The sequence below is a fragment of the Nocardioides sp. NPDC059952 genome (assembly GCF_042730435.1).
In the GTDB taxonomy this organism is placed as follows: Bacteria; Actinomycetota; Actinomycetes; order Propionibacteriales; family Nocardioidaceae; genus Nocardioides.
Window position 1 is genome coordinate 1 of record NZ_JBHWLY010000016.1, and the last position, 56,070, is coordinate 56,070.

General features: G+C 70.5%; 52 protein-coding genes and 1 tRNA gene (1 of these 53 only partly in view). 18 read left to right on the top strand and 35 right to left on the bottom strand.

The genetic code is table 11. The annotated features are described in order from the left end of the window. Positions 1-19: 19 nt before the first annotated feature. Both ACFV9G_RS09805 and ACFV9G_RS09810 read right to left on the bottom strand, forming a co-directional pair. The gene (locus ACFV9G_RS09805; RefSeq protein ID WP_378727212.1) at positions 20-1,519 is read right to left on the bottom strand and encodes an amino acid permease; all 1,500 of its coding nucleotides are present in this window, start codon (positions 1,517-1,519) and stop codon (positions 20-22) included. Positions 1,520-1,574: 55 nt separating this feature from the next. Next, a complete protein-coding gene (locus tag ACFV9G_RS09810) occupies positions 1,575-3,245 on the bottom strand; it encodes a tannase/feruloyl esterase family alpha/beta hydrolase (protein WP_378727214.1) in 1,671 nt (556 codons plus the stop codon). Between the two features lie 189 nt (positions 3,246-3,434). Here ACFV9G_RS09810 and ACFV9G_RS09815 point away from each other — a divergent pair, with 189 nt between their 5' ends. Genes ACFV9G_RS09815 through ACFV9G_RS09835 form a run of 5 tightly spaced genes read left to right on the top strand, consistent with a single transcriptional unit; the run spans position 3,435 to position 8,083 of the window. Beyond that, entirely contained in the window at positions 3,435-4,208 is a 774-nt protein-coding gene (locus ACFV9G_RS09815; protein ID WP_378727216.1) for an ABC transporter ATP-binding protein, read from the top strand. Further along, positions 4,201-4,893 (top strand): ABC transporter ATP-binding protein, encoded by a 693-nt coding sequence (locus ACFV9G_RS09820; RefSeq protein ID WP_378727218.1) that lies wholly within the window; start codon positions 4,201-4,203, stop codon positions 4,891-4,893. The genes ACFV9G_RS09815 and ACFV9G_RS09820 overlap by 8 nt, the downstream gene beginning before the upstream one ends. Before the next feature lie 51 nt (positions 4,894-4,944). Beyond that, complete coding sequence (locus tag ACFV9G_RS09825) at positions 4,945-6,192, top strand: ABC transporter substrate-binding protein (RefSeq protein WP_378727220.1); 1,248 nt, start codon at positions 4,945-4,947, stop codon at positions 6,190-6,192. A 23-nt stretch (positions 6,193-6,215) separates the two neighbouring features. Next, positions 6,216-7,088 carry a branched-chain amino acid ABC transporter permease gene (locus ACFV9G_RS09830; RefSeq protein WP_378727222.1) on the top strand — a complete coding sequence of 291 codons (873 nt, stop codon included), beginning with the start codon at positions 6,216-6,218 and terminating at the stop codon, positions 7,086-7,088. Then, complete coding sequence (locus ACFV9G_RS09835; RefSeq protein ID WP_378727224.1) at positions 7,085-8,083, top strand: branched-chain amino acid ABC transporter permease; 999 nt, start codon at positions 7,085-7,087, stop codon at positions 8,081-8,083. Before ACFV9G_RS09830 ends, ACFV9G_RS09835 begins: the two co-directional genes overlap by 4 nt. A gap of 6 nt (positions 8,084-8,089) precedes the next feature. Here the strand turns inward: ACFV9G_RS09835 and ACFV9G_RS09840 are convergent, their stop codons facing one another. Beyond that, positions 8,090-9,985 carry a helix-turn-helix domain-containing protein gene (locus tag ACFV9G_RS09840; protein WP_378727225.1) on the bottom strand — a complete coding sequence of 632 codons (1,896 nt, stop codon included), beginning with the start codon at positions 9,983-9,985 and terminating at the stop codon, positions 8,090-8,092. A 99-nt stretch (positions 9,986-10,084) separates the two neighbouring features. Continuing rightward, positions 10,085-12,088: a thioredoxin domain-containing protein gene (locus ACFV9G_RS09845; protein WP_378727227.1), complete on the bottom strand. Its 2,004-nt coding sequence runs from the start codon at positions 12,086-12,088 to the stop codon at positions 10,085-10,087. 207 nt (positions 12,089-12,295) lie between these two features. Here ACFV9G_RS09845 and ACFV9G_RS09850 point away from each other — a divergent pair, with 207 nt between their 5' ends. Next, entirely contained in the window at positions 12,296-13,111 is an 816-nt protein-coding gene (locus ACFV9G_RS09850; RefSeq protein ID WP_378727229.1) for a substrate-binding periplasmic protein, read from the top strand. 43 nt (positions 13,112-13,154) lie between these two features. Here ACFV9G_RS09850 and ACFV9G_RS09855 read toward each other — a convergent pair whose 3' ends face one another. Next, positions 13,155-15,395 carry a LuxR C-terminal-related transcriptional regulator gene (locus ACFV9G_RS09855; RefSeq protein ID WP_378727231.1) on the bottom strand — a complete coding sequence of 747 codons (2,241 nt, stop codon included), beginning with the start codon at positions 15,393-15,395 and terminating at the stop codon, positions 13,155-13,157. Positions 15,396-15,600: 205 nt separating this feature from the next. Here ACFV9G_RS09855 and ACFV9G_RS09860 point away from each other — a divergent pair, with 205 nt between their 5' ends. Next, the gene (locus tag ACFV9G_RS09860) at positions 15,601-16,071 is read left to right on the top strand and encodes a hypothetical protein (protein ID WP_378727232.1); all 471 of its coding nucleotides are present in this window, start codon (positions 15,601-15,603) and stop codon (positions 16,069-16,071) included. Between the two features lie 144 nt (positions 16,072-16,215). Further along, the gene (locus ACFV9G_RS09865; RefSeq protein ID WP_378727235.1) at positions 16,216-17,496 is read left to right on the top strand and encodes a hypothetical protein; all 1,281 of its coding nucleotides are present in this window, start codon (positions 16,216-16,218) and stop codon (positions 17,494-17,496) included. 25 nt (positions 17,497-17,521) lie between these two features. On the opposite strand, the gene ACFV9G_RS09870 is transcribed toward ACFV9G_RS09865, so the two are convergent. After that, positions 17,522-23,074 carry a carboxyl transferase domain-containing protein gene (locus tag ACFV9G_RS09870; protein ID WP_378727237.1) on the bottom strand — a complete coding sequence of 1,851 codons (5,553 nt, stop codon included), beginning with the start codon at positions 23,072-23,074 and terminating at the stop codon, positions 17,522-17,524. 121 nt (positions 23,075-23,195) lie between these two features. Then, positions 23,196-23,648 carry an agglutinin cell wall attachment protein gene (locus ACFV9G_RS09875; RefSeq protein ID WP_378727239.1) on the bottom strand — a complete coding sequence of 151 codons (453 nt, stop codon included), beginning with the start codon at positions 23,646-23,648 and terminating at the stop codon, positions 23,196-23,198. Positions 23,649-23,796: 148 nt separating this feature from the next. Here ACFV9G_RS09875 and ACFV9G_RS09880 point away from each other — a divergent pair, with 148 nt between their 5' ends. Next, positions 23,797-24,378 (top strand): XRE family transcriptional regulator, encoded by a 582-nt coding sequence (locus tag ACFV9G_RS09880; RefSeq protein ID WP_378727241.1) that lies wholly within the window; start codon positions 23,797-23,799, stop codon positions 24,376-24,378. Here ACFV9G_RS09880 and ACFV9G_RS09885 read toward each other — a convergent pair. The 7 genes from ACFV9G_RS09885 to ACFV9G_RS09915 are packed head-to-tail and all read right to left on the bottom strand — an operon-like array spanning position 24,356 to position 31,832. After that, on the bottom strand, positions 24,356-25,594 hold the full coding sequence (locus ACFV9G_RS09885) for an amidohydrolase family protein (protein WP_378727244.1): 1,239 nt from the start codon (positions 25,592-25,594) through the stop codon (positions 24,356-24,358). The two genes, ACFV9G_RS09880 and ACFV9G_RS09885, sit on opposite strands and share 23 nt — an antisense overlap. Further along, positions 25,591-26,376, bottom strand: a complete 786-nt coding sequence (locus ACFV9G_RS09890; RefSeq protein ID WP_378727246.1) for a creatininase family protein — start codon at positions 26,374-26,376, stop codon at positions 25,591-25,593. The genes ACFV9G_RS09885 and ACFV9G_RS09890 overlap by 4 nt, the downstream gene beginning before the upstream one ends. After that, positions 26,376-27,719: an FAD-binding oxidoreductase gene (locus ACFV9G_RS09895; RefSeq protein ID WP_378727248.1), complete on the bottom strand. Its 1,344-nt coding sequence runs from the start codon at positions 27,717-27,719 to the stop codon at positions 26,376-26,378. Before ACFV9G_RS09895 ends, ACFV9G_RS09890 begins: the two co-directional genes overlap by 1 nt. 6 nt (positions 27,720-27,725) lie before the next feature. Beyond that, positions 27,726-28,910 (bottom strand): hypothetical protein, encoded by a 1,185-nt coding sequence (locus ACFV9G_RS09900; RefSeq protein ID WP_378727250.1) that lies wholly within the window; start codon positions 28,908-28,910, stop codon positions 27,726-27,728. 30 nt (positions 28,911-28,940) lie between these two features. Further along, positions 28,941-29,810, bottom strand: a complete 870-nt coding sequence (locus ACFV9G_RS09905; RefSeq protein WP_378727251.1) for an ABC transporter permease — start codon at positions 29,808-29,810, stop codon at positions 28,941-28,943. Then, positions 29,807-30,553: an ABC transporter ATP-binding protein gene (locus ACFV9G_RS09910; protein ID WP_378727253.1), complete on the bottom strand. Its 747-nt coding sequence runs from the start codon at positions 30,551-30,553 to the stop codon at positions 29,807-29,809. Before ACFV9G_RS09910 ends, ACFV9G_RS09905 begins: the two co-directional genes overlap by 4 nt. A gap of 1 nt (position 30,554) precedes the next feature. Beyond that, a complete protein-coding gene (locus tag ACFV9G_RS09915; RefSeq protein WP_378727255.1) occupies positions 30,555-31,832 on the bottom strand; it encodes an amidohydrolase family protein in 1,278 nt (425 codons plus the stop codon). A gap of 169 nt (positions 31,833-32,001) precedes the next feature. On the opposite strand from ACFV9G_RS09915, the gene ACFV9G_RS09920 reads away from it, so the two are divergent. Beyond that, a complete protein-coding gene (locus ACFV9G_RS09920; RefSeq protein ID WP_378727257.1) occupies positions 32,002-33,183 on the top strand; it encodes an MFS transporter in 1,182 nt (393 codons plus the stop codon). Here ACFV9G_RS09920 and ACFV9G_RS09925 read toward each other — a convergent pair. The 4 genes from ACFV9G_RS09925 to ACFV9G_RS09940 form a co-directional block, all read right to left on the bottom strand. Then, entirely contained in the window at positions 33,070-33,960 is an 891-nt protein-coding gene (locus tag ACFV9G_RS09925; RefSeq protein ID WP_378727259.1) for a helix-turn-helix domain-containing protein, read from the bottom strand. The two genes, ACFV9G_RS09920 and ACFV9G_RS09925, sit on opposite strands and share 114 nt — an antisense overlap. A 42-nt stretch (positions 33,961-34,002) precedes the next feature. Beyond that, positions 34,003-34,824, bottom strand: coding sequence for an alpha/beta fold hydrolase (locus ACFV9G_RS09930; protein ID WP_378727261.1), 822 nt, complete (start codon positions 34,822-34,824; stop codon positions 34,003-34,005). 147 nt (positions 34,825-34,971) lie between these two features. Continuing rightward, the gene (locus ACFV9G_RS09935; RefSeq protein WP_378727263.1) at positions 34,972-35,349 is read right to left on the bottom strand and encodes a YdeI family protein; all 378 of its coding nucleotides are present in this window, start codon (positions 35,347-35,349) and stop codon (positions 34,972-34,974) included. A gap of 9 nt (positions 35,350-35,358) precedes the next feature. After that, positions 35,359-36,858, bottom strand: a complete 1,500-nt coding sequence (locus ACFV9G_RS09940) for an alpha/beta hydrolase (RefSeq protein WP_378727265.1) — start codon at positions 36,856-36,858, stop codon at positions 35,359-35,361. 254 nt (positions 36,859-37,112) lie between these two features. Here ACFV9G_RS09940 and ACFV9G_RS09945 point away from each other — a divergent pair, with 254 nt between their 5' ends. Beyond that, the gene (locus ACFV9G_RS09945; protein WP_378727331.1) at positions 37,113-37,874 is read left to right on the top strand and encodes an HAD-IIA family hydrolase; all 762 of its coding nucleotides are present in this window, start codon (positions 37,113-37,115) and stop codon (positions 37,872-37,874) included. Between the two features lie 68 nt (positions 37,875-37,942). Here ACFV9G_RS09945 and ACFV9G_RS09950 read toward each other — a convergent pair whose 3' ends face one another. Then, the gene (locus ACFV9G_RS09950) at positions 37,943-39,004 is read right to left on the bottom strand and encodes a GlxA family transcriptional regulator (protein ID WP_378727332.1); all 1,062 of its coding nucleotides are present in this window, start codon (positions 39,002-39,004) and stop codon (positions 37,943-37,945) included. A gap of 74 nt (positions 39,005-39,078) precedes the next feature. Between ACFV9G_RS09950 and ACFV9G_RS09955 the strand changes: the two genes are divergently transcribed. Next, positions 39,079-39,525 carry a MarR family winged helix-turn-helix transcriptional regulator gene (locus ACFV9G_RS09955; protein WP_378727267.1) on the top strand — a complete coding sequence of 149 codons (447 nt, stop codon included), beginning with the start codon at positions 39,079-39,081 and terminating at the stop codon, positions 39,523-39,525. Positions 39,526-39,546: 21 nt separating this feature from the next. Here ACFV9G_RS09955 and ACFV9G_RS09960 read toward each other — a convergent pair whose 3' ends face one another. The 3 genes from ACFV9G_RS09960 to ACFV9G_RS09970 form a co-directional block, all read right to left on the bottom strand. Continuing rightward, positions 39,547-39,933: a hypothetical protein gene (locus tag ACFV9G_RS09960; protein ID WP_378727269.1), complete on the bottom strand. Its 387-nt coding sequence runs from the start codon at positions 39,931-39,933 to the stop codon at positions 39,547-39,549. A 93-nt stretch (positions 39,934-40,026) separates the two neighbouring features. Further along, a complete protein-coding gene (locus ACFV9G_RS09965) occupies positions 40,027-40,848 on the bottom strand; it encodes an aldo/keto reductase (RefSeq protein WP_378727271.1) in 822 nt (273 codons plus the stop codon). A gap of 44 nt (positions 40,849-40,892) precedes the next feature. Next, on the bottom strand, positions 40,893-42,074 hold the full coding sequence (locus ACFV9G_RS09970; protein WP_378727273.1) for an MFS transporter: 1,182 nt from the start codon (positions 42,072-42,074) through the stop codon (positions 40,893-40,895). A gap of 140 nt (positions 42,075-42,214) precedes the next feature. Here ACFV9G_RS09970 and ACFV9G_RS09975 point away from each other — a divergent pair, with 140 nt between their 5' ends. Next, positions 42,215-42,661, top strand: a complete 447-nt coding sequence (locus ACFV9G_RS09975) for a MarR family winged helix-turn-helix transcriptional regulator (RefSeq protein ID WP_045551017.1) — start codon at positions 42,215-42,217, stop codon at positions 42,659-42,661. Between the two features lie 335 nt (positions 42,662-42,996). Here ACFV9G_RS09975 and ACFV9G_RS09980 read toward each other — a convergent pair whose 3' ends face one another. From ACFV9G_RS09980 to ACFV9G_RS09990, 3 genes are read right to left on the bottom strand one after another with little or no spacing between them, the layout of a single operon-like run. Continuing rightward, positions 42,997-43,605 carry a response regulator gene (locus ACFV9G_RS09980; RefSeq protein WP_378727275.1) on the bottom strand — a complete coding sequence of 203 codons (609 nt, stop codon included), beginning with the start codon at positions 43,603-43,605 and terminating at the stop codon, positions 42,997-42,999. Beyond that, entirely contained in the window at positions 43,602-44,666 is a 1,065-nt protein-coding gene (locus ACFV9G_RS09985) for a sensor histidine kinase (RefSeq protein WP_378727277.1), read from the bottom strand. The genes ACFV9G_RS09980 and ACFV9G_RS09985 overlap by 4 nt, the downstream gene beginning before the upstream one ends. Positions 44,667-44,676: 10 nt before the next feature. Further along, complete coding sequence (locus ACFV9G_RS09990; RefSeq protein ID WP_378727279.1) at positions 44,677-45,084, bottom strand: DUF6069 family protein; 408 nt, start codon at positions 45,082-45,084, stop codon at positions 44,677-44,679. A 134-nt stretch (positions 45,085-45,218) separates the two neighbouring features. Here ACFV9G_RS09990 and ACFV9G_RS09995 point away from each other — a divergent pair, with 134 nt between their 5' ends. After that, positions 45,219-45,872 (top strand): SDR family oxidoreductase, encoded by a 654-nt coding sequence (locus ACFV9G_RS09995; RefSeq protein WP_378727281.1) that lies wholly within the window; start codon positions 45,219-45,221, stop codon positions 45,870-45,872. Here ACFV9G_RS09995 and ACFV9G_RS10000 read toward each other — a convergent pair. The 4 genes from ACFV9G_RS10000 to ACFV9G_RS10015 form a co-directional block, all read right to left on the bottom strand. Next, a complete protein-coding gene (locus tag ACFV9G_RS10000; RefSeq protein WP_378727283.1) occupies positions 45,869-46,387 on the bottom strand; it encodes a DinB family protein in 519 nt (172 codons plus the stop codon). The two genes, ACFV9G_RS09995 and ACFV9G_RS10000, sit on opposite strands and share 4 nt — an antisense overlap. 108 nt (positions 46,388-46,495) lie before the next feature. Beyond that, entirely contained in the window at positions 46,496-46,882 is a 387-nt protein-coding gene (locus ACFV9G_RS10005) for a VOC family protein (protein WP_378727285.1), read from the bottom strand. A 35-nt stretch (positions 46,883-46,917) separates the two neighbouring features. Beyond that, the gene (locus ACFV9G_RS10010) at positions 46,918-47,985 is read right to left on the bottom strand and encodes an NAD(P)H-dependent flavin oxidoreductase (RefSeq protein ID WP_378727287.1); all 1,068 of its coding nucleotides are present in this window, start codon (positions 47,983-47,985) and stop codon (positions 46,918-46,920) included. A gap of 9 nt (positions 47,986-47,994) precedes the next feature. Further along, positions 47,995-48,441, bottom strand: a complete 447-nt coding sequence (locus tag ACFV9G_RS10015; RefSeq protein WP_378727289.1) for a group II truncated hemoglobin — start codon at positions 48,439-48,441, stop codon at positions 47,995-47,997. 81 nt (positions 48,442-48,522) lie between these two features. On the opposite strand from ACFV9G_RS10015, the gene ACFV9G_RS10020 reads away from it, so the two are divergent. Then, positions 48,523-49,104, top strand: coding sequence for a dihydrofolate reductase family protein (locus tag ACFV9G_RS10020; RefSeq protein WP_378727291.1), 582 nt, complete (start codon positions 48,523-48,525; stop codon positions 49,102-49,104). A gap of 6 nt (positions 49,105-49,110) precedes the next feature. Here the strand turns inward: ACFV9G_RS10020 and ACFV9G_RS10025 are convergent, their stop codons facing one another. The 4 genes from ACFV9G_RS10025 to ACFV9G_RS10040 all read right to left on the bottom strand — a co-directional run bounded on the left by ACFV9G_RS10025 (position 49,111) and on the right by ACFV9G_RS10040 (position 52,553). Then, positions 49,111-50,436, bottom strand: coding sequence for a hypothetical protein (locus ACFV9G_RS10025; RefSeq protein ID WP_378727293.1), 1,326 nt, complete (start codon positions 50,434-50,436; stop codon positions 49,111-49,113). A gap of 78 nt (positions 50,437-50,514) precedes the next feature. Continuing rightward, positions 50,515-50,931 carry a limonene-1,2-epoxide hydrolase family protein gene (locus tag ACFV9G_RS10030; RefSeq protein ID WP_378727294.1) on the bottom strand — a complete coding sequence of 139 codons (417 nt, stop codon included), beginning with the start codon at positions 50,929-50,931 and terminating at the stop codon, positions 50,515-50,517. A gap of 19 nt (positions 50,932-50,950) precedes the next feature. Further along, complete coding sequence (locus ACFV9G_RS10035) at positions 50,951-51,703, bottom strand: FkbM family methyltransferase (protein WP_378727296.1); 753 nt, start codon at positions 51,701-51,703, stop codon at positions 50,951-50,953. Between the two features lie 91 nt (positions 51,704-51,794). Then, on the bottom strand, positions 51,795-52,553 hold the full coding sequence (locus ACFV9G_RS10040; protein WP_378727298.1) for a DsbA family protein: 759 nt from the start codon (positions 52,551-52,553) through the stop codon (positions 51,795-51,797). A 105-nt stretch (positions 52,554-52,658) separates the two neighbouring features. On the opposite strand from ACFV9G_RS10040, the gene orn reads away from it, so the two are divergent. Continuing rightward, complete coding sequence (gene orn / locus ACFV9G_RS10045) at positions 52,659-53,315, top strand: oligoribonuclease (protein WP_378727333.1); 657 nt, start codon at positions 52,659-52,661, stop codon at positions 53,313-53,315. Positions 53,316-53,363: 48 nt separating this feature from the next. Beyond that, positions 53,364-53,439: transfer RNA gene (locus ACFV9G_RS10050), tRNA-His, on the top strand. Between the two features lie 34 nt (positions 53,440-53,473). Here the strand turns inward: ACFV9G_RS10050 and ACFV9G_RS10055 are convergent. Then, positions 53,474-54,364, bottom strand: coding sequence for a virginiamycin B lyase (locus ACFV9G_RS10055; RefSeq protein ID WP_378727299.1), 891 nt, complete (start codon positions 54,362-54,364; stop codon positions 53,474-53,476). A 112-nt stretch (positions 54,365-54,476) separates the two neighbouring features. On the opposite strand from ACFV9G_RS10055, the gene ACFV9G_RS10060 reads away from it, so the two are divergent. Beyond that, complete coding sequence (locus tag ACFV9G_RS10060) at positions 54,477-55,352, top strand: GNAT family N-acetyltransferase (protein ID WP_378727301.1); 876 nt, start codon at positions 54,477-54,479, stop codon at positions 55,350-55,352. A gap of 82 nt (positions 55,353-55,434) precedes the next feature. On the opposite strand, the gene ACFV9G_RS10065 is transcribed toward ACFV9G_RS10060, so the two are convergent. Then, positions 55,435-56,070 carry the 3' portion of a ribokinase gene (locus tag ACFV9G_RS10065; protein ID WP_378727303.1) on the bottom strand. The gene runs 225 nt beyond the window's last position, so only the last 636 of its 861 coding nucleotides appear in the window; the start codon falls outside the window, past its right edge; its stop codon occupies positions 55,435-55,437.

Sequence of the window (56,070 nt, forward strand, 5' to 3'; positions counted from 1 at the left end):
TTCCTCTCCTAGGAGAGCGTCACATGTGCAGCGGCTCGACGGTCTTGTCGTCGCCGCCCTTGCCGACCCGCGAGTTGCGGTAGCCGTAGAGGAAGTAGATCGCGAAGCCGATCGCCATCCACACCAGGAACCGCAGCCAGGTCTCGATGCTCAGGTTGAGCGTGAGGTAGATGCAGATCGCCGCGGCGACGAACGGCAGCACCGGGCTGAACGGCACCTTGAAGGAGCGCGGCAGGTCCGGGCGACGCTTGCGCAGGATCGGCACGGCGATCGAGACCAGCGCGAAGGCGGTCAGGGTGCCGATGTTGACCATCTCCTCGAGCTTGCCGACCGGGGTGAAGGTGGCGACCACCGCGACCAGGGCACCGATGGTGAGGGTGATCCGGATCGGGGTGCCGGTCTTCTGGTTCACGTGGGCGAACCTCACCGGGAACAGACCGTCGCGGCTCATCGCGAAGACGACCCGGATGGCGCCGATCATCAGCGTCATCACGACGGTGGTCAGACCGGCCACGGCGCCCGCCGAGATCAGGGTCGCGAAGCCACTTCGGCCGACGTCGCGGAACGCGGTGGCGAGCGCGGCGTCGGGGTCGATCTCGTCGTAGCTCACCATGCCGGTGATGACCAGGGCGACGGCGACGTAGAGGATCGTGCAGATCACCAGCGAGCCGATGATGCCGCGGGGCAGGTCGCGTTGGGGGTTCTTGGCCTCCTCCGCGGTCGTGGCGACCACGTCGAAGCCGATGTAGGCGAAGAAGACGACCGACGCGGCCGAGATGATGCCGAGGACACCGAAGGTCTGCGGCTCGAGGCCGAAGGCCCACTGGATCAGCGGCTGGTGGATGCCCTCACCGGTGATGGAACCGGCGCGCTCCGGGACGAACGGGGAGTAGTTGGAACCCGAGATGTAGAACATGCCGGCGACGATGACGAACAGGACGATGAACAGCTTGACCGCGACGAGCGCGAGGTTGACCCGCAGCGACTCCTTGATGCCGATCGTGATCAGGCCGACCAGGACGATGACGAGCACGAGCGCGGCCAGGTTGGGCTGACCGAAGTCGGCGTTGGCATCCGGACCGAAGCCTTCGGGCCAGCCGAGGCCGATCTCCTCGAGGAAGATCACCAGGTAGCTGCTCCAGCCCTGCGCGACCACGGACGCACCGAGCACCATCTCCAGGATCAGGTCCCAGCCGATGATCCAGGCGAGCATCTCGCCGAGGGTGGCGTAGGAGAAGGTGTACGCCGACCCCGACACCGGCACGGTCGAGGCGAACTCGGCGTAGCACAGCGCCGCCAGGCCACAGCAGATCGCGGCGATGATGAACGAGAAGACAACGCCGGGTCCCGCGTACTGGGCTGCGGCCCGACCGGTCAGGGTGAAGATTCCCGCGCCGATGATGACGCCGATCCCGAAGACCGTGAGGTCAACCGCGGTGAGCCGCCTTTTGAGCGTGAACTCCGGAGTTTCGGCATCGGCAAGGGATTGCTCGATGGACTTGGTGCGCCAAACAGACATGAGGGATAGGAAACCATCCCGACCGGTGGACAGGAAAGGTCGGGGGTGTCATCCGTCACATCTCGCACCTGAAGCTGCTCGCCGCCGAGGCGTCGCCGCCGACGTACGCAGGCCAGCTCGGCCACTCGCACAACGGCCGCGTGCGGTTGGCCCCGGCGTTACCGTCGGCGACCACCTGGGTCTCGCCCGGCGCGACGCCGCGCTCGGCCCATCTCTCCAGGGTCGTGAGCGAGTCGTAGGAGGCGGAGAAGGCGACCGGGGCGAAGTTGGCGTGGTTGGCACCGGGCACCAGATAGAACCGGGAGAACCCCTCGGTCGCCCGCTTGCCCATCACCCGCTGGACGCGCTGGTAGTAGTCGATCGTGGAGCGGTGGCTGACCAGCTCGTCGGCGGCACCGTGGACCAGGATCAGCCTGCCGCCGGAGCGGGCGAACGGGCGCAGGTCGGCGTCGTTGACGTCCTGGAGCGCGGTCAGCTCGCTGATCCGGCGCTGCCACTTCCCCGGGTCGGCCGGGTCGATCGCGAACGGGCTGATCTGCGGGTCGCGAGCGACGAAGTACTTGGCCCACTGGTTCCAGAACTGCATGCCGTAGCCGGCGGTCACCGGCATCGGGTCGGCCGGCGCGGTGGTGCCGAAACCGAGGACCGGCGTGGACATCCGCGCCCCGGACAGCAGCGGGAACCCGGGGTAGCCCCACTCCCCGCTCGCCACCCGGTAGGGCAGCCGCCAGCTGCTGTCGGCCGCCACCACCGCATCCACCTGCTCACGCGAGAGGCAGGTGTCGCCGGGCGTCTCGCCCTCGCCGCACAGCAGCGTCTCCGGGTCGAAGTCACAGCCGGCCTCGTCGGAGATCACCCCGTCCGCGAGCCCGTCTCCGCCGTCGCAGGCGGCCAGGACCCGTTGCGCGACGAGGTCCTGCTGCGCCTTCGACGGGTACGCGCCGGGCTTGGCGAACTCGTGGGTGATCCGGCCGAAGAAGAGGTCGAGGGTGGCGGCGTTCCAGGCGGGGTAGGCGGAGATCACTCCGTCGAAGTCGCGCGGCCAGCGCTGCGCGACGGCGAGGGCCTCCCGGCCACCGGTCGAGCCGCCGGCGAAGTAGGTCGTGCGGGGTGCCCGGCCGAGGGCCCTCGTGGTCACGTACGTGGCGGTGTCGTGCACCTTCTTGAGCGCGTCACCGGAGAAGTTGCGCACGGCCTCGTCGTTCTGCCCGAACCAGCCGTCCAGGCTGGCGATCGGGTGGCGATCGGTGTCGGCCTGATGGCCGGAGTCGCTGGCGTAGGTGGCGTAGCCACGGCCGAGCGGGGTGCGCTGGTCGACCGGCCCGAAGGGCACGTTCTGGGCGAGGTTGGGGACGGTGCCGTTGTAGCCACCACCGCCGAACATCATCGTCCGTCCGTTCCACCCCTGCGGCAGGGCCAGACCCATCCGGATGTCGGGGGCCGCGGGGTCGACCGGGTGGATCGCGATGTCCACGCGGCAGTATGCCGGGACCGCGGTCGGGCCGGTCCCGGATGCCGGCATCGACGTCGTCGCGGTGACCTCGGCACCGGTGGTCGGCAGGCCGATGCGATGGGCGGGGATCCTCAACCCGACCAGCGACGAGCAGTCGGCGGTGCCCGTCAACGGCGCGGCACCCGCCGGCACCTGGCCGACGACCAGGGCCGCGGCGGCGAGGACGAGCGAGGTGCCGGCGGTCAGGAATCTGCGTACGAGGGTGGGGACCATTGCTCAAGGATCGCGAGGCGGTGTGACGTGCGCCATGTGGTTGCTGCACACAACTCCGGTGCCCGAGATGTGGGCGACGGCGAGCCGTGCACCGGCGGGTCTGCATGGGGATGAGTCACACAACCGATGGGCCCAGTGTGTCCCGAACCCCTATGGCGTACGTCTCACCACTTCCCTAGCGTCGCCCCTGTGACGAGCACCACATCGACCCCGAGGTGCGCACTACGGACCGAGGGTCTCACCAAGGACTTCCGCGGCTTCCGTGCGGTCAGCTCCGTCGACCTGGAGGTCGCCGAGGGCACCGTTCACGCGCTCGTCGGCCCCAACGGCGCCGGCAAGACGACCCTGTTCAACCTGCTGACCGGGTTCCTCAAGCCCACCGGCGGACGGATCACGGTCTTCGGTGACGACGTCACCGGGATGGCACCGGAACGGATCACCCGCCACGGGGTGGCCCGCTCCTTCCAGATCACCAGCCTCTTCGAGAACCTCACCCCGCGCGAGCACGTCGAGATCGCGCTCCAGGGGCTGACCAACCAGGGGCTGCGGTTCTGGCGCTCGGAGAAGCTGCTGGGGCGGCGCCGCGAGGAGGTCGACCGGCTGCTGGCCGAGGTCGGCCTGACCGAGCTCGCCGACAAGCCGACCGGGCTGATGGCGTACGGCCAGAAGCGGGCGCTCGAGCTCGCGCTCGTGCTCGCCGTCGAACCCAGGCTGTTGCTGCTCGACGAGCCGACGGCGGGGATGGGCATCGAGGACGTCGACCGCACCATCGAGCTCGTCCGGCGCATCGCCGCCGGACGCACCGTGGTCTTCGTCGACCACAACATGCACGTCGTCGCCCACCTGGCCGACCGAGTCACGGTGCTCCAACAGGGCCAGGTGCTCGCTGAGGGTCCCTACGACGAGGTCCGCGCGGATCCGCGCGTCATCACCGCCTACCTCGGAGAGGCTCACAGTGCTTGAGATAGAGAACCTGAGCGCGTGGTACGGCGAGGCGCAGGCGCTGCGCGAGGCCACCCTGAGCGTCGGCGAGGGCGAGGTCGTGACCCTCGTCGGCCGCAACGGCGCCGGCAAGACCACGCTCGTACGCTGCCTGATGGGCCTCCACAAGCACCTGACCGGATCGATCCGGCTCGACGGTCGCGAGATCACCTCGTTGCCCGCGCACAAGCGGGCGCGCGCCGGGCTCGGCTGGGTGCAGGACGACCGCGGCATCTTCGCCAACCTGAGCGTGGAGGAGAACCTCCTGCTGCCGCCCCGCGTCTCCGAGTCGGCGTGGACGCTGGAGCAGGTCTACGACGCCTTTCCGGCTCTCGGCAGCCGCCGGCGAGCGGGCGGGACGACGCTCTCGGGCGGTGAGCAGCAGATGCTCGCCGTCGCCCGGGTGCTCCGCACCGGCGCCCGCCTTCTTCTCCTCGACGAGCCCTCCGAAGGGCTCGCCCCCGTCATCGTCGCCCAGATCGGCGACATCGTGCGGACCGCGAAGCAGTCCGGCATCGGCGTGCTCCTGATCGAGCAGAACGTACGTTTCGCCGCCACCGTCGCCGACCGCCACTACCTGCTCGCCCAGGGCCGCCTGGTCGAGAGCCTGGACAACGACGAGTTCGTCGAACGTCAGGACGAGCTGCTCGAGCACCTCGGGATCTGAGGTACGTCCCCCAGCGATGGAGCACACCCCTACCCCACTAGGAGAGACACGATGAACAAGCAACGGTTGGTTGCCGGCGCGTCCATACTGACGGCCGGTGTCCTGGTCACCGCAGGCTGCGGCGCCGGCGGGCCGAGCGCCAGCGGAGGCGACTTCACCGACGACAAGGTGGTCCTCGCCCTGCTCAACGACGCCTCCGGCGTCTACAAGGACGTCTCCGGCCCCAACTCGAAGATCGCGATCCAGATGGCGATCGACGACTACCAGGAGAAGTACGGCGACGAGGCCGTCGTCGACACCATCGAGGTGACCTCGGCCGATCACCAGAACGAGCCGGACATCGCCAACACCAAGGCCCAGGAGCTCTACGACCGCGAGGGCGCCGACGTGATCCTGGACGTGCCGACCTCGTCGGCGGCGCTGGCGGTCGCGACGCAGGCGAAGAACAAGAAGAAGCTCTACATGAACATCGGGGCCGGTACCACCGAGCTGACCGGCGCGCAGTGCAACAAGTACACCTTCCACTACGCCTACGACACCTGGATGCTGGCCAACGGCACCGGCACCGTCGTCACCGAGGAGGGCGACAAGAACTGGCAGCTGATCTACCCCGACTACGCCTTCGGCCAGGACATGGTGAAGTCGTTCACCGGCGCCATCGAGGCCGGCGGCGGCAAGGTCGCGGGCACGATCGCGACGCCGTTCCCGAACGACAACTTCGCGACGTACATCACCAAGGCGGGAGCCGCGAAACCGCAGGTCATCGGCACCATGCACGCCGGTGGCGACCTGATCAACCTGGTCAAGCAGTACAACGAGTCCGGGCTCAAGGACCAGGGCATCGACCTGGCCGTCGGGCTGATGTTCATCTCCGACATCCACTCGCTCGGCGTCGAGGCGTTCGAGGGCACGATCTTCACCGACGCCTGGTACTGGAATCTCGACGAGAAGTCTCGCGAGTGGGCCGACCGTTTCATGGAGGAGACCGGCGACCGGCCGACGTACGCCCACGCGGGCAACTACTCCGCGGCCCTGCAGTACCTCGAGGCGGTCCAGGCGGCCGGCACCGACGACGCCGACAAGGTCGTCGCGGAGCTCGAGGGCAAGAAGGTCGAGGACATGTTCCTGCGCAACGGTGAGATCCGCGCCGAGGACCACCGCGTCGTCCACGACGTCTACCTGGCCCGGGTCAAGGGGCCGGACGACGTCAAGGAGGACTGGGACTACGAGGAGATCATCAAGACGATCCCGGCCGAGGAGGCGTTCCGCCCGGCGGCTGAGTCCGGCTGCTCGATGTAGGTGCGAGGTCTAGAGGGATTGGTATGAACGCGGTTCTGCAGTACACCGTCCAAGGGCTCGCGGCCGGCAGCTTCTACGCGCTGGCCGCGCTCGGCCTGGCGGTCATCTTCGGGGTGCTGGGCGTGGTCAACTTCGCCCACGGCGCCTTCTACATGCTGGGTGCGGTCGCCGCGGCGGTGCTCCTGGACACGCTCGGCCTGAGCCTGTGGGGTGCGCTGATCGTGGTGCCGCTGCTGATGCTGGTCTTCGGGATGCTGGTCGAGCGGCTGCTGGTGCAGTGGCTGCTGCCGCTCGACCCGCTCTACAACCTGCTGCTCACCTTCGGGCTGACCCTGCTGCTGGTCGACCTCGTCAAGCGCCGCTACGGGGTCTCGGGGCTGCCCTACGAGCGGCCCGAGGCGCTCTCCGGTCGAGTGCAGCTGGGCGGCGTCGGGCTGCCGGTCTACCAGCTCTTCGTGATCGGGGTGGCGCTGCTGGTCTGCCTCGGCGTCTGGCTGCTGATGACGCGTACGCGGGTCGGGATGATCGTCCGGGCCGCGACCGAGCGGCCCGAGCTCGCCGGTGCGCTCGGGATCAACGTCGGGCGCTGGGTGACGCCGGTGTTCGGCTTCGGGGTCGCGCTCGCCGGTCTGGCCGGGGTGCTGGCCGCACCGTTCCGGGCGATCACCGCCGAGATGGGCAGCGACTTCATCATCATCCTGTTCGCGGTCGTGGTGATCGGCGGGCTCGGCTCGATCGTGGGCGCGGTGGCGGGCGGGTTCCTGGTCGGTCTCGTGGAGGCGTTCGGGCAGGCGTACGCACCGACCTTCTCGCAGGTGCTCATCTTCGTGCTGATGGCCGTGGTGGTCCTGGCCCGGCCGGCCGGGCTCTTCGGCCGAGAGGAGGCGACGGCATGACGTCCATCGCGACAGCCGGTGCGAGCGTCACCGAGCAGCATGCGGCGATCGCCGGGGCACGGCCCTGGCAGCGGCTGGTCCTGCTGGGAATCGGGCTGGCGGTGGCGCTCGGACTGCCGTGGTTCGTCTACCCGCCGGTGGCGATGGACATCGCCGCGTGGGCGCTCTTCGCGGTGGCCCTCGACCTGCTGCTGGGCTACTGCGGGCTGCTCTCGTTCGGTCACGCCGCGTTCTGGGGCGGATCTGCGTACGCCACCGGGCTGATCGCCATCCACCTCGGCGTGCCCTTCCCCGTGGCGGTCCTGGGCGGCGCGGTCTTCGCGATGATCCTCGCCGTGCCCATCGGGTATCTGTCGGTGAAGCGGTCGGGCATCTACTTCGCGATGGTCACCCTGGCGTTCGCGCAGATGCTCTTCTTCATCGCCAACCAGGCCTCCTCGATCACCGGCGGGGAGAACGGTCTCCAAGGCGTGCCCCGCTCGTTCTTCGGGATCGAGGCGGTCGAGACCGACGCGTTCTTCTTCTACTACGCCGCGCTGCCGATCATCCTGCTCGGGATGTGGGCCGCCTGGCGGATCGTCCACTCCCCCTTCGGGCGGGTACTGGTCGCGATCCGCGACAACGCACCGCGAGCACGCGCGCTGGGCTACGACGTGGAGCGCTACAAGCTGATCGTCTTCGTGCTCTCGGCCGGGCTCTCCGGGCTGGCCGGCGGGGTCTTCGCCGTCTCGCACGGGTTCGTGGCGCTGCCCGAGCTGCACTGGGCCACCTCGGGCGAGGTCGTCCTGATGACGGTGCTGGGTGGCATCGGAACGCTGTGGGGTGGCGTCATCGGCGCCGGGCTGATCGTGATCCTCGCCGACAACCTGGCCTCCTCCGGGTTCGACGGGATCGGGATCGTCACCGGCGCCGTGTTCGTGACCGTCGTGCTGCTCTTCCGTCGCGGGATCTGGGGCACCGCCCGCCATCTCTGGCTGAGCCGTCGTCGCTCCTAGACCGTCTCAGGCGACCAACTGGTGGAGCCGGAGCGCCAGCTGCACCTCGAGCTGGCGCTCCGGCTCCTGCCAGCCCTTGCCCAGCAGCCGGGTGACCCGCTCCAGGCGCTGGGTGACGGTGTTGACATGCACGTGCAGCGCGCCCGCGGTGCGGGTGAGGTTGCGGTCGGCGGCGAAGTAGGCCCGCAGGGTCTCCACCAGCTTCGAGCCCTTCGCGGCGTCGTAGTCGATCACCGGACCCAGCCGCGAGGTGACGTACGCCGCCGGGTCGCCGTCGGAGCCGAGCAGCAGCCCCACGAAGCCGAGGTCCTCGGCGGTGACCACCTGGCCCTCGCGCCCCAGGGTCATCGCGGCCGCCAGGCAGCGGCGGGCCTCGTCGTAGCCCTTCACCACGGCGCCGGGGCTGCTCAGCGGTCCCGGCACCGGACCGGCGGCACCGACCGTCACCGGCGCCCCCGCCGAGAGCCGCAGCCCCTCGACGACCAGCTCGCCGGCGGAGCGGGCGTCACAGTCGGGGAAGATCAGCACGACCTGCCCCTGGCGCACCGCCGCGAAACCGTCGTGGGTGGCCGCGACGAACGTCGCCGCCTGACCGACCCGGGCCCGGTCGCCGGGAACGTCGGCGACCACGACGGCATAGTCCCGGGACAGGTCGGCCTGCAGCAGCCGGCCCCGCTCGCGCAGCGTCTCCGGATCGGGGGTGGTGCCGGAGAGGAGCTCGTCGAGGAGCTCGCCCCGCACCCGTCCCTCGGCCTCGGCGACGCTGCGGCGGAAGAGCAGCAGCAGCGCCGTCACCAACGCCGCACGCTCCAGGATCCGCTGGTCGCCGTCGTCCAGATCCCCGTCGTCGCGGTCGACCTCGCGCGGGCCGAGGAGCATCGAGCCGAGCTGCTCGGCGCCGGCCAGGACCGGGGTGGCGTAGATGTCGCCACTGCCGGCGGTGCGGCTCAGGTCGAGGCTGCGCCTGGTCACGGCCGCCTCGTAGTCGGAGACGGGCTGGTCCGGGGCGCTGCTGGCGATGGTCTCGCCGTTCAGGTCCAGCACCACCACCCGGGCGCCGAGGACCTCGGCGACGCTGCGTACAACGTCGTCGACACCGCCGCCCTCGACGACGATCCGGGTGAGCCGGTCGTGGGCGTCGGCGGCGCGCTCGACGGTCTCGTTGCGGGTCTGCAGCTTGCGCGTGGTGACCTCGAGCTCGGCGACCGCGGCACGGGTCTCCTCCAGCAGCCGGGCCTTGTCCACGGCGATCGCGGCGTGGGCGGCGAGGGAGACGAGCAGAGCGCTCGCCTCGGTGCCGAAAGGACGTACGGTGCGATTGGCCGCAAAGAGGACGCCGATGACCTGGGCGCCGAGCAGGAGCGGCACGCCGATGATGGCCCGGATGCCCTCGCCGCTCACCGCGGCGTCGATGTCGGGTGCGTGCCGGAACCGCCCGTCGGGAATGTAGTCGGCGGTCGAGTAGGGCTTGGTGGTCTGGGCGACGAGGCCGCCGAGCCCGATGCCGTAGGGGATCCGGGTCGAGCGGAAGGCCGCGGTCAGGATGCCCTCGGTCACCCGCATGTACTCACCGCGGCGTTCGTCGTTGAGGGTCAGGTAGGCGACGTCGCTGCTGAGCAGCTGCCTCGCCCGGGTCACGATCGCCTGCAGCACCGCCTCGAGATTGGTCAGCATCGCCAGGTCGTTGGCCGACTCGAACAGCGCCCCCAGCTCGCCCTCACGCCGACGGCGCGCCTCCAGGGTCGCCCTGACCTCCAGCGCGAGCCTCTTGGCGTAGTCGATCCGCTCCAGCTCCTCGGTGGCCGCTCCCGCCGTGCGCGCGGCCTGTGACGGCCCCTCGAAGTCGGCCTCCGCGGCATCCCCGGCCAGCAGCTCCAGGAACGCCACCACATCGACCTTCATGTGACCGAAGTTACACTTCTACGCGCGCGCCGACATAGGCGATCACCACATAGTTGCCCTCGATCAGGTATGGGTCTGCGCCAGGTCCCTTCGACAAGCTCAGGACATCGCCCCCGGTGAGGTAACGGGGCGCTCGCAGACGAAACCCCGACAGACGTACGCCGCCGCCCTCCCGTCCACGGAAGTCCGACCGCTCAGCAGCGGGATGTCGTCGCGGGCCCCGTCGGCGACGACGACCACGGCGCCTGGCCTGCGCCGGGCGGCGGCCCCGAGTGCGTCACGGTCGGGTCCCGGCGGGCCGACGACCGCGATCTCGAGCGGCCCGTCCTTCATGGTGGCCGCCGCTGCCAGCGACCAGCCGGCGAACCGGGGCGCCTTGGCCATCAGGGTGCTCGTGGCGGCGAGCGCCTCCTCGGCGGCGGTGCGGTAGCTCCCCTCTCCGGTGAGGGCATGAGCGGTGACGAGCGCATGGACCATCGCACTGGTGCCGCCGGGGCTGGCGTTGTCGGAGGGATCCCGCGGGCGGGTGACCAGCGCCTCCGCATCGTCGGCGGTGTCGTAGAAACCGCCGTCCTCCGCACGGAAGCGGGCCAGCGCGGTGTCGATCAGGCTCGTCGCCCGGTCCAGCCAGGTGGCATCGCCGGTCGCCTGGGTCAGTGCGAGAAACCCCGACGCGACGCAGCCGTAGTCCTCGAGCACGCCCACGTGCGCTCCTGCCCTGCCATCACGGCTGACGCGGAGGAGGCGTACGTCGCTGGTCGAGCCGCCGGAGCCGCTAGGCGAAGGCGTGTCGAGGCCAACACAGTGCGTTCCCGCCAACAGCTCGCCCGCCGCGACCGCGGCTTCGACATACCGCGGCTCGCCGAGCAGCAGCCCGGCGTCGACCAGCCCACAGATCGCCAGGCCGTTCCACGCCGCGACGACCTTGTCGTCGCGGGCCGGACGTACCCGCTGCTCGCGCGCGGCGAGGAGCCGTGCCTTGACCGACTCGAGCCGCTCCGTGTCGTCGGGCCGGTGCCGCAGCTGCAGCGTCGAGGCACCTTCTTCGAAGGTCCCCGCCTCGGTCACCTCGAAGACCTCCGCGGCCCAGGCGCCGTCGTCGGCACCGAGGACGTCGACGAGCTCGCCCGGGGTCCAGGCGTAGAACTTCCCCTCGACCCCCTCGCTGTCGGCGTCGAGCGCGGAGGCGAACCCGCCCTCGGCGGTGCCGAGCTCGCGGATCATCCAGTCGGCGCTCTCCCGCGCGACCCGGTCGCCGAGCTCGGTCCCGAGCCGGGCGTAGAGGCCGACCAGCTGCGCGTTGTCGTAGAGCATCTTCTCGAAGTGCGGAACGACCCAGCCGCGGTCGACGGCATAGCGCGCGAACCCGCCCCCGATCTGGTCGTAGATCCCGCCGCCGGCCATGGCGGCGACGGTCCGCGAGAGCATGTGCGGAACCCGCGAGCCGGTCTCCGCGACCCGGCGCAGGAACTCCAGCACCATCGACGGCGGAAACTTCGGGGCACCCCCGAATCCGCCCGCCATCGGGTCGAACTCCCCCGCCAGCGTCTCGACCGCCGCATCGACGTCCACCTGCCAGTCGCCCGCCGCTCCGGCCGCCCCGGAGATGGCGGCCAGGTGCTGACGTACGTTCTCCGCCACCGCCCCGATCTCCGAGCGCCGCTGCGTCCACGCCTCCGAGAGCGCCTGCAGCACCTGCGTGAACGCCGGCTGCCCGTGGCGCGGCTGGTCCGGGAAGTAGGTGCCCGCGAAGAACGGGTTGCCGTCGTGGTCGAGCACCACCGTCATCGGCCACCCTCCCGACCCGGTCATCGCCGTCGTCGCCGCCATGTAGACCGCGTCCACGTCCGGCCGCTCCTCCCGGTCGACCTTGATGTTCACGAAGTGCTCGTTCATGTACGCCGCCGTCGTCTCGTCCTCGAACGACTCGTGGGCCATCACGTGACACCAGTGACAGGCGGCGTACCCCACCGAGAGCAGGACAGGTACGTCCCGCCCCCTCGCCTCGTCGAACGCGTCGCTCCCCCACTCCCACCAGTCCACCGGGTTCTGAGCGTGCTGGAGCAGGTACGGCGAGGTTGCAGACACGAGTCGGTTGGCCACACCCCCAGCCTTGCACGCACACGAGCACGTGAGGCGAACGCGGAGCCGGCCGCTGCGGCACCCAGGCGTTCATCGCTCGTTGGCGCCGTGTTCGTCGAGCCATGCTCCGCATGACGGTCGGGTCCTGTTGTCTGACTCATGCCTTAACGCTCGGGCCCGCAGGCCAGCCAAGCCAGGTGCCACCGCCCCCAGCAACAGGACCCCCACATGAATCAGATCAAGCTGGTCGTCGCCGGCGCAGTGGCCCTCCTGGGAGTAATCGCCTTCAGCGGACACCTCTCGCGCCCCACACCATCCGCCACCGACAAGGCGAGCGCCGCGGTCGGCAGCAGGACCCTTCGGATCGGTGTCGAGAGCACCGAACCCGTCTACTACCAGAGCGACGGCGCAACCAGGGGCTTCGACTACGAGATGGCGCGCAGCGTTGCCGACGGCATGGGCGTCGAGGCCGAGTTCGTGCCGATGGACTTCAACGAGCTCTTCCCGGCCCTGCGGGCGGGCAAGATCGACATGATCGGGGCCGAGGTCACCCAGACGTCAGAGCTGGAACGGGAGTTCGACTTCAGCGCGCCGTACTTCTCGACATACGTTGCCTTCCTCACCCCCGAGGGATCGACCATTCGGACTCGCCGTGACGTCAACGGGAAGAGGGTTGCGGTTGTCGACGGTGCCATCCAAGCGGCCTACCTCGAAGAGAAGTACCACGACGTCGAGATCATCAGGGCCCCGAACGTGGGCGCTGCCGTCGAGCTGATCAAGCGAGGCGAAGCGGACGCGATGTTTCATGGCGCACCGTACGCTCAGTCGATCATCAAGAGCGCACCCGTAGCCCTGGAAGAGCCGATCGTCTACCAGGTCGACGACGCCCCGATCGGGTTCGTGATCCGCTCCGGCGACCAGCGCAAGGAACAGATCGACGAAGCCCTGAGGGAAATGGTCCTCAGCGGCCGGTGGCTGAAGATCAAGACCGCCTACTTCGAGGCAGACCCGCTCTCCGACATATTCCGTGACAAGGGCTCCTGACCCTGCCACCGTGCACACGTTGCAGGGCTCCCGGGGCGCACCGCTAGGAGCCGAGGAGCCCGATCGAGATCACCTGCCGGACCGCATCGCTGCGCGAGGAGACGCCCAGCTTCCGGTAGATCGAGGCGACCTGGGAGCTGACGGTGTTGCGGGAGACGAACAGCCGCTCGCCGATCTCGCCGATCGTGAGGTGGGTCTGGAGGTAGGGCAGCAGGCGCAGCTCGGCCGGGCTCAGGGGCGGCCTTCCCGCGGTGACGCGTTCGGTCGAGCTGATCCTGGCGCGCAGCCTCGCGACCTGGTCGACCAGCACCCCGAGGTCCGGTCGGCGCTGCAGCACGTCGTCGATCTCGCGCAGCAGGTGCCGGGCGGAGGTCTGGTCGCCGCGTGCCCAGAGCACTCCGGCGAGCTGGAGGCGGCCACGCACGGCCAGGTACGGCAGGACGTACGTGCAGGACGGACGTGCACGCATGGCCCTGGTCAGCTGCCGGTCCGTCTCAGCGAGATTGCCATCGTGCATCCCGAGACGGGCAGCGGCGGCGAACGCGAGGACGCTCACCGCGTAGTCGTACGTCCGATGCTCCTCGACGACGGCGAGGGCGATGGCCACGCTCTCGGCCGCCTCGTCCCAGCTGCCACGTTCCATCGCCAGCAGCGCGAGCTCCGCGTGAGCGTTGACGATGGTGTCGGTGTTGCCGACCTCGGCTCCGACGGTGGCGCTCTCGGTGAACAGGGCGGCGGCCCGTTCGACGTCGCCCAGGAGCAGATGCGCCTCGGCAGCACCGGTCAGGGCCGTGTCGCGCCAGGGGCTCCACGGCGGTTCCTGGGCCATGGCGAAGTCGGCGTCACGCATCATCGCCGCAGGTCCCGCCGGGCACATGGCGGCCCGCAGCATGGCGCGCGCGGACTCGAACGAGGCGGTGCCGTCCATCGGCACCCAGTCGTACTCTGCGGCCTCTGCCACGGCGGCCCATCGTTGCGCCCCCAGGGGGTCGCCGCCCAGAACGCCCATCCACGCGGCCAGCACGGCCAGGGGAGGATGGTCCTCGACGGCCGAGTCACCGAGCGCGGACAGCCATCGCCCCACGGTCGACAGCTGGCCGGCGCTGTAGGTCGGCAGCACCAGCTGCGTCGCGATCTGGACGCACCGGTCACGCTCGGGCGTGTTCAACAGGTGCTCGAGGGCCATCGCCGAGGACTCGTTGGCCTCGAACCAGTCGGCGGCCCGCAGGTGCAGCTTCGCGACGACCTCGGGTTCGACCCGACGAAGCTCGCCGAGCAGGAACTCCCGATACAGCGGGTGGTAGCGGTACCACTCCCGCCGCCGGTCGAGCGGGAGCAGGAACGAGTTGGATCCCTCGAGCGCGAGGAGTTGGTCCTGACCGTCGGTATCCCCCGAGAGCGCATCGCACAGCGAGCCACACAGCCGGTCCAGCACAGCGGTACGCCGCAGGAACCGCTGCGTCGCCTCGTCCAGCCCGCTCAGCGACTCCCGGTAGAGGTAGTCGGCCACGTACCGGTCGTCGCCGGAGATGCTCGACACGTCCTGCCTGGTGTCCCGAGCGATCGTCGCCGCCAGGTACAGGCCGGCCGCCCAGCCCTCCGTCCGCTCGGTCACCACCGTTGCCTGGTCATGGGTGAGGGGTACCTGCGCCGCGGCGAAGATCTGCTCGGCACCCGCCACGTCCAGCGCCAGGTCGGACCGCAGCACGTCCAGGACCGCGCCGGAGGCGCGCAGCCGAGCCAGATGCGGCTGCTCGACCCGGCTCGCCGAGACCAGCTGCGAGCCGACCGGGACACCGGAGACGACGACGCTCAGCACGTCGTGGCAGGCCGAGGAGTGCAGCTCGTGCAGGTCATCTACCATCAGCACGAAGGGTTCCGGACTTCGGCTGAGGGCTGCGGCCAGGCGCGGTGCGGCGCGTCCCAACGGTGAGACGGCCAGACCGCTCACATCGGCAACCAGGCTCTGCTGATCCGGCACGGCCCGCGCGTACGCCGAGGCGAGCAGCACGAGGAGCGCACTGGGATCGTCGTCCAGGCGGTCGAGCGACACCCAACCGACCGGGCGGTCCTCGGACTGTGCCCACTGCGCCAGGAGGGTGGACTTGCCGTAGCCGGCGGGCGCGGTGACTCCGACCGCCGGTGCGCCGCTGCTCCGGGCCGCCTCGATCAGAGGGGCCCTGCTCACCAGGCTGAGCGGCAGCTCGGGAACCGAGAGCTTGACGTCCAGCAGGACCTCGTCGAGCCCGGCAGCCGTTCGCGTGGCTTCGCCACCGACTTCCACCATTCGAACGCTAGAGATCCGAGAAGCCCGATGTCTCACCCCTGCCGGATGACTTGTTGGGCAGAACCGCTTCGACAGCGTCCCGTTTCACACAATGAGAATGATTCGCCGCGTGGTCCCGCCGACCAGATTGAGAGCATCCGTTCACTTCCCGGCCCGACTTCGAACCCTCGTGGTCGGCGGCACAGGCAAGGAGCATTCCGTCATGACCGAAGAGACCACACCGAACGATCGGACCACCTGGCAGGCGGAGGACCCGCCGCCGCCCAGCAACTGGCAGGCGCAGGAACCGCCGCCCAGCGGTTGGGCGACCGGCTTCATCATGTTCGCCGGCGTGATGATGATCATGGTCGGCAGCTTCCAGGCCTTCGCCGGCCTCGTCGGCATCTTCGAGAACGAGTTCTACGTCACGACCCCCGACTACCTCCTCCAGTTCGACGCCACCACCTGGGGCTGGATCCACCTGGTGCTCGGACTGGTCGTCGTGCTGGCGGGCTTCGCTGTGCTCAACGGCAGGGTCTGGGGTCGCACGGTCGGAGTCATCCTGGCCGTGCTGAGTGCCTGCGCGAACTTCGCGTTCCTCCCTTACTCACCGTTCTGGTCGACGCTGATCATCGCGGTCGACGTCTTCGTCATCTGGGCGCTGACGGTGCACGGTCGCGACATCACCCGCTGACCTGGTCACCGAACGACCGGCTCGGGCGGCGGGACACGGGTTCGTCCGTTCCGGGTGATGTCTCGGACGGACCCGCCGGACAGCCTGGGCACTGGCCTCGTTCGAAGCCGCTCCCAAGACCACCGAAGGAGTGCCATGTCAGGCATGTCCGCAACCGACGACCCCGAGACCACCACCGCGGACCGCCCCTCGCGAGGCCGTTCGATCGCGGCGGTGATCTGCCTGGTGCTGGCGGGGTTGCTGATGACGCCGGCCGCGGTGGCCTACTGGGGGCAGCGCACCTTGAACGACGCCGAGCGGTACGTCGAGACCGTCGGCCCGCTGGTGGAGTCACCCGAGGTGCAGGACGTGATCGCGACCCGGGTCACCGCGGCGATCCAGAAGCAGGTCGACGTCGAGGCGATCCTCAACACCGCGTTCGCCGGCGTGATCGCGGACAGACCGCGCCTGGAGCAGCTCGTGGCGCCCCTCGCCGCGGCCATCAACGGCCTGGTGGAGCGCGAGGTGCGCGCGTTCATCGCCTCCGACGAGTTCGCCGACATCTGGGTCCGGGCCAACACCCGAGCCCAGCAGACCCTCCAGCGGCTCCTGAACGGCGACGACACCGGTGCCGTCTCGCTCCAGGGCGACGAGGTCGTGCTCGACGTCGACGAGGTCATCGAACAGGTCAAGGCGAGACTCGTCGACCGGGGCCTGACCATCGTCGAGAACGTACCCATCCCCGAGACCGACCGTCAGATCGTGCTGATGGACGCCCCCCAGCTCAAGCAGGTACGCACGATCTACGCGTTCTCGAACCCGGTGGCCCAGTGGCTCCTGCCCGTCGTCGGGGTCCTGTTCCTGGCCGCCCTGGTACTGGCCCGCCGCCGCCCGCGGATGGCGGTGTGGATCGGGGCGGTCGTGGCCGCCAACGCCCTGCTGCTGGCGCTGGTCCTGTCCATCGGGCAGCAGCTGTTCGTCAACGCGCTCGCGGGCACCGATTTCGGGCCGGCGAGCCGGATCTTCTTCGACACCCTGCTCAGCTACCTCGAGCGCGGCCAGCAGGTGGTGCTGTGGCTCGGTCTGGTGATCGTGGCCGCCGGCTGGTTCGCCGGTTCCAACAGGTACGGCACGACGGCACGTACGACCATCGGCGGGGGTCTCGAGAGCCTCGGTTCTCGCTTGGGGGACGGCCCCGTCGGCGCAGCGGGCCGCTGGGTCGCCGCCAACGTGGGCTGGGTGCGAGTCGTCGTGGTGGCGCTGGGCGGTGTGGTCCTGCTCTGGGGCAACAACGTCTCGATGAACCGGCTCTGGTGGTCCCTGGCCCTGGTGGTCGCCCTGCTGGTCGTTCTCCAGGTTCTGGTCGGAGCCGGCCGGCCCAGGGAGACGAGCGCCTCCCTGGGCTCCGGACCGGCGACCGGACCGGAGCCCGGGCCCGCGATCTAGTCGGAGATGTGGTGACCCCGCTCGGTCACCCGTTGCCCCACGTTCGCTCGATGACGTCGATCACCTTGGGCCGCAGGTCGCTCGCCGCGATCACCTCGTCGACCGAGCCGACCTCGACGGCGCGGTGGATGTCGTGCACGTCGTCGAACTCGGCCGCGACCTCGGCGATCTTGTCCGCTCGCAGCTGAGCGCGGAGCTCGGCCAGCTCGACGACGAGCTCGCCGCGCTCCCCGTCCTCGGCGTGGTCGATCCGCTCCTCGAGCGCGGCGACCCGCGGGTCCGCCGCCGCCCGCTTGGAGACCTCCGCGGCGAACACGACGGCGGCCGCAGGGGCGCCACCGAGCACCGAGGCGTACGAGCCCTCGATCGCGAGCACCGTCATCGACGGGTTCAGGTGCTTGGAGAACACCACGAACGCACCGCCGTGGTAGCGGGAGATGACGCAGAAGACGATCGGGCCCTCGAAGTTCACGACCGCGCGGCCGATCTCGGCGCCGTACTCGAGCTGCAGGTTGCGCATCGACTCCGGGGAACCGTCGAAGCCGGACAGGTTGGCGAGCACCACCAGCGGGCGGTTGCCCGACGCAGCGTTGATCGCACGCGCGACCTTCTTCGACGACCGCGGGAACAGGGTGCCCGCGGTGTAGGTGTCCGGACCGTCGGTGGGAGGGAAGCCGGCGCGCGGCACCGGCTTGGACTCGATGCCGACCAGGCTGACCGGATAGCCGCCGATCCGGGTGTCGACGACCACGGCGGTGTCGGCGTCGGCCATGCCGGCCCACCGCTCGAGCATCTCGTGGTCGGCGTCGGCCAGCGCCCGCATCACGGTGCGGATGTCGAAGGGTCGCTTGCGGTCGGGGTTGTGCTCGGCCGAGAAGATCTCCCCGACGGATGCGAAGTCACCCGCGTGGGGGAACGACGACACGTCACGGTCGATCGGGTCGGCCGTCGGAGCCCGGCGTGGCCCGGCCTCGCCGGGAACGACGTAGCTGTGCTCGTAGTGCGCCATGAGCACCCGGAAGGCGCCGGCCAGGTCGGGCACCCAGTACTGCGCCTGCCCGTTCGGGCCCATCACCCGGTCGTAGCCGCCGATGCCGTGGTTGTCCTCGGCGGACACACCGCCGGAGAAGTCGAGCGACTGCTTGCCGGTCAGCACCATCGCGCTGTCCGGGGTCATCACGAGGATGCCCTTGGTGTGCATCAACATCGTCGCTTCGGCGTTCCAGTAGGGCTGGGCGCCGACGTTGATCCCGGCGACGACGATGTTGATCTCGCCGCCGGCCTGGGTGAACTGGACGATCCGGCGCAGCGCGGCCGCGACCCAGTCCATGTTCTCGGTGCCGCTCTCCATGGAGATCCGGGCACCGGCGGACACCGCGAACCACTCGACCGGAACACCCATCTTCTCGGCGAGGTCGATGGCCGCGATCACCCGGGCGCACTCGGGCTCCGAGAGCGCGCCGAGCGACTTGAGCGGGTCACCGCACAGCACGACGCGGGTGATGCCTTCGGGGTAGAGAGTGCTCGGCGTGGTCACGACGGCGACGATCATGCCTGCGCTGTTGAGCCCGGGAGCACGATCGACGGGAACGAGTACGCCGTCGGCGTCGAGGTCGTGCTCGACGACCGTGCCGCTCCCGGCCAGGGCCTTCTGCAGCTCATAGGGGTAGACGAGGCCGCGGCGTCGGGCGCGCAGCACCTTGCCGGCGTAGTCGTCCAACGGGGCGAGCGGCTCGGTGGGCGGTTCGATGACGTCTGCCACGACCCCCGAGCCCGGCTTGGCGTGGAAGCGGATCGCCAGCCGGCTCGGGGCGCCGCCACCCGGCGATGCGATCCGACCCTCGGCGAGCACCTCCTCGATCCCGGTGCCCTCGCTGAGCGGGGTGATCTTGCTCTGCAGCGCGGTGATCTGGTCGAGATCCGCCTCGACGACCGGCCACACCGTCACCCAGACGTGGTTGACGTCGAGCTTGGTGCCCTCGCGGCCCCGGGCGGTGCGTACGCGACGGATCGCCTCGAGGCAGTTCTCCACGGCACGCTCGACGTGCGGCAGCGCGATCACGCGGCCCTCGTCGTCGCGGACCACGGCGAGCTGGCGGGCCTGGGCAGCCGCGACGAGGCGGCGGTCGGCCGGGTTGGCCCGGGCGACGCACTCGTAGAGGAGAACGTCGTCGGGCGCAGCGAGCCGGGTGACGTCGAACTCGCTGAGGCGCCACAGGTTGAGCCTGCGACCGACCATCGGGTGCATGCCCCGGACCAGTGTGTCCTCGACCAGCTCGGCTGTCGGGATGTGAGGAGCGCCGTCTGCGTGGTGGCGGTAGGTGAAGTAGTCGATCGGCTGTGGCGCGGCATGGCAGACGGCGACCGAGACGCGGCGGGCGCGGCGGGCGAACTCCTGCCCGGCGAGCATCTTGGCGATCTCGGTCGAAGCGAGGTCCGGATCGGCGGGCGCGTCGGTCCAGCGCAGGTAGATCTCGACGACGTCGTCGTGGTCGGAGCTGAGCGCCGAGGTGATGGCGGCACCGAGCGGACCGTCGGGGTGGGCGAGCTCCGTGACGTCGCCGATAGTGGACACCACGCGGGTCGCGCCCTTCTCGTCCGTGGCGTACTCGGCGTGCGCGACCGGGCGGCCGCCGCCATCGGATGTGCCGGCGCTGGTGACGGTCAGATCGTGCAGGTGGTAGTCGCGGTAGTGCCGGCGGATCAGCACCTCCAGCAGCGGCTCGCTCTCGGGAAGTCCCTCGACCAGCCGGTCGCGGAGGAAGCCGACCAGTGGCTCGGGGACAGCCGCCAGCGCGTCGATCCGCGCGGCCCGGTCGGGCGCGTCGGGGTCGGTCAGGGCGGCGACCTCGGCCGGCACGCCCTCGAGCACCGCGCGGCGCTCGTCATCGACCAGCGGCTGGTCGAACCAGCCGAACCGTACCGAGCGGGCCAGGTCGCCGACCACCGCGAACCGCAGCTGCGTGGCGCGCACCATCCGCTCGAGCAGCGCGCGGACCGCGGCGGCGTCCTCCGTCGCCGGCGGCGGGTCGCCGAGCCAGCGCTGCAGCACCCCGATCGCGACGTCGACGTCGGAAGGATGCTGCTGGGCGAGGAAGATGCGGAACACCGCCCGCTCGAGCTCCGGCGTACGTTCGAGGTCGGAGACCCCGTAGTGCGCGAGCACCCGCAGCAGCTTGTCGCGGAAGTGGTCCGGAAGCGCGCCCCGGTCGGGGTCCAGGCTGCGCAGGTAGGTGTGGAAGTACTCCCGCGAGCTGTGCACGCGCAGCTCGGTGGACGGCTCGTCACCGGCCGGGCGGTTGCGGCTGAGCTCGGCGAAGTCGGTGAACAGCGCCAGCAGGTCCATCTCGGTGCGCAGGGTGTCCGCGGGCGCACCGGTGGAGCGGGAGGCCAGATGGGCGGCGAGCAACGCCGGACGCTGATCCTCCTCGACGTCGTAGCCGAGCAGCAGGCTGCTCAGGTCGGCGATCGCGCCGTTGCTACGGCCGGGCTCGGTGGTGGGTGCAGGCAGATCGAGGTCGGCCAGGGTGGCGGTGCTCGCCTGCTCGCCCTCGGCCGCGCCGGTCGGCTCGAGGCGCAGCAGCGGCGCCGCGGTCTCGACCTGGCTCCCGACCCGGACCAGGAGCTCCTTGACCCGGCCGGTGAACGGCGCGGTCAGCGCGGTCTCCATCTTCATCGACTCGAGCACCAGCACGGGGTGACCGGCCGCCACCTCGTCGCCGACGGCGAGCGGGGTGGACACGACCAGCGCCGGCGCGGGAGCGCGGACCATGCCGCCCTCGTCGCGGCTGACCCGGTGCATCACGTCATCGACCTCGACCAGATGGACGGGGCCGTGGGTGGCGCTCACCAGCCGGTAGCGGTGGCCGTCGACGGTGAGCCGGCCGTGCACCTCGTCGATCCGGTCGAGGGTGGCGGTGAGGGTGCGCCGCTCGCCGCCGGCGGTGATGGTGACCTGGTAGCGGGCTGGTCCGGACTGCCGCACGGTCAGGGCGTACGTCGCCCCGCGCAGCTTGAGCTCGATGGTGCGGGCAGGATCGTGCTGGATCTGGGGTCGGCCACCCTGGGCCGTCTGCAGCATGCGGGCGATCTCGCCGCGCTCGGCCTCGTCGTACCCCTCGATCGCGGCGGCGACGAGCGCGACGCCGGCGTGCCGGGCGGCTTGGAGCCGTCCCTCGCCGCGCACCCGGTCGATCCACCCGGTGTCGGCCCAGGCCGGGCTGCCGGTGGTGACCTCGGGCTGGTCGAGGAGGTCGAGGATGAAGCTCTTGTTGGTCGCACCGCCGTCGATGATGACGGTGGTCTCGCCCATCGCCCGGCGCAGTCGCGCCAGCGCCTGCTCGCGGTCGGCGCCCCAGGCGATGACCTTGGCGATCATCGAGTCGAAGTCGGCCGGGATGGTGTCGCCCTCGGCCACGCCGGTGTCGACCCGGATGCCGGGGCCGGCGGGGAACTCGAGGCGGCTGATCCGGCCCGGCGCGGGCGCGAAGTCGCGGTCCGGGTCCTCGGCGTTGAGCCGGGCCTCGACCGCATGGCCGCGCTCGGCCGGCCGGTCACCGCTCAGCGGCACGCCGGACGCGACCTGGATCTGCAGCGCGACCAGGTCGGTGCCGGTCACGACCTCGGTGATGGGGTGCTCCACCTGGAGGCGGGTGTTGACCTCGAGGAAGGCGAACGTCCTCTCGCCCGGGTGGTAGAGGAACTCGACGGTGCCGGCTCCGGCGTAGCCCACCGCCGTGGCGAGCCGCTCGGCGGACGCCTTGAGCTCGGCGGCCTGGGCCTCGGAGAGCAGCGGGGAGGACGACTCCTCGATGACCTTCTGGTTGCGCCGCTGCACCGAGCAGTCGCGTACGCCGATCGCCCAGGCGGTGCCCTGACCGTCGGCGATCACCTGGACCTCGACGTGGCGGGCGTCGGTGACCAGCTTCTCGAGGAACACCACGCCGCTGCCGAACGCCCGCTCCGCCTCGTCCCGGGTGCGCTGGTACGCCTCGGCGAGCTCGGCACCGGAGGTGACCTTCCGGATGCCGCGACCGCCACCGCCGGCGGTGGCCTTGAGCATCAGCGGGTAGCCGATCTCCTCGGCGCTGGCGAGCGCCTCCTCGAGCGTGTCGACCCCGCCGCGGCTCCAGGGAGCGACCGGGACACCGACCTCCTCGGCGATCAGCTTGGAGCCGATCTTGTCGCCGAGCTTCCGCATGGCCTCGGCGCTGGGGCCGATGAAGGTGACGCCCAGTCGGTCGCAGAGCTCGGCGAAGGCCGGGTCCTCGGCGACGAAGCCCCAGCCGACCCAGGCGGCGTCGGCGCCGGAGGCGACCAGCGCCTGCTCGAGGACGGCGAGATCGAGGTAGGGGCGATCCGCGGCCGCGCCGAGCAAGTAGGCCTCGTCGGCCTCACGTACGAACGCCGCCCCGGCGTCGACGTCGGTGTGCAGCGCGATGGTGCGGATCGTTCCAACGGACGTGTCCCGCGCGTTGAGGTCGCGTACGGCGTGGATCAGACGCATGGCGGCTTCGCCGCGGTTGACGATGGCAATTCGGGAGACCTGTGGCACGGTGCAGACCCTTTCATCTGGCACCCGCTGCTGTGACCGCTCGACTCCGACAGGCTTCTGATGAATTCCTTGTCGAATTCCTAGTGGACACCACCCGGCGACACCCCGGATCGCACGGGAGCCGCCGGCTCAGGATGGCCGTTTCCTACAACGTCCGGCGGGCGCCGTTGACCTTCTGCCGAAGCCAGACAGGGGTGCGATCCTCGTCACGTGGGAAGGTCTCGAGGTCGAGGGCGTACAGACCCGGGTGCGCGGGCCAGCGCCAGACGGGTTCGTCGTCGTAGTTGAACGCGACGTTCGTCGTGGGCGTCTCGCCGCCCTCGCACGCGATGGTCCAGCGCGCGGAGAACCAGGCGCCGCGACCGGGCTCGTACATCACCCGTCTGAGCTCGTCGGTCAGCGCGAGGATGGTGTCGGGCGGCCGGGCCTGGGCGAGGCTGCCGTCCGGTCGGTGCACATCGATGCGTCCGGTGAAGAACATCGACAGGTTCCGGTGGTTGAAGACCAACGTGGACCAGTCGCCCTCGACCTCGTCAGCGAGGTGGAGGACGATCTCGTCGATGAGCTGTTCCTGTCTGACCACAGGAGGAACGGTCATGCCCATCAACCTACTACCGTTGTCGACAGTAGTTCGAAACTCCGTTTCACGGTGTTGGTACGGATGAGTTGTTTCCAGCACACGACGGATCCGTGAGTTCCTCGTGACGCGGTGAACGCGGACCACCGTCGACGGCTAGGTTGAGCGGGTGACTCGGAACCCGCGACAGTCCCTGGATCGCTCGGTGCTGCGGCTGGGCGCCCGCGTGCGGGAGCTGCGCAAGGCGCAGGGGATGACGCTGGTCCAGCTCGCCGAGGCGACCGACCTGTCGCACCCGTTCCTGAGCCAGATCGAGCGCGGGATGGCGCGCCCCTCGATGTCCTCGCTCTTCCGGATCGCCCAGACGCTGGGCACCACCCAGCAGGGGCTGCTCGCCGACAGCGTCGAGAGTGCCTCCGCCGGCCCCTTGGCGGTCGTACGCCGCTCCGACCCCGGCACCGCGGAGGCGTCCAACGGCGCGGTGCAGGCGCTGGTCGCCGGGGCCGACCACGCCTTCATCCCGATGGAGTTCACCGGCGACGAGACCACCTGGGACCGCTACTGGCAGCACGAGGAGGACGAGTTCGTCTACGTCGTGGGCGGGACGCTCCGGATCGACCTGGACGGCGAGGAGCAGACCATGGGGACCGCCGACTCGGTCTACATCCCGGGCGGCGTACGCCACCGGTGGGCGAGCGCCGACGGCGAGCTCTTCCGGCTGCTGGTGGTCAAGGAGCAGCGCGGACGCTGACCCGCCTCAGCCCGGCGACGATCTCCTGCTCGTCTGCGGTGACGAGGACACCGTCGCGTACGACGACCCGGCCGGCCACGACCACGTGCCGAGGTCGTCGCCCGGGCGAGGCCCAGAGCAATCCGGCGACCGGGTCGTGGACCCCGGCGTCGGCGACACCGGAGACGTCCCACACGCACAGATCCGTCCCCGACCCCAGGTCCGGGCGGCCGAGCCCGGCCGCGGCGCCGGTGGTCGCCATCGCGAGCACGTCGGCGGCCGCCAGCGGCGGACCGACCAGCGGCGCCACCTGCATCGCGAGACGGGCGTCGGCGAGCAGGTGGCCGGCGTCGTTGCTGCCGCCGCCGCTGGTGCCGAGGCCGACCTCGACCCCCGCCGCGCGGAGCGCGGCGACCGGCGCGATCCCCCACCCCATCGGCAGGTCGCAGCCGGGCGCGTGGGTGGCGCTGACCCCGGCCCCGGCCAGCCGCCGGATCTCGTCCGGCGTCACGCCGCACAGATGGGCCAGGGTCACGTCGGGCGCGAGCCAGCCCCACTCCTCCAGCAGGTCGATCGGGCGCCGGCCGTAGCGCTCGGCCGCGATCGCGACGTCGACCTGCTCGCCCGCCTGCGTACGCCGCCGCAGCCCGCGCCGGGCAGCCACCTCCGCCATCAGCCGGAAGGTCGGCTCCGGGTCGGAGTGCACCCCGGCCGGACCGACCGCGACCTGCAGCATCCCGTCGGCGCTCACCCCGCCGGGTGCATCCCCGACCAGCGCCTCGGCGATCAGGTCGGCACTGTGCGCCGCAGTCTCGGGATCGTCCCGGGCAGCGCCGCGGACGAAGACCAGGCGGGCGCCCAGCTCGGCCGCCGCCCGGGCGGTCCCCTGCGCCAGCGGCACCGTCTCCTCGGGGCTCAGGGCGGCCGGCCAGGTCAGGTGGTGGTCAGCCACCGTCGTCACCCCGCAGAGCAGCGACTCGGCGAGTCCCGCCCGCGCCGCGGCGTACGTCAAGGACGCGTCCACCCCGACCCGGTCGTAGGCGTCGGCCATCGTGGGCAGCCAGGTCGCCATCGGGACACCGCGGGTGCCGGGGAGGGTGCGGAACGCAGTCTGCAGCAGGTGGTGGTGAGCGTTGACCAGGCCAGGCGTGACCAGGCAGCCGGTGGCGTCGAGGACGTCGTCGGGCCCGTCGACCGAGAGGTCCCCGGCAGCCGCTCCGGTGATCCGCAGCGTCATGCCGACGGCGTGAAGCGGGAGGCCTCGACGATGACCTCGGCCAGCGTGGCGACCCCGGCCTCGAAGCGGGCCTTGCCGTCCTCGGCGGTGGCCGTGGTCGGGTCGCCGAGGTAGCCGTCGGTGCCGAAGTCGTCGGAGAGCCAGCCGAAGGAGACCGGCTTGCCGAACCCGATGTGTTGATAGCCGGCGAGGTGCGAGGGCACCTTCCGCTCGCCTCGTTCCTGGTGGACCAGCTCCGGCCGCAGGTGGAGCATCATCGAAGTCTCCCCGTGGCCGCCGTGGATGCCGAGCCCGAGCTCGTCCGCGCGCGAGGACGAGCCTCCCTGGTCCGGTGGCACCGAGAGGTGGGCGAAGAAGGTCGCGAGCCCGAACTGCTTGCGCAGCTCACGGCTGGCGACCTGCCCGAGCGCTGAGTTGCCGCCGTGCCCGTTGACGAAGAGCAGCCGGGAGATCCCCGACGTGCTCAGCGAGCGGCCGATGTCGACGAGCACCCGCATCAGGGTGTCCCAGGAGAGCCAGATCGTGCCGGGCGACCAGGAGTGCTCGTCGGACTTCGTGTAGGCCAGCGGTTCGAGCAGCACGACCGACGCCGTCCCGGCCGCGGCCACGGAAGCCACCGCGGCCGAGGCCGCCTCGGCGGCGATCACGTAGTCGGTCGAGACCGGCAGGTGGGGTCCGTGCTGCTCGATCGCACCGAGACCGAGCACGGCGACCGTGTCCTCGGGCAACGATGCGATCTCGGGGGCGGTCAGGTCGGCGAACCTGGGCACGTGATGGGGCATCAGCGGACTCCGATGTTGACGCGGGTGTCGACCAGCGTGTGGTCGGTGAGCTTGCCCTGGTTGAGCAGCCCCTTGGGGTCGCGCTCGCGCGCGACGGCGGTGACGAGCTCGACGTTGCGGTCGACGTACCACTGGTGGGGCGAGTGCACGCCGACGCCGATCTCGTCGAAGCGCGGGATCCCGGCGAGGACCTGCTCCTCGGAGACGTACTCGGCGACCACCATCGCCAGCGGGCCCTTCCCCATCAGCTCCAGGTGGAGCCAGACCGGCCCGTCGTAGACCTCCCGCACCCGGTCGGCGTCGCTCCAGTAGAGCTCGCCCCCGGTCTCCATGTGGAACCAGCTCCGGTCCCGGTGAGCACGCTGGAGGAAGTAGACCGGATGGTTGTAGGACATCCCGGAGAGCAGATCGGTCGCGGCATAGTCCTCCAGCCGAGCCCGTACGCTGCCCCCGGCCGCCACCACGAGCGACTCGATCTCGGGGACCGTGGAGGCCTCCGCGATCACGCGCAGACTGTGCTGGGACGGGTCGAGCTCGACGTTGGTCGTCAGGGTAGGGACCAGCGCGGGCTCGTCGCCCGAGGCCAGCCGTGGCAGCACCGGCAGGTCGAGCAGCCGGCGGTGCACGGACACCATCGCGTCCCAGCTGTCGAAGGCGGCGTAGACCGCCACCCAGTCCCGTGCGGGGTCGGTGCGGACGACCACCGAGGTCACGACGCCGGTCACGCCGTAGGCGTGGATGTAGGGCAGGGTCTCCGCACCCCGCATGGTGAGCAGGCGACCGCTGCCGTCCATCGGGGCCACCGTCAGCTCCGCCACGAAGCCGTCGGAGGTGGTGCCGTGCTCGATGGTCCCGGTGCCCGCGCTGCCGCCGCCGATGAAGCCGCCGATCGTCGAGCCCTTGGTGGACGGGAAGATCCAGAGGTCGCGTCCGGACTCCCGGGCGACCTTGTCGATCCGAGTCATCCGGGCACCGGCGCCGGCGCGTAGATTGCCGTCGGCCAGCACCTCGATCGCGTCCAGGCCACGCAGGTCGAGGATGATCCCGCCGGTGAACGGGGTCGCCTGGCCGTAGTTGCCGGTCCCGGCGCCCCGGGGGACGACCGGCACGTCGTGCTCATAGGCGACCGCCAGCACGTCGGCGACCTCCTGCTCGGTCCGCGGCCGGACGATCGCGTCCGCGACATAGCGACCGCTCGGCACCTTCTCCTGGAGCACCGGCGACATCCGGGACCAGTCCGAGGAGAGCTTGACCAGCGCGGCCGGGTCGGTCTCGACCCGGTCCGCACCGAGACGGTCGGCGATCAGAGCGGTCACCTGGGACGTACGCTGCGAAGTCGTCATCGCACGTCACTTCATCGAGATCGAGTCGTCGATGAACCGGTTGTCGTAGAGCGACTCCGGATCGATGTCGTCGGAGGTGATCGTGCCGGCCTGCTTCATGATCGGCGCGAACGTCTCGACGACCCCCTTCATCCGCTCGCCGTCGATCTGGCCGAAGACTCCGGACTTCGGGTCGTCGTGGACCAGGTCGAGGTCGGTCATCGTCTTGGCGGCGTACGCGGCGACGCCCTCGCTGTAGGTCCAGCCGGTCTGATAGCGCTCGACGATGTCGACGATGATCCCGTTGGCCCAGTCCGGGTTGGCCAGATAGTCGATCTCCGCCTGCTGCATCACCGGGACCAGCTTCTGGAGGCAGTCGGCCTCCTTCTCCACGTCCTCGGCACGCACCGCGATCGGCTCGGGGTAGATGGTGTAGCCGACCTCGGCGAGCAGCTGGTAGCCGATCGGCTTGGCCCAGCTGCTGATCTCGTTCTCGTAGATGTAGGGCTCGGCCGTGGCGAAGCCCTGCTGGAGGATCGTGGGCTCGGTGACGAAGCGCTGCGGGGTGCCCTCGTAGGAGAGGTCCGACTGCTTCTTCTCGATCATCCCCTGCGACTCGAGCAGCGCCGGGATCACGTCGCCGGCGGTGACGACCGGGTCGCCGTCGCCGGCGGCCTCGGCGATGGTCTTCGCGTCGTCCTGGCTCTTCGGGTCCCACATCAGGATCTGTGGCGAGACGGTCAGCTGCGAGGCCAAGGCCACGGTGGGCTGCTTCTCCGCGGCCGCGATCGCGGCGTCGGTGTTGACCGCTCCGATCAGGATGTCCTTGTCGAGGTACATGGTCGCGGGGACTGGCTGGAACCCGGTCGCCGGACCACCCGAGCGGACCTCGACCTTCACGCCCGTGTCGACGCCCCCGGAGACGAGCGGTCCGGTGACGGTCTTCTTGTCGGTGTCGACGGTGTAGCCCTCGCCGATCAGGCTGTACATGCCGCCGTGCTCGGCCTCGGGCTGCCAGTCCTGCTGCATCACCACGGTCGCCGGGCAGACGTCGGAGAGGTCCTTCGCGCTGCCCTTCTCCGCCTTCGTCACCTCGGCGGCGGTGGCGGTGTTGGTGGAGCCGGCGTCGCTGCCGCAGCCGGTCAGGGCGATCGGGACGATGGTCGAGAGCGCCACCAGGGCAGCGGTGCGCAGGGGTATGTGTCGGTTCATGCTGGGTCCGTTTCTTGGGGGAGGGAGGGGTCAGCGCTCGCCGTACCACTTGCCGATCACGGCACGGTCGAGAGCGGCGAAGGCCGAGAAGACGACGACACCGAAGAGGGCGGTGAGGATGATCGCCAGGAAGAGCGGCTCCATGCTGAGCCGAAGCGTGTAGACGCGGAGCAGGCCGCCGATGCCGGGGCTGCCCTGCTGGAAGTAGAAGTCACCGACGATGACGCCGATGACCGAGAGACCGGCGGCGTTGCGCAGGCCGGTGAAGATCGCCGGCATCGCGGCGGGCAGCTGCAGCTTGAGCAGCCGCTGCAGCCGGGTTGCCCGGTTGAGGGTGAAGAGGTCGTGCGCCGGTGCCGTCGCCGACTGCAGGCCGAAGAGGGTGTTGGCGATCATCGGGAAGACCGCGATGATCACGCAGACCACGATCCGTGCCGAGATGCCGTAGCCCATCCAGATCCCGATCAGCGGGGTCAGCGCCAGGATCGGGACCGTCTGCAGGATGACGGCATAGGGGTAGAGCACCTTCTCCAGGAGCCGGGTCTGGGCCATCACCATCGCCCACGCCATCCCGATGACCACCGAGATCACCAGCCCGGCCAGCGCGACCATGACCGACTGCCACAGCGCCGCGAGCATCGGCTGCATGATCTCCGGTCTGCTCAGCGTCTCCCCGAAGACCTGGTGCGGTGGCGGGAGCAGGAAGCGCTTGTCCTCGCCGAGGACGAGGTACGTCACGGCGTACCACAGCGCCGCCAGGCCGGCGAGCGCCGCGATCATCGGCGCGACCCTGGCGAGGAGCGCGCGCAGGACCGGGGGCGTACGTCTGGTGGGTGGCTCTTCCGCCGCGGCCGCGGTCGCGGGGGCGACGTCGGGCTCGACAACCAGATCCATGCTCATGCGTGCTCCTCCAGTGCCGCGGAGACCTGGCCGACCAGGTGGGCGAAGTCGGACTCGAACCGCAGCTCGGGTGGGCGTGGGAACTCCCAGGGCACCGGGATCTCCGCCACGATCCGGCCCGGCCGGCCGCTCATCACCACGACGCGGGTCGAGAGGTAGACGGCCTCGGCCACGGAGTGGGTGATGAAGAGGCCGGCGAAGCCCTTGAGCCTGAAGAGCCGTTGCAGCTCGGTCTGCATCGCCAGCCGGGTGATCTCGTCGAGAGCTCCGAACGGCTCGTCGAAGAGGGCGAGGTCGGGCTCGGCGACCAGGGCGCGGGCGATCGAGACCCGCATCCGCATGCCTCCGGAGAGCTGGCGCGGATGCTGCTTCTCGAAGCCGGTGAGGCCGACCAGGTCGAGGGCCTCCTGGGCAGCTCGTCGGCGCCGCTCCTTCGGCAGCCCGCTCAGCTCGCCGATCAGCTCGACGTTCTTCCGGGCGCTGCGCCACTCCAGCAGCGTCGGGTCCTGGAAGACGTAGCTGGTGGTGCCCGCGTCGACCTCGACCCTCCCCTCGGTGGCCCCGTCGAGCCCCGAGGCCAGCCGCAGCAGGGTCGACTTGCCGCAGCCGGACGGGCCGACGACGGAGACGAACTCGCCGGCGTCGACGCTCAGGTCGACCCCAGTCAGCGCGGTCGTACCGGTCGGGAACCGTTTGGTCACCCCGGAGAGGGCGAGCGTGGCGGTGGTGGTCGTCGTGTTCATGTCACCTCGGCATGGGATCGAGATCGAGGACGGTGCTGACGCGGGTGTCGGCGAGCACGCGGCCGCCATGGACGACGACCCGGGCGGTCTGCGTCCCGGCGACGACCTCGTCGAGCGGTACGTCGGGGACGAGCATGAAGTCGGCCCGGCTGCCCGGCCCCGTGCCTCCGGCGGGGAGCCCGAGCACGGTGCGGGTGGTCGTCGTGACGGCGGCGAGGGCCTCGGCCGGCCGGAGATGGCCTGCGGCGACCAGGAGCGAGGTGGTCTCGAACGGGTCGGCCCGGCCGACCGGGTTGAACGGGTCGCGCAGGTTGTCGGCGCCGGCCGCGACCGGCACTCCTGCCTCCAGCAGCGCCCGGATCGCGGTGAGGCCGCGCGGCGCCGCCCCGTCGGCGTCGCGGCCCTGCAGGTAGAGGTTGGTGATCGGGAGCGTCACGATGCCGATCCCCGCCTTCGCCACCAGGTCCACGACGGGCCGGAGACGGTCGTGGTCGAGCATGCCGAGGCGTACGCAGTGGGAGGCGGTCACCCGCTGCGACATCCCCCGGGCGATGACCTGCTCGGCGAGGTCGGCCAGGTCGAGGTGGCCGGTGGTGGTCTGCTCGTCGGTGTGCAGGTCGACGGGAAGGCCGGAGCGCTCGGCGTGGTCGAGGATGCGGCCGGTCTCCTTGGCGGGCTCGTCGGCCAGGTGCGGACAGCCGCCGAGGACATCGATCCCGCGCCCGATCGCGTCCGCGATCACCGCGTCGGGCACATCCTGGCCGGCGAGCAGGCACACCTGGAGCGTGATCGTTCCGCGGAGCTCCTCGCGCAGGCCGAGCAGGGCATCGACCCCACGCAGCGGGTCGCCCGCGAGGAGCGCGTCGGCATGCGTACGGATCGTGGTGATCCCGTTCGCCACGTAGCGGCGGACCGCCCGCCGGGCGCGGTCGGCGAAGTCGTCGGAGGTGAGCGTGGGGACGAGCCAGCGCCACTGCTCGATCGCGGTGACCAGGTCGTTCCCCGCCCGCGGCCCGGGCGTGATCTGCTCCGCGCTCAGCGCCTTGTCGAGATGCGCATGCGGCTCGCCGGCGGCGGGGACCAGCCGCCAGCCCCTGGCGTCGGTCCCGGGACCGCCCTCGACCGGCCGGACGACGGTGATCTCGCCGGCCGCGAGATCGAGATCGGCGAGGGTGCCGTCGAGGAGGCGTACGTTGCGCAGCGCGGTCAGCTCCACGCCGGCCAGGTGCGCCGGACCGTCCACGGGCCCGACCCGTTCGGCACTTCGTGCCACTGCCATCGGCTACCCCTTCCGGCTCAAATGTTGATGAGATGAACATTTTCGAGCGTAAGGAGCGGTTATTTCGACGGCGTAACCGTTTCGGTCCTCCTCGATGAAACCCCCATCCGGTCAAGCACGGGCGACGGACGATCAACCCGGGCTCCGGGATCGCGGCGAGGATCGAAGGGTGACCACGACTTCACCGGATTCGACCGCCTCCCCGACCAGTTCCCCGACCACCGCCCAAGGCCGAGCCGCGCCGGTCGTCGCGCTCGCCGCCGGGATCGCGATCCTGGTCTCGAGCGAGTTCCTGCCCGCGGGCGTACTGCCCACGATGGCGCGCGACCTCGGGATCAGCGAGGGAACGGCCGGGCTCGCCGTGGCGGCGACCGCGATCGCCGGGGCCGCGACCGCGCCGACCATCGCCATGATCCTTCCTCGGATGGACCGGCGTACGTTGCTCGTCGGCCTGCTGGTCGCCGCGGGCGTCGCCAACCTGGCGGTCGCGATCTCCCCCGGTTTCGTCGTCCTGCTCCTCGGCAGGCTCGTGCTGGGCGCGGCGATCGCCGGCTACTGGTCCTTCGCCTTCGCCGTCGGGACGTACGCCTCGCCCGGCCGTGACCACGTCATCTCCACCTCGATCGCGCTGGGCGTCACGGTGGCCACGATCGCCGGTCTGCCGCTGGGCTCGCTGCTCGCCGACGGGCCCGGCTGGCGCTGGGGCTTCGCAGCCGCGGCGGTGCTGAGCCTGGTCTCCGCCGCGGCGCTGGCCCGGGCGCTGCCGCCGGTGCCGGCCCACCCGTCGGCCGGGCTGACGATGATGCGTCAGGCCCTCCGCAACCCGCGGCTGGTGGCCGGCGTGGTGGTGCTCGTCGTGGTGGTCCTCGGGAACTTCGTGGCGTACCCGTTCATCCGGATCGCCATCTCGGAGACCTCGCCCGGCGCAGGCATGTGGATGCTTGCGCTGTGGGGCCTCGGCGGGCTCTTCGGCAACCTCGCGGCCGGCCGGTTCGCCCACCAGCTGCGCGCGGTCGTCACGGTCGCGCCGCTCCTCCTCGCCGGCGGGCTGGTGCTGACCTTCCTCGCCGACAGCACGCCGGTCATGGCGGTGGCGATGCTGGTCTGGGGCTTCGGGTTCAACCTGGTGCCGGTCAGCACCCAGCTGTGGGTCACCCGCGTCGAGCCCGAGCGCACCGAGTCGGCGCTGGCGCTCCAGGTCACCGCGTTCCAGGTCGCGATCACCCTCGGGGCGGCACTAGGAGGCGCGGTCCTCGACGAGTACGGCGTCGGGCGGGTGCTCCTCATCGGCGCGATCGGGGCGGCCGTCGCCGCGGCGGGCTTCGGCGCGCTCCGCGTGCCGCGCTCCTGAGGCGTCCTCGCGCCACGCCTGCGGACCAGTCCCGTGGGTAGCGGTGAAGGCGCGGCTGAACGCCGCGCCCGACCCGTAGCCCACGGCGTACGCCACCTGCTCGACCGGACGGTCACCGCCGGCCAGCAGGTGGCGGGCCGCGCGCATCCGGACGTCCCGCAGCGCCTCGCTCGGGCTCTGCCCCAGGCTGCGCCGGAACCGCTCCCCCAGCGCCGACCTCGACAGGTGCACGGACTCCGCCATCGTCTCGACCGACCAGGCCCGCCCCGGATCCGCGATCAGCGCGGACAGCACCTGCGCCACCGTCGGGTCGAGGACGGGCGCGGGACCATCCGTCCCGCGCCCGGTGTCCTCGAGCCAGGAGGCCGTCATCGCCGCGCCGAGCAGCGACGCGTAGCCCGACGCGAACAGCGCCGACGGCCGGCACGGACCGGCCAGCGGGCACCGCCGGACCAGCTCGGCCACCCCACCGTGCCGGCCGGCGAAGTCGCGCACGACCAGCGGGTTCGCGAGCGGGTACGCCACCGCGACCGCCCGCAGGTCGGCCCGCGTGACCGCCGCCCCGTCGAGGGTCGCCAGCCGGTGCCGGACCTGTCCTCCGACCAGCGCCGCGTCGCCCGCCCGGAGCAGGTGCGACTGCCCGGCAGCGGTCAGCACGACCGTGCCGTCGTCGACGAGCAACCAGCCGGCGGAGCGTACGTCCTCACCGGCGGAGCCGGCAGGCAGCTCCTCCTGGTAGGCGAGCGTCATCTCCCACGACGGACGGTCCTCGTTCACACCAGCCCCAGCGCCCGAGCGCCGGCCGGCTATTCCCGATCCTCAGTCGGCGATGAACTCGAGGATGTCGGCGATGAGGGCCTTCTGGTAGTCGCCCGCGATGCCGTGCGGAGCACCCTCGTAGACCTTCAGCGTGCCGTCCGAGACCAGCTTGACCGCCTTGTCGGCGGCGGCCGCGATCGGCACGATCTGGTCGTCCGAGCCGTGCGCGATCAGGATCGGCACCTCGAGCGCCTTCAGGTCCTCGGTGAAGTCGGTCTCGGAGAAGACCTTCACGCAGTTGTACGCAGCGACCAGACCGGCCAGCATCCCCTGGCGCTGGAAGTCGTCGATGAGGCCCTGGGAGACCTTGGCGCCGTCGCGGTTGAAGCCGTAGAACGGGACCGCCAGGTCCTTGTAGAACTGGGAGCGGTCGGCGAGCACACCGGCGCGGATGCCGTCGAAGGCATCGATCGGCGTCCCTTCGGGGTTGGTCTCCGACTGGACCATGATCGGCGGCACCGCGCCCGCCGTGACGACCTTGCGGACCCGGCCCTTCCCGTGCTGGGCGGCGTAGCGGACGACCTCGCCGCCACCGGTCGAGTGCCCGATCACGACCAGCTCGGTGAGGTCGAGGTGCTCGACGAGCTCGGCCAGGTCGCGGGCGTAGGTGTCCATGTCGTGACCGAGGTCGGTGTTGGTCGAGCGGCCGTGGCCGCGGCGGTCGTGCGCGATCGCCCGGTAGCCGGCGTCGGCGAGCAGCTTGGACTCGACGGCCCAGGCGTCCGAGCTGAGCGGCCAGCCGTGGCTCAGCACGACCGGCTTCCCGGTGCCCCAGTCGGTGTAGTAGATCTCGGTGCCGTCAGAGGTGGTGAACGTTGGCATGGTGGGAGTCCTCGAGGTTCTGCGTCGGTCCGCCGCCCCCATCGCCGAAGCTGTCGCGGTCCCGACGCCAGGTCCATCCTCTCCCTCGAGTACCCCATCCGGCCCCGCCGTATCTGCCCGATATCCCACGAATCAGGACACCTTCCGTCAGGTCCAGGGGTTGTCCCAACGACCATCGGCCCGCGCCGCCCGGACCTCGGCCATCCCCGCCGGCCGCATCCGACCCTCGGCGGTCAGGCGCTCGACCTTGGAGATGTTGAGCCGCGACCACTTCGAGCCCGGACGCCGGCGGGTGTAGCGCTGCAGGTAGGTCTCCTCATCGCCTCGGCGACGTACGGCCGAGATCCAGCCGAAGCAGAGGCCGACGTCGACGAGCTCGTCCGAGGAGAGGGAGGCCGGCTCGACGCCCTTCCGGGTCAGCCGCAGCCACACCGCCCCGGTGCCGGGACCGGCGGTGTCGAACCAGGCCTCCACCTCGGCCACCGACGGCCGATCCAGGACCGGCTCGCCGTCGATGGTCTCCACCCGACCAATCTAATGGTCGGCCGAGCAGTGGTAGTCGCGCGACGGCCGCTCACCGGTGACCAGATAGGTCGTCACCGCGTGGTTCGCGCAACGGTTCTTGCCGGCCGGGTAGACGCCGTGGCCGCTCTGATCGGCGGTCACCATGGTGGCCCGCTCGCCCAGTGCCGCCCGCATCTCCCTCGCACCGTCCAGCGGTGTCGCCGGGTCGCGCAGGTTCTGCACCATCAGCACGTTGGACGGACCCTGATCGGTGATCCGGACCTGCGGCTCAGCGGGATCCGGCCAGTACGCGCACGGCGTGATGTTGGCTCCGGCGGCACCGAACAGCGGAAACCTGATCCGGTCGACGGCGACGTTGCGCTGGTAGGTCGAGACCGACTTCGGCCAGCGCGCGTCGTTGCAGATCATGTAGTAGCGACCGGAGATGAGGTTGTCCACGTCGCCGACGGCGTCGCCTCCGGGCAGCGGTGGCGGCGGCTGGTTCGCGTCGACCGCCTTCCAGATGTCCGCGAGCAGCGGCAGCTGGGTCGGGCCGTACAGCAGACCGAAATTGATCAGCCGGAACGCGGCGTGGTCGAAGGGGCCGTCCGGCGTCTCGATCGGCTTCTTCTCGAGCCGCTCGGCGAGCTCGAAGTATGTCGCCCGCACCTGTGCCGGTGTCTTGCCCAGGCCGTACTCACGGTGGTTCGCAGCAGCGAACTTCGCGAAGGCCGGGAAGGTGTCCTCGACGCCCTGCGACCACAGCCGGTTGCTCGCGTAGTCCCAGCCGCCCGGGGCCAGATTGCTGTCGAGCACGATCCGGTCGCCGCGCTGCGGGAACAGGGTGGCGTAGACCGCGCCCAGGTGGGTGCCCCAGGAGGCACCGGCGTAGGACAGCTTCGACTCGCCCAGCGCGGCCCGGATCCGGTCCATGTCACGTGCGGTGTTGGCCGGGTTGATGTGCGGCAGCATCCAGGATGTCTTGGACGTCGCGCACTGCTGGGCGATCTGCTTGCTCTGCGCGGCTCGCTCGGTCACGTCGGCGGCGTCGAGGGCGTACGGCGGGATGTTCCCGGTCAGATACTGCTCCTCGGTGAGGTCGCAGGTCACCGGCGTGCTGCGGGCGATCCCGCGCGGGTCGAAGCCGATCACGTCGTAGCTGTCCCGGACGCTCTGCGGGAGACCCATCGCGACGAGCATGGCCGGATAGCCCTCGCCCGAGGAGGGGCCGCCGGGGTTGGTCACCAGGATGCCGCGCCGCTTGTCGGGCTTCGTGCTCGCCAGCCGCGAGACCGCGATGTCGATCGTCTTGCCGTCGGGGTCGCTGTAGTCCAGCGGGACCTTCAGGGTGCCGCACTGCATCCCTTTCGGGATCGGCACCGGAGTGATCTCGGCGGGGCACTTGTCCCACGTGATGCGGTCTGATGGCGCGTCCTGTGCGCCGGCCGGACCGGCCGGCGAGATCACTGGGGCCAGCGTGGCCGCCAGCGAGACGACAGCGACGGTGAGCGGTATCGAGATGCGTTTCATTTCTTCCTCCCGAGGATGGTGGTGGAACGGTGTCAGTCTTCGCTGAACGACGGGCGGAAACATCCGGCCGAAGACCATTCCGGGGGTCGCCGAAAGCACTATTGACCGGAGGGGAAAGTAGTAGTGGCGCAGATCACCGCCCCTGCTGAAGGCGCTTGCCGCGCGAGTCGGCGGCAACGGTTGGCGGTTGGGCCGCGATCGGCGAGGATGTCCCCGTGATCGACGAGCGCCCCATCAACACGTGGCTGACCGACATGGACGGTGTCCTGGTGCGCGAGGAGGAGCCGATCCCCGGCGCCTCCGAGTTCCTGGCCAGGCTCACCGAGGCCTCGGTGCCGTTCATGGTGCTGACCAACAACTCGATCTACACCCCGCGCGACCTGCGGGTCAGGCTGCTCCGGTCCGGGCTCGACGTCCCCGAGAAGTCGATCTGGACCTCGGCCCTCGCGACCGCGCAGTTCCTCGCCGACCAGCGGCCCGGCGGGTCGGCGTACGTCGTCGGTGAGGCGGGACTGACCACCGCCCTGCATGCGGTCGGCTACGTGATGACCGAGAACGACCCCGACTACGTCGTGCTCGGAGAGACTCGCACCTACTCGTTCGAGGCGATCACCCGGGCGATCCGGCTGATCGAGGGCGGCGCCCGGTTCATCGCGACCAACCCGGACCCGAGCGGGCCGAGCCCGCAGGGCACGCTCCCCGCGACCGGCTCCGTCGCCGCGCTGATCAGCGCCGCGACCAACCGGGCGCCCTACTACGTCGGCAAGCCGAACCCGCTGATGATGCGCAGCGCGCTCAACCAGCTCGAGGCCCACTCCGAGACCACCGTGATGATCGGCGACCGGATGGACACCGACATCATCAGCGGCCTCGAGGCCGGGATGCGCACCATCCTCGTCGAGACCGGGTCGACCCGGCCCGAACAGGTCGAGACCTTCCCGTTCCGGCCGACCCGCGCGGTCGCCTCCATCGCCGACGTACTGCCGCTGCTCGAGGGGCAGCTCGCCGGCCAGTAGGGCAGGCGCGGACCGTCCGGCGCTGACGACCGTCGTCGGCAATCAGGGACTCTGCGAGCGGCGACAGCTCAGTCGGCGAGCTCGAACACGGTCTGCCCCCTGCTCCGCCCGCGCGTGGCGGGCAGCGCGGACCGGAACCGCCGCTGATACTGCGACGGCGAGATGCCGAGGCGCGTGACGAACGTACGCCGCAGCACCTCAGGACTGCCGTAGCCCGACTGCGCCGCTGCCTCCGTCACGCTCGCACCGCCTTCGAGACGCATCCGGGCGTGGTCGAAGCGCACCGCGGTGACGTACTCGGACGGCGACTGGCCGAGCTCGTCGCGGAAGCGCCGGGCCAGGTGGCGCGGACTGGTGGCGACGAGGCCGGCGAGGTCGGTGACGGTCCAGGCGCGGGTGGGGTCGGCGTCGACCAGATCGGTCGCACGGCGGACGATCGACGCCGGTTGCGCGCGGCCGCGCAGCGGGACCGAGTACTGCGACTGGCCGCCGGAGCGCTGCAGGTAGACGAGGAGGAGCTGGGCGATCTGGCGCGCGACGTCGGCGCCGTGGTCGTCCTCGACCAGGGCGAGCGCCAGATCGATGCCGGCAGCGACGCCGGCCGAGGTCATCACGTCGCCGTCACGTACGAAGATCGCGTCGGGCTCGACGCGCACGCTCGGATACAGCCGCTGGAGCTCCGGCGCGAACTTCCAGTGCGTCGTCGCGGGCCTGCCGTCGAGGGCGCCGATCTCGGCAAGCACGAAGGCGCCGCTGCAGATCGAGACCACGCGCCGGGCACGCGAAGTCAGCGACACCGCTGCCTCGATCAGCGCACCGCGCACGAACTCGTGCGGCGGCAGCTCGCTTCCGGGCACGACCACGGTGTCGAACTCGCCCGCGTCACCGGCCGCGCCGTGCACGGACACGCGGCCGCCGAGAGAGGTCACCACATCCTGCCCGTCGGGCGACAGCAGCACGATGTCGTAGCCGTCCACCGCCTGATTGGCTTCGACGAAGACCTCGGCGGGACCGACGTAGTCGAGCATCTTCACGCCGTCGAAGAGCAAGAAGGCGATACGCCGACGGGCGCGGGATGGCTTGGAAATGTCGTTTCCTCCTCGAGGCGAAATACCTTGCGTACAAGGAATCTACGCGGCGGTTACCTCGCGCGCAAGGCTTCTTCCCCAAAAGGCTTGCGCGCAAGGGGTTGTAGGGTGGGCTCATGTCAGAGACTCGCCACAGCCTCGAGCTGAGCGAGCAGCTGTGCTTCTCGCTCTACACCGCGCAGCGGCTCGTGACCGCGGCCTACCGACCGATCCTGGACGCCCTGGGCCTGACCTATTCCCAGTACGTCGCCATGCTCGTGCTGTGGGAGAGCTCCCCGATCACCATGGGAGAGCTCGGCGAGCGGCTCGGCCTGGACTACGGCACCGTGACGCCGCTGGTCAAGCGCCTCGAGGCTGCCGGGCTGATCGCCCGCGAGAAGCGCCCCGAGGACCAGCGCAGCGTCAGCGTCCGGCTGACCGAGGCCGGCACCGAGCTGCGCAGCCGAGCCGTTGGCGTGCCCGACACCATCGCCGAGGTGATGGCGCTGCAGACCGAGGAGTTCACCACCCTCAAGGACTCGCTGGACCACCTCAGCGACAACGTCGCCAAGCGCCTGCCCTGACCGCCCGGCGTGTCGAGACCGTCAGTCGGCCAGGCGCAGGTCGCCCTCGGCGCGGGGCGGAAGGTTGGAGAGGGCGGCCTGGACCAGCGTGACGCGCGCCTTGACCGTGACCGCCCGGCGGAGCCGGCCGACGTCGTCACCGATGTTGCGCTCGACGGACTCGCGGATCTGCTCCTCCGGAAAGGTCGGGCGACCGCCGACCGGGACCTCGACGTCGGGCAGGTCGGTGAGCACCGGGAAGATCTGGGTGCCGATGCTGTCCAGGAGCTTGAAGCGCTGGAAGCGGTCGGTCTCGTCCCAGATCTTGTCGATGTCGGCGCCGCCCTTGCGGAACCTCCGGCCGGAGGCCAAGACGGTCTTGGCCGTCCCGGTCAGGGCAACGGTGAGCTCATGCTCGGTCAATCGCATGAGCCCAAGCATGCCCTCAACCGGTCCGGACATCTGCCCCGGGCTGATCACCGATCGATAACACCTGCTCCCCCAGATATCAGGGGCAGACGATCAGGCAGCGTTGAAGGTCGCCGGGTCCGGGCCGGTGCGACCTTCGCTCTCCAGGGCGTCGATCGCGGCCAGGTCGGCGACGGTGAGGTCGAAGCCGAACACGTCGAGGTTCTGCGCGATCCGTGCCGGGGTCACCGACTTGGGGATGACAACCCGGCCCTGCTGGAGGTGCCAGCGCAGGATCACCTGGGCAGGTGTGTGACCGAGGCGGTCGGCGATCTCGGTGATCGCCGGGTTCTGAAGCATCGCGCCCTGGGCGAGCGGGCTCCAGGCCTCGGTGGCGATCCCGAGCGCGTCGTTCGCGGCGACCGTGGCCCGCTGCTGCAGCGCCGGGTGCAGCTCGATCTGGTTGACGGCGGGCACCGTGCCACCGAGCTCGACGACCCGGTCCAGGTGCTCGGGCAGGAAGTTCGAGACGCCGATCGCGCGGACCCGCTTCGCGGCGTACAGCTCCTCGAGGCCCTGCCAGGCGCCGACGTAGCGGTCGCGGGCCGGAGTCGGCCAGTGGATCAGGTAGAGGTCGACCTGGTCGAGACCGAGGAGCTCCAGGCTCTTCTCGTACGCCTCGACGGGCCGCCCGTGGTCGGCGTTCCAGAGCTTCGTGGTGATGAAGAGCTCCTCGCGGGCGATGCCCGACGTCGCGAGGGCGCGACCGACGCCGGCCTCGTTGCCGTAGACGGCCGCGGTGTCGATGCTGCGGTAGCCGGCCTCGAGTGCGGCGGTGACGGCCGCCTCGGTCTCCTCGTTCGGCACCTGGAAGACGCCGTAGCCGAGCTGCGGCATCGCGACGCCGTTGTTGAGCGTGATGTTCGGGACGGTCATGAGACTTCTCTTCTCTTTGATCTTCTCGGTGAGACGGGTGAGGTTCAGGCAGGAACAGGAACAGACGTACGCCGCTCGCCCCCGGGCGCACGGACGGCGACCAGCAGCACGAGGAGAGCGATCAACGTGACCCCGGCGCCGGCCCACAGCGGCGAGGTGTAGCCGAGGCCGGCCGCGATGGTGACGCCGCCGATCCAGGCGCCGAGCGCGTTGCCGAGGTTGAACGCGCCGATGTTGGCGCCGGAGGCGAGGGTGGGCGCCTGGTCGGCATACGCCATCACGCGCATCTGCAGAGCCGGCACGGTCCCGAAGCCGACGGCGCCCATCAGGACCAGGGCGATGACGGTCACCACCTGGCTGGTCGCGGCGAGCGCGAACGCGGCCAGCACCACGGTCAAGGCGACGAGGAGCACACCGAGGGTCTTGACCAGGTCCCGGTCGGCGGCGCGGCCACCGATGATGTTGCCGACGAAGAGGCCGACGCCGAAGAGGACGAGCAGCAGGGGGACCGCTCCGGAGGAGAAGCCGCTGACCTCGGTGAGCGTGAAGGCGATGTAGGTGAAGCCGCCGAACATGCCGCCGAAGCCGAGCACGGTCAGGGCGATCGAGAACCAGACCTGAGGGCTGGCGAAGGCGGACAGCTCGGTGCGTACGGCCGGGGTGGCCTCCTCGCCGCGGCCGGTGTGGGCCGGGACCAGGAGGGCGATGCCGATGAAGGCGATGACACCGATGACGGTGATCGCCCAGAAGGTCGAGCGCCAGCCGGCGGCCTGGCCGAGCAGGGTGCCGAGAGGTACGCCGAGGACGTTGGCGAGGGTGAGGCCGCCGAACATGAACGCGATCGCACTGGCCTTACGCTCCGGGGCGACCAGCTGCGCGGCGACGACGGCGCCGATGCCGAAGAAGGCGCCGTGGCACAGCGCCGCGACGATCCGGCCGGTCATCATCGTGGCGTAGTCGGGCGAGATCGCGGAGATCAGGTTGCCGAGGATGAACAGCACCATCAGGCCCAGCAGGGCTGGCTTGCGGGGCACGCGGGTGAGCGCGAGGGTCAGGGCGATCGCGCCGACCGCGACGCTGAGGGCGTAACCGGAGATCAGGTAGCCGGCGGTGGTCTCGCTGACCGCGAAGTCGGTGGAGACCTCGGGCAGCAGGCCCATGATGACGAACTCGGTGAGGCCGATGCCGAACCCTCCGATCGCGAGGGCTAGCAGTGCGACGGGCATGGATGACTCCTTGGTGAAGACGGGTTGCGTCTGTCGATAGTCCGCGTGCGCAGTAGTTGCACACGCTTCATATTTATAGTTGCACGCGCGCACTATCCGCGCAACTCGGGTATGCTGGAGACGTCCACGAAGGAGGACCCATGGGAATCGCTGACGACGCCGTCGAGATCCGCGCTCAGGGCTGGCGCACGCTGGCGGCCGTGCACGGACTGATCGAGGCCGCGCTCGAGAAGGCGCTGCAGCGCGAGCACGGGCTGTCGGTCGTCGAGTTCACCGTGCTCGACGCGCTCAGCCGCCAGGACGGCTGGCACATGCGGATGCAGCAGCTGGCCCGCGCCGCCGCCCTGTCCTCCTCGGCCACGACCCGCCTGGTCACGCGCCTGGAGAACCGCAATCTCCTCACCCGGATCCTGTGCGCCGACGACCGCCGCGGGATCTACACCGAGCTCACCCCCGCCGGACGCGCCCTGCTGAAGAAGGCCCGTCCACTGCACGATGAAGTGCTGCGCACGGCACTGGACGAGGCCGCCGAGATCCCCGAGCTCGCCCCGCTCGTGCACGCGCTCGGGTCCTTGTCACCAGCCTGAGCAAGTCGGCACGGAAACCCACGGGGTCCGCTCGTCGCTAGCTGGCGCCGCTCCGGGCGAGGTCGCCGCGGAGGTGAACGAAAATTCGTTCGTCGTCGCCGGGCGAACGAATCTTCATTCATCATCCCCGGGCGAACGAACTTTCACTCGTCGTCGCCGGGCGAACGAACTTTCACTCGTCGTCGCAGGACGAACGAACTTTCATTCATCGTCGCAGGACGAACGAACTTTCACTCATCGTCGCCGGGCGAACGAACTTTCACTCGTCGTCGCAGGACGAACGAACTTTCACTCATCGTCGCCGGGCGAACGAACTTTCATTCATCGCCAAGAGATCAGCCCAGCCAGCCGTTGCGGCGAGCGGTGAGGGCGGCCTCGGTCTTGTTGCGGGTGCCGGTCTTGCCGATGGCCGCGGAAAGATAGTTGCGCACCGTGCTCGGCGAGAGGAAGAGGCGGCCGGCGATGTCGGCGATGCTCGACCCGTCCTCGGAGGCCGCGAGCACGTCGCGCTCGCGCGCGGTCAGCGGGTTCGGAGCGGCCCGGAGCGTGGCGGCGGCCAGGGCGGGGTCGAGGACCGTCTCGCCGCGCAGCACCCGCCGGATCGCGTCGGCAAGCTCCTCGACCGGCCCGTCCTTGACCAGGAAGCCGACCGCGCCCGCGGCCATCGCCTGACGCACGTAGCCGGGCCGAGAGAAGGTCGTCAGGATCATCACCCGGCACTCCGGGACTGACGCGCGCAGCTCGCCTGCGGCCTCGAGACCGCTGATCCCGGGCAGCTCGATGTCGAGCAGCGCCACATCGGGGCGCACCTCGAGCGCGGTCGGCACGATCTCGGTGCCGGTTCCGACCTGGGCGACCACCTCGAGGTCGTCCTCGAGCCCGAGCAGCACGGCGAGCGCGCCGCGCATCATCGCCTGGTCCTCGGCGAGCAGGATGCGGATCACGATGCCGGCACCCGCGCCTCGAGGCGGAACCCGTCGGCCCCAGGACGTACGTCGAGGCGACCGTCGACCGCACGCAGCCGCTGCCGCAGGCCTTCGAGCCCGCCTGACCTCGCCCCATTGTCCGCCGGGCCGCCGACTCCGTCGTCGACCACGGCGAGCCGGAACTCGCCGCCGTCCTCGGAGAGCTCGAAACGGCAGCTGGCCGCGCCGGAGTGGCGGATCACGTTGGTCGCACCTTCGCGCACGACCCAGGCGAGCGCCTGGCCGGCGATGTCGGGCACCTCGGCCTGGGCAGCGGTGATCGACGTACGGATCCCGGCAGCGTCGAGCGCGCGGCGTGCGCCGTCGAGCTCCTCGGCCAGGGAGAGCGTCTTCATCTGGTCGACCGCGGCCCGGACGTCGGCCAGCGCGGCACGCCCGACCTCCTCGATGTCGGCCGCGTGCGCTGCGGCTGCCTCCGGGTCACGAGCCGCCAGGCGGCGTACGGCCTCGGCCTTGACGACCATCACGCTCAGCGTGTGGCCGAGCAGGTCGTGGAGGTCGCGGGACATCCGGGCACGCTCCTCGGCCACGGCCACCCGGGCGAGCTCCTCGCGGGTGCGCCGCAGCTGCTCGACCGCCTCGATGAGGCGGAGGAACGAGGTGGTCGTGATCCCGCTGAGAAGTACGCCGCCCACACTGATCAGGTAGGCGTCGTCGATGCCCTCGGCGACTGCGATCGAGACCGCGACGCCGACCGTGGCCACGGCGATCGCGACCAGCAGGCGCCAGCCGCGCAGCACCGCCGGGGAGACGATCGCGAGCACTCCCCAGACCGTCTGCCAGCCCTCGCCCTGGATCGCGGCGAGCACGATCAGGGCGACGAGAACCGGCAGCAGCACGGTGACCCGGCCGGTGACCACGAGGGCGACTGCGGCCGCGCCCAGAGCCAGCACCAGAACCACCTGGCCCACAGCCGGAAGCACCTCGCCGGAGAGGTTGAGCAGCGGGAAGAGCAGCAGTACCGGCAACCACACCAGCACCCCACCGTGGCGCTGGAGGTGACACCACTGGCCGGACACGGTCGTCACCTTATCGCCGTCGCAGGCCGGCGATGACCACAACGGCCACGACGACGTGCAGGCTCGCGAGGCCCAGTCCCGCGGCCAGGGTGAGCGCGCTGGTCGGGGTGATCAGGGAGAGCACGGCGATGCCGACGGCGAGCATCGTCCAGCGCCTCCTCCCGCGCTCGGAGCGCCCTTCCCACCACCGCAGGAGCGCACCGCCGGCCAGCGCGATCAGCAGGCTGCTCACGATCACCGAGGCGACCCCGATCTGCTGGCTGCCGCTGCCTGACTTCACCTCGAGGTCGACTCCCCCGGCCTGGGTCCACAGCAGCCATACGACCGTCGCCGCCACGGCCGCGGTGGCCGCCACCCCGGCGATGCGCGGCCACCCGACCCGGGTGCGCTGCGCGGTCTCGTTCGTCACGGTTGTCATTGCGATTCCTCCGTCTCCACACCCACCGTGGGTGGTGTCTCCAGGCTCCCGCGGGGACGCCTCCCGAGGTCAGATCTGATTGTCCGGACCCGACGGTGACAATTGTCAGTGGACCGTCTGCCTATCGTGGGGGCATGCGCATCGCCATCGTCGGCGGCCACGGCAAGGTCGCCCTGCATCTCCATCCGATCCTCGCGGCCGCGGGCCACACCCCGGTCGCGCTCGTACGCAGCGAGAGCTACCGAGCCGAGCTCGAAGCGCTCGGGGCCGAGGTGGGCCTGCTCGACATCGAGAACCAGGACGCCGACGGGTTCGCCGCCGCCTTCGCGGGCTGCGACGCGGTGGTCTTCGCCGCCGGCGGCGGCCCCGACGGCAACAAGGAGCGCAAGCGCACCGTCGACCTGGAGGGCTCGACCAAGTCGATCGCCGGCGCGAAGGCGGCCGGCATCCGGCGCTTCGTGCAGGTCTCGGCCATCAACGTCGACGAGCCGGTCCCGGCCGATGCCGGCGAGGTGTGGAAGGCCTACGTCGAGGCCAAGCGCGACGCCGACATCGCTCTGCGCGACAGCGACCTCGAATGGACCATCCTGCGTCCCGGTGGCCTCACCGACGACCCTGCGACCGGACGGGTGAAGCTGGCCCCCAAGCTCGGCCGCGACACCATCCCGCGTGCCGACGTGGCCGCGGTGATCGCCGCCGTGATCGACGACGACGCCACCGTCGGCAAGCAGTGGGAGCTGGTCTCCGGCGACTCCTCTGTCGACGAGGCCATCGCCGCCGTCCTCTAGCGCAGACCCAGCAAGCCTTTGACGTACGCCGCCTGGCCGATGTGCTGGGCGGCGTCGTCGACAACGCTGACCAGCCGGACCGCGGCGGTGACCGGCGGGTCCCAGCGCTCGTCGACCACGCGGGCGAGGTCGTCGTCGCTCAGCGTGTCGATCAGCTCGAGAGTGGCCTCGTGGACGGCCTGGTAGTAGCCGGTCAGCAGCGTCGGGTCCTCCAGCCGGAACGCCGCGACCTCCTCGGCACTCTGCCCGTAGCCCATCGCCCGGGGCCGGTACGGCAGCCCGAACCGCTCCACCCAGCCGTCCCGTGTCCACACCTCGTCGGTGCCGGCGAGCGGCGCGATCTGGACGTCCTCCATCCGGGCGATGTGCCACAGCGTCCAGGCGATCGAGTTCGCCTGGTCGTAGGGCCGCCACAGCAGGTCGTCGACGGAGAGGCCGTCGACGATCGTGGGAAGGGTCTCCGCGATCCGGCCGAAGCCGTCCGCGAGCAGTCGCTGGGACGAGGTGTCGCTCATGCCCTCCGTTCTACACCTCGGAGGGCAGCATCCCCTCCCGCTTCGGCAAGGCGTGCCGAGGTCGCGGCGCATTTTCCCACCATGGCGGGATTCTGCGCGCCGGACGAGTCAGGCCTGAGCTGCCGAGTCCACTCCCGCGGGCTCCCACAGCTGGATCGGATTGCCCTCCGGGTCGACGAGTTCCGCGAACCGGCCGTTGGGATAGACCTCCTCGTGCTCGCTCACCTCGACATCGTTGTCACGTAGCTGCGCGACCATCGCGTCCAGGTCGCTCACCCGGAAGTTGATCGACCACGTCCCGGTGGCGGTCGCGAGGTGCGGCGAGTCCTCGGCCATCGGGGCGAACACGGTCGCGCCGGCCTCTTGGCGCCACGGAGACTCCTCGTAGGACGTGGGCGGAGGAGCGACGCCGAGGTTCGCGTCATACCAGCGCGTCAGCGACTCCGGGTCTCGTGCACGGAAGAAGAAGCCACCGATGCCTGTCACCGACTCCATCGTTTGATCGTAACCCGTGAGCGCCGAGGCCATTCCTACAACGGCAGGTTCTCCTCGGCCTCGCTCCACATCCGGGTGACGATGTCGCCCGCAGGCTCGGCGGCCGCACGGCCGGCGGCCTGGCCGGCCCAGTGGTTGGCGCGGTCCAGCGGCACCTCGGCGGCGGGGTCCGGGGTGCCCTTGCGCCACCTGGCGACCAACGCCCGCTGGTGCGGATAGGGCGCTGGCAAAGGCGCCTCGGACGCCTCCCAGGAGCGCACGTAACCCGTCGGGGCAGCGCGGCCGAGGCGGCCCGAGTAGGCGCGGGTGGCGACCGTGTCCTCCGGCGCGAGGCCATCCAACGACGCCGCCCAGGCCGAGGCGATCCCGGTCTCCGGCGACCGCAGCAGCGCGCTGCCGACCTGCACCGCACTCGCCCCGAGGGTCAGCGCAGCAGCGACCGCACGCCCGTCGGCGATCCCACCGGTGGCCACGACCGGCACGTCGACCCCGTCGACGATGTGCGGCAGCAGCGCGAACAGGCCCACGGCCGTGCGCTCCGCCGTCTCCGGCTCGAAGACACCTCGGTGCCCACCGGCCTCGAGACCTTGCGCGACGATGGCATCGGCGCCGGCCTCTTGAGCGGCCAGCGCCTCGGCCAGGGTCGTGGCGCACGCGAACCAGGCGATTCCCGCCTCGTGCAGGCGGTCGACATAGTCGGGCGAGAAGAGCCCCATGATCGAGGAGACGACCCGCGGCCGGGCGGCGAGCATCGCCTCGCACTGCTCCTCGAACGACGGCGCGGGCGGTTGCTCGGGGCCCGGCGTACCGAACCTGCCCAGGAACTCCTCCGCGGCCGAGATCCTGGCCGGGTCGTCGTCGGCCGGGTCGGGGATCCAGATGTTCAGCTGGAAGGGTCCCGCGGATATCGACCGGAAGTCGGCCGCCCATGCCGCGATCCGCGACGGCGAGTCGAGCACCACCCCGGCCGCGCCCATCCCGCCGGCGCCGGCGACCGCGGCCGCCGCCGCGGGCGGACAGGCACCCGCCATCGGCGCCTGAAGGATCGGCATCGAGAGGCCGTACGCCTCGCAGAACTCCTGAGCACGTCGTCGAGCGGTCACCCGGCCAGGTTAGCCCTCGACCAGTCCGTCTCGGCCCCATCGAGGCGTCGGCCCCGGGTCGCCGAGATCGGTCCCCGGCGGCTCCTGGGAGACGTCCTTGGCGATCGCGGTGCCCCAGTCGAAGTAGGCCATCAGCGTCTTGTGCAGGTCTGGCTGGTCGGCCAGGACCTCCTCGATCGCGGCCTGCATGAGCTCGAGCCAGCGCTGCCGGTGCTCCTCGCGGATCCCGAGGCCGAGGTGGACGTTGAGCAGGGCCTGATGGCCGCCGAGCCTGGCGGTGAAGTCGGCCGGGCCACCGAAGATCTCGCCGAGCCAGATCGCCACCCGCTCGACATGGGTGGGCGTGAAGTTCGCGAACACCGGCGCGAGGAGCTCGTCGGCCAGCACCCTTTCGTAGAACGCGTCGCTCAGCCGGCGCAGCGCGGGCTCGCCGCCGAGGTCGTCGTACAAGGTCATGCCTCACCATCACGTGCGGCACCGGGATGCGCAACGAAATACTTGTGGCGGTACGGGGACCCGCACGGCAGGATCGGACGCATGCGCACTCTCATCTACTCAGCGTTCGTATCCCTCGACGGCGTCGTCGACTCCCCCGGCGGCGGCTCTGCATCCGAGTCGCACCGCAGCGGCGGCTGGACCTTCCAGGACCTCGAGTTCCTGCCGGAGGCCTACGCCATCAAGGGCAGCGAGATGGAGGAGGCCGGCGCGATGATGTTCGGCCGGCGCAGCTATGAGGCGTTCTCGCCGGTCTGGCCGGACATGGAGGACTTCACGGTGGTGAAGGAGATCCCGAAGTACGTCGTCTCGACCTCCCTAGGCGACGACGCCCTCGTCGAGGGCTGGGGTCCGCAGACCGTGCTGAGGTCGCTGGATGAGGTCGAGGAGCTCAAGCAGGGCGACGGCGGCCCGATCCTGGTCGCCGGCAGCGCCGAGCTCGCCCGCAACCTCTCCGACGCCGGCCTGATCGACCGCTACCACCTGCTCGTCTTCCCGGTCGTCCTCGGCGCCGGGAAGTCGATGTGGAGCGAGACCGACAAGGACAAGCAGCGGCTCACCCTGGTCGAGTCGGAGGCCTACGCCAACGGCATCCTCAAGCTCGTCTACGACGTCGTCCGCTGATCCCGATCAGGGGCAGCGCGCGTAGAGACGCCGCGACCCGGTCCCGTACGCCGCGGGATCGGTGAACGCGCAGCCGTAGTCGGGTGCGGCGACCGCTGCCCGGTCGAGGACGTCGTCACCGGCCGGACGGTCGCCGTGCTCGACCCAGCCGACGAGATCGCCCCAGGCGGCCGAGGCCTCGGCGGGGCTGAACTCGCAGTGCCCGGCCGAGCGGATCGCGCGCTGCACGACCAGGCCGCCACGGTGGTGGCGGTTCACCTCGCGCAGATAGACCTGCTCCAGCGAGAACGGCACGAACATGTCGCCGAGGTTGTGCAGGCTCACCACCGGGGCGGTGGGTCGGCCGGAGATCCGCGACGGGGCGTTGAGCCGGTGGCTGTAGCGACCGGCCGGGTCGACGGGGTCGACCCGCTCGATCTCGGCATCGAGGTCGACCGGCGAGCCCGGCGCGTAGACGGTGTCCCGGTTGGTCGCGACCCGGCCGATGTTGAAGCCCAGCGTGCCACCGTCGTCCACCGACGGCAGCGTGAAGAGGAAGTCCTTCCACTGCCCGAAGGCGGCCTCCGCGCCCGGCCGCGGTCCACCGCTGCGCTCGATGGTCATCGCCCGCAGCTGCTCGCCCTCCGGGGTCAGTGTGCCGTTGAGCCCCAGGCGCTCCTTGATCACCGGGACGTCGACACTCTGGTAGCTCGCGTCGTAGGGGTAGGCGTCGTACCCGGCGAGCGCCTGCGCGCCGAGGTTGTAGTCGACGAAGAAGTCGAACAGCTCCACGTCGCCCAGCTGCCCGCACATCGGCAGCGCCCCGTCGTAGAAGCCCGGATACTGCTCCAGCGAGCGCCCGATCACGTGCCCGCCCATCGACACCCCGGTCACGTAGGTGCGGGTCGCCCGGCGCGGCAGCAGCTTCGACGCGTACCTCGCCAGGTCCCGTGTCGAGCGCACCCCGGCGCCCACGTCGTAGCCGTTGGTCGAGTAGCTCGACGCGGCCCAGGCGTAGCCCTGCTCGAGGAACGTACGCCGCAGCCCGAACCCCGGCGTCTCGGGTGTCAGCGTGTAGCCGAGCCCGCGGTAGCCGTGGGCCCACATCACCAGCTCGCCGTTCCAGTCGGCCGGCACCTCCAAGACGTACGCCGCGTGCTCGTGCACGCCCTGGCGCACCGTGGTCTCCCTGCCACCGACGACGATCGGCGCCACCGTCGGGTTGCTGATCGTGTAGCCAGGAAGCGGCTGGTCACCGGGTGGTTCGGGGTCGGCGAGCGCCGGGCCGGTCGAGGCGACCAGTGCGGAAGCGGTCAGGAGCAGGGCGAGGAGAGCGGCTGACGCACGGGGCATGTCTCTGAGAGTAGGGCTCGTTGTGACCGGCGTCACAAGCACAGTGCACGATGTGCCTCGTGCACTGTGCACAAGGGATCAGCGGCCGACGGCCTTCCGGATCGCGCCGAACGCCGCCTGCCCCACGCCCTTGACACCCGCCGCGATGAAGGTGGTCCAGTCGAAGTAGTCGCGCCAGAGCTCGATCTTGCCGTCACGCACCTCGAAGGTGCCGCACACCCAGAACTCGGCGGAGACCGAGCCGCGGCTGAGCACGTCGATGCGCTCGGTGAGCACCACCGGGCCATTGGCCGCAATGTTGATCATCCGGACCTCGAAGCCGGTGGTGTACTTCCCCATGATCCGCAGCTGGCGCCCGACCTCGGAGAGGCCACGCGCCGGCGGGAGGGGCACGTTCTGGTAGGTGACGTCGTCGGCGCACAGCGCCAGGGCAGCGTCGATCTCACCGGTCTCGAGCGCGGCCAGGAACTGCTCGACGATCTGGATCTCGGTCATACCGCCACGTTATCGCCGATCAGCGGACGAGCGCAGGACTCAGGACGAGGCAATCCTGGCGATGCAGGGTGGGGTCGTCGAGCAACTCCTCGACGGCGACGCGCTCGCCGGGCACCCGCCGCAGCACGGTCGTCTCCTTCGCCTTCACGAACACGTCGCGGGCCCGGGCCAGCTCGGCGAGGTAGCCGCGGTCCATGTGCTCGATCTCGAGCATCAGCGCCCAGTGCTCCGTGCCTTCCAGGGACCTGGCGGCACCGTCGACGACCTCGCGCTCGAAGCCCTCCACGTCCACCTTCACGCAGAACGACCGCCCTGAGCCGCCGAGCACCTCGTCGAGCGTGGTGACCTCGACGTCGTGGAGCTGCCAGCGCGCCGAGCCGTCGTGGCGCTCGTCGTAGAGCGACGACGTCCCCGACCAGGTCCGGTCGACCGCGAACCGCGCGGCGCCGGGCTCGGCGGCGACCGCCTGCGCGCGCAGGTCGATCGTGATCCCGCGGGTCTCGAGCGTCTTGCGCAGGACCTTGTGCAGCGAGGTGTTCGGCTCGAACCCGATCAGCTCCACCCCCTCGGGGATGTCCACCCCGACGAGCATCTCGCCGTAGTTCACCCCGACATCGATCACGGTCCGCCACTCGTGCAGGCCGAGCGCCAACCGCCACAGCTCGAGCGAGCCACGGATGATCCGCCCCTTGTTGGCGATCAGGCCGATGGCCCGCGGGTCGGTCGGCTTCACATAGATCCGATGCCCGTCTTCGGTCGTCGCGTACGCCATCTCGAGCACCTTCGGGTAGGGGTCAGCCTTCGGCTGTCGCCGAACCCTAGGGCGCCTACGGAAACACGAGTCGAACCGCGGGCGACGCGATTCAGGAGATCTGCTCGACCAGGTTGGCAGCGATGTCGCCGTAGGAGTTGCCGTCCTTGAACTGCTCGCCGTCGAGCAGGATGGTCGGAGTGCCGCTCACCCCGTCGTCGGCCGCCGCCTTCGTGGCGGCGTCGGCCCAGGCCTTGCCGTCGAGGCTGGTGATGCGGTCCTTGACCGCGGACTCCTCGGCGCCCGCCTCGACCGCGAGGTCGACGACGTCGGCGGCCTCGGGGAAGGGGCCGGACTCGCTGGGCTGGTTCTCGAAGAGCAGGTCGTGGAACTTCTTGGCGACCTCGGAGCCGGCCTCCTCTTGGACGACCGCGAAGGCCGAGGTGGCGAGCTCGGAGTAGGGGCCGAACTGATCGAGGAGCACGAACGGGCGGTAGTCGACCTGGACCTTGCCGTCGGCGGCAAGCTCGGCGAGGTCCTCACGGGACGCGTTCTCGAACTCACCGCAGTAGGGGCAGAGGAAGTCCTCGTAGATGACGACCTTGTGCGGCGCATCGTCGGGACCGATCACGAGACCGTGCTCGCTGCTGCCGGCCTCGGGCGCGGCGATCTCGTTGTCCGTGGAGCGGTTCAGGCTGAACCAGACGAGCCCGCCGACGATCACCGCGAGGACGGCGACGACCGCCGCGACGGTGAGGATCGACTTGCGGGCCTGCTTCTTGCGCAGTGCCTCCAGCTCCGCGGCGGCCTTGGCAGCGCGGGCCTCACGCTTCTCCTTGCGCGAGGGGCTGCTGGCTGAATCCGTGCTCATGGAGCCAAGATAGGCCAGTCTCCTGAGCGCAGGCTGAAACCACGCCATGGGAACCGTTATCACATCGTCGCCTATCCCCCCGTAAAGCCGTTGACCAGCGGCGTTATGGTGCTCTGCGTGGCTTCACTGAACGAACGTCTGGTCTGGATCGACTGCGAGATGACCGGGTTGTCCCTCGAGCACGATGCGCTGATCGAGGTGGCGGCCCTCGTCACCGACTTCGATCTCAACGTGCTCGGCGACGGGGTCGACATCATCATCAAACCCCCGGCCGAGGCGCTGGAGCAGATGGACGACTTCGTGCGCGACATGCACACCAAGTCCGGCCTGCTGGTCGAGCTCGAGAACGGTGTGCCGATGCGGGAGGCGGAGGAGCAGGTCCTGGCGTACGTCTGGGAGCACTGCGGCAAGGACTCTCGGCCACCGCTGGGCGGCAACACGGTGGCCACCGACCGCAACTTCCTGGCCCGGGACATGCCCGAGCTGGAGGGGTTCCTGCACTACCGCAACGTCGACGTCTCCTCGATCAAGGAGCTCTCGCGCCGCTGGTTCCCGCGCACCTACTTCTCGGCTCCCCCCAAGCGCGGCAACCACCGCGCCCTGGCCGACATCCAGGAGTCGATCGAGGAGCTTCGCTACTACCGCGAGGCGGTCTTCGTGCCGATGCCCGGCCCCGACTCGGACACGGCCAAGGAGATCGCCGCCCGGCACGGTGCCTCGATCACCGGTCTGGGCGACGCCGATTCCACAGATCAGACCTGATTCCCCTATGATTCTTGCTGGCTCGGACATGCGCTGTCCGAGCCGATGGTGGGCGTAGCTCAGCTGGTAGAGCATCGCGTTGTGGTCGCGAGGGTCGCGGGTTCAAGCCCCGTCGCTCACCCCATCAGAACGGCCCGTCCGACAGGACGGGCCGTTCGTCATTTCCGAATCGACAGGCGGGCCAGCGCGCCGTGCTCGAGCGCGACCCAGAGGGCCCCGTCCGGCCCGAAGGTGAGGCCGTGCGGCTCGGCGTTCGGAGTGGGCAGCGCCACCGGCTCACCGAGCGTCCCTGCCGTGGTGATCGTGCCGATCCGGTTGGCGCCCCATTCGGAGAACCACAGGGCTCCGTCGGGGCCGGCCGTGATCGCGTGCGGACGTGCGCCGCGGTCGGCCAGTGGGTGCTCGTCGATCTCTCCGTCGACCGTGATCCGGCCGATCTGGCCGGCCGCGATCTCGACGAACCACAGCGCGCCGTCCGGCCCGAGGGTGATGCCGACCGGTGCCGCGTCGGGAGTGGGGAGCTCGTGCACGGTGACCTCGCCACGCAGGTCGATGCGGCCGATCGCGTTGGCCCGGTTCATCGTGAACCACATCGCCTCGTCGGCCCCGGCCACGATCGCCGACGGGAACGCCTCCTCGACCGGGAGAGCGAACTCGGTGACGGTGCCGTCGGTGGTGATGCGGCCGATGGAGTCGGCCGTCGTCCCGGTGAACCACAGCGCCCCGTCCGGACCAGCGGCGATCCCGAAGGGCCCGCACTCCCGCAGCGCGTGCTCGGTCACGGCGCCGTCGACCGAGATCCGGCCGATCGCGTGGGCGCGGTACTCGGTGAACCACAGCGCACCGTCCGGCCCGGGAGCGACGATCGTCGGACCGGAGTCTGCCGTCAGCGAGAAGGTGGCCGGACGCTCCCCCGGGACGAGGCGGCCGATCTCGCCGCTGGCCTCCAGGGTGAACCAGAGCGCGTCGTCGGGGCCGGCGGCGATGGCGTACGGACCACGGCCCGGCACCGGATGCTCGGTGATGCGGTCCGTCTGTTCGGATGTCATGGATGCCTTTCTCAGTTCGGCTTCTGCCACACCCACTCTCGATGCTCTGCGCGCACAGAACAACGGATAATTCGCCTTGGATTCCCGGAGATACCTGACTAAAGTCAGATATATGACAGTGGACACCTCTGTGATGCGCAAGTTCAACATGAGCTACGTCCGTCGCGTGGGAGCCCTCGAGGACTCCTTCCTCGGCAGCGGACTCCCCTACGGCACCGCCCGCATCCTCTACGAGATCGGTCTCGGCGCGGGCAACGTCCAAGAACTGAGGATCCGCCTCGGCGGCCTCGACTCCGGCTACGTCAGCCGGATGCTCCGGACCCTGGAGACCAAGGGGTACGTCGCGGTGAAGCCCGATCCTGCCGACGGCCGGCGTCGCCTGGTGGAGCTCACCGAGGACGGCGCCAAGCAGTGGGACGACCTCGAGCGCCGGTCGGAGGAGCGCGCGCACTCCCTGCTCGACCCGCTCACGCCGCGGCAGCGCGACCGTCTCAACGAGGCCCTGGCGACCGCCGACCTGCTGGTACGCGCCGCCGCGATCACCATCGAGCAGGTCGACCCGCGCGACCCGATGGCGCAGCAGGCCATGGGTCACTACTTCGCCGAGATCGGCGACCGCTTCGGCTTCACCGTCGGCGACGAGGGCTTCGGCGACGACCCCTCCCTGCGCGCACCCCACGGCGCCTTCTTCGTAGCCGCCAGCGACGGCGCCCCGGTCGCCTCCGGTGCGGTCCGCGAGTTCGAAGGCACCGGCGAGATCAAGCGCATGTGGGTCGATCCTGCCTGGCGCGGCGCGGGTCTCGGCTCGCGCCTGCTGCGCCACCTCGAGGCCGAGGCGCTGCGGCTGGGCCACCGGGTCGTACGCCTCGACACCCGCGACGTACTGAGCGAGGCGATCGGGATGTACGAGCGGGCCGGCTACGAGCGCATCGACCGCTACAACGACAACCCCCACGCCACCCACTTCTTCCGGAAGGTGCTGGGCTGAACGGCTGGATGCTCACCGAGGTAGCTCGGTCAGCAGCGACTGCCCGCGTGGAGTTCCGCGAAGTCGGTGCGCGTTCACCGAGTTACCTCGGTGAACATCCGCCCGCCCCCGCCGCGTAGGTCTCCACGCGGCCCAGCGGTGGCTGGGCGGAAGGGTGGCCGACCGCCGCTGCGCCCACCGCGCAGGCCGTATGCAGCGCCGCATCGTCCGGGGCCCCGGCCAGGATCGCGAGGGTGAGCGCCGCGGCGAAGGCGTCGCCGGCGCCGACGGTGCTGACCACAGTCGCGGGCACGGCCGGCACCCGGACGGTCTCGACACCCTCGACGACCATCGCGGCACCGGCGGCGCCATAGGTCACCGCGACCCGCCGGGCCGCGCGGAGCTCGGGCATCGCGGCGTACTCGGTCTCGTTGACGACGAACAGGTCCACCTGCTCGACGAGGTCCAGCGGGAGGGGCTGTGCCGGGGCCGCGTTGAGCGCGACGAAGCCCGGAGCCTGTGCGGCGACCGCCCGGACGACCTCCAGGGACAGCTCGAGCTGCATCAGCACGGCCTCGTCCGCCCCGACCGAGATCCCGTCGGCGCCGACGGACGCGTTGGCGCCGGCGCACACCACGATCTGGTTCTCCCCCGCGTCATCGACGGCGATCAGGGCCGTGCCTGTCGGCGGATCGACCGTCCGGACGGCCCCCACATCGACGCCGGCGGCCCTGATCGT

Bases quoted from the DNA above. Each gene is read 5' to 3' on its own strand.
- ACFV9G_RS09805 (WP_378727212.1), bottom strand. From the start codon at position 1,519: ATGTCTGTTTGGCGCACCAAGTCCATCGAGCAATCCCTTGCCGATGCC.
- ACFV9G_RS09810 (WP_378727214.1), bottom strand. From the start codon at position 3,245: ATGGTCCCCACCCTCGTACGCAGATTCCTGACCGCCGGCACCTCGCTC.
- ACFV9G_RS09825 (WP_378727220.1), top strand. From the start codon at position 4,945: ATGAACAAGCAACGGTTGGTTGCCGGCGCGTCCATACTGACGGCCGGT.
- ACFV9G_RS09830 (WP_378727222.1), top strand. From the start codon at position 6,216: ATGAACGCGGTTCTGCAGTACACCGTCCAAGGGCTCGCGGCCGGCAGC.
- ACFV9G_RS09835 (WP_378727224.1), top strand. From the start codon at position 7,085: ATGACGTCCATCGCGACAGCCGGTGCGAGCGTCACCGAGCAGCATGCG.
- ACFV9G_RS09840 (WP_378727225.1), bottom strand. From the start codon at position 9,985: ATGAAGGTCGATGTGGTGGCGTTCCTGGAGCTGCTGGCCGGGGATGCC.
- ACFV9G_RS09850 (WP_378727229.1), top strand. From the start codon at position 12,296: ATGAATCAGATCAAGCTGGTCGTCGCCGGCGCAGTGGCCCTCCTGGGA.
- ACFV9G_RS09860 (WP_378727232.1), top strand. From the start codon at position 15,601: ATGACCGAAGAGACCACACCGAACGATCGGACCACCTGGCAGGCGGAG.
- ACFV9G_RS09865 (WP_378727235.1), top strand. From the start codon at position 16,216: ATGTCCGCAACCGACGACCCCGAGACCACCACCGCGGACCGCCCCTCG.
- ACFV9G_RS09875 (WP_378727239.1), bottom strand. From the start codon at position 23,648: ATGACCGTTCCTCCTGTGGTCAGACAGGAACAGCTCATCGACGAGATC.
- ACFV9G_RS09885 (WP_378727244.1), bottom strand. From the start codon at position 25,594: ATGACGCTGCGGATCACCGGAGCGGCTGCCGGGGACCTCTCGGTCGAC.
- ACFV9G_RS09890 (WP_378727246.1), bottom strand. From the start codon at position 26,376: ATGCCCCATCACGTGCCCAGGTTCGCCGACCTGACCGCCCCCGAGATC.
- ACFV9G_RS09895 (WP_378727248.1), bottom strand. From the start codon at position 27,719: ATGACGACTTCGCAGCGTACGTCCCAGGTGACCGCTCTGATCGCCGAC.
- ACFV9G_RS09900 (WP_378727250.1), bottom strand. From the start codon at position 28,910: ATGAACCGACACATACCCCTGCGCACCGCTGCCCTGGTGGCGCTCTCG.
- ACFV9G_RS09905 (WP_378727251.1), bottom strand. From the start codon at position 29,810: ATGAGCATGGATCTGGTTGTCGAGCCCGACGTCGCCCCCGCGACCGCG.
- ACFV9G_RS09910 (WP_378727253.1), bottom strand. From the start codon at position 30,553: ATGAACACGACGACCACCACCGCCACGCTCGCCCTCTCCGGGGTGACC.
- ACFV9G_RS09915 (WP_378727255.1), bottom strand. From the start codon at position 31,832: ATGGCAGTGGCACGAAGTGCCGAACGGGTCGGGCCCGTGGACGGTCCG.
- ACFV9G_RS09930 (WP_378727261.1), bottom strand. From the start codon at position 34,824: ATGCCAACGTTCACCACCTCTGACGGCACCGAGATCTACTACACCGAC.
- ACFV9G_RS09940 (WP_378727265.1), bottom strand. From the start codon at position 36,858: ATGAAACGCATCTCGATACCGCTCACCGTCGCTGTCGTCTCGCTGGCG.
- ACFV9G_RS09945 (WP_378727331.1), top strand. From the start codon at position 37,113: ATGGACGGTGTCCTGGTGCGCGAGGAGGAGCCGATCCCCGGCGCCTCC.
- ACFV9G_RS09955 (WP_378727267.1), top strand. From the start codon at position 39,079: ATGTCAGAGACTCGCCACAGCCTCGAGCTGAGCGAGCAGCTGTGCTTC.
- ACFV9G_RS09960 (WP_378727269.1), bottom strand. From the start codon at position 39,933: ATGCGATTGACCGAGCATGAGCTCACCGTTGCCCTGACCGGGACGGCC.
- ACFV9G_RS09965 (WP_378727271.1), bottom strand. From the start codon at position 40,848: ATGACCGTCCCGAACATCACGCTCAACAACGGCGTCGCGATGCCGCAG.
- ACFV9G_RS09970 (WP_378727273.1), bottom strand. From the start codon at position 42,074: ATGCCCGTCGCACTGCTAGCCCTCGCGATCGGAGGGTTCGGCATCGGC.
- ACFV9G_RS09975 (WP_045551017.1), top strand. From the start codon at position 42,215: ATGGGAATCGCTGACGACGCCGTCGAGATCCGCGCTCAGGGCTGGCGC.
- ACFV9G_RS09990 (WP_378727279.1), bottom strand. From the start codon at position 45,084: ATGACAACCGTGACGAACGAGACCGCGCAGCGCACCCGGGTCGGGTGG.
- ACFV9G_RS09995 (WP_378727281.1), top strand. From the start codon at position 45,219: ATGCGCATCGCCATCGTCGGCGGCCACGGCAAGGTCGCCCTGCATCTC.
- ACFV9G_RS10000 (WP_378727283.1), bottom strand. From the start codon at position 46,387: ATGAGCGACACCTCGTCCCAGCGACTGCTCGCGGACGGCTTCGGCCGG.
- ACFV9G_RS10005 (WP_378727285.1), bottom strand. From the start codon at position 46,882: ATGGAGTCGGTGACAGGCATCGGTGGCTTCTTCTTCCGTGCACGAGAC.
- ACFV9G_RS10015 (WP_378727289.1), bottom strand. From the start codon at position 48,441: ATGACCTTGTACGACGACCTCGGCGGCGAGCCCGCGCTGCGCCGGCTG.
- ACFV9G_RS10020 (WP_378727291.1), top strand. From the start codon at position 48,523: ATGCGCACTCTCATCTACTCAGCGTTCGTATCCCTCGACGGCGTCGTC.
- ACFV9G_RS10025 (WP_378727293.1), bottom strand. From the start codon at position 50,436: ATGCCCCGTGCGTCAGCCGCTCTCCTCGCCCTGCTCCTGACCGCTTCC.
- ACFV9G_RS10030 (WP_378727294.1), bottom strand. From the start codon at position 50,931: ATGACCGAGATCCAGATCGTCGAGCAGTTCCTGGCCGCGCTCGAGACC.
- ACFV9G_RS10035 (WP_378727296.1), bottom strand. From the start codon at position 51,703: ATGGCGTACGCGACGACCGAAGACGGGCATCGGATCTATGTGAAGCCG.
- ACFV9G_RS10040 (WP_378727298.1), bottom strand. From the start codon at position 52,553: ATGAGCACGGATTCAGCCAGCAGCCCCTCGCGCAAGGAGAAGCGTGAG.
- orn (WP_378727333.1), top strand. From the start codon at position 52,659: ATGGTGCTCTGCGTGGCTTCACTGAACGAACGTCTGGTCTGGATCGAC.
- ACFV9G_RS10055 (WP_378727299.1), bottom strand. From the start codon at position 54,364: ATGACATCCGAACAGACGGACCGCATCACCGAGCATCCGGTGCCGGGC.
- ACFV9G_RS10060 (WP_378727301.1), top strand. From the start codon at position 54,477: ATGACAGTGGACACCTCTGTGATGCGCAAGTTCAACATGAGCTACGTC.